Genomic DNA, 55,635 nt, shown 5'->3' with positions numbered 1-55,635 from the left:
GGTAGAACTGCTGCAGGGGCTGCCCGCTGCCCCGCTCCACCAGGCCCTGGCGGCTGTCCCAGGTGCCTTCCAGAAAGTCGAGCTTGCCGGTCTGCGGGCTGTCCTCGGGGATCGCCAGCCCAGGCCCCGGCGGCGGTGGCGCGGGGGGCTGGACCGCCGGGTCCGGCGAAGGCGCGTCCGGCGATGGCGTGTCCGGCGAAGGCGTGTCCGGCGAAGGCGTGTCCGGTGGTGGCGCATCCGGCGCCTGGGGCTCCGGTGGCGTGTCTTGCGGCGGCGGCGGAGGGGGCGGAGGAGGAGTCTCGGCCTCCGGCGGCGGGGCCTCTGGCGGCGGCGCGTCTTCGGGGGCGTCGGTTCCCTCCGCGCCGTCGCTCCCGCTGTCCGTCGCGCCGTCCGGCACCCGGGTGCCCGGTGCCTCGCCCGGCACCACGGCCCCCACCGGCGGCGCAACGCCGGCCGGCGGGACCGCCACGCCGTCGCCCGGCACGACCGCCCCGGGCACCACCCCCAGCGGCGGCGCCGACGGGTCAGCTGGCCCGGCCGGTGGTGCGGCCGGCTCGGGCACCGGCTCCTCGACCGCCGGGTCGGGCGGCGCCGGATCCGCCCCGAACGGCGCGAATCCCGGGTAGTCGAGGTCGCAGGCGCGCATGCCGAACAGCAGCAGCGCCAGCAACAGCAGCGCCAGCAGCAAGGCCGCCAGCCAGCGCCACCAGCGCGGTGCCGCACGCGTCACCGGCGTGGCCACGACCGGCTCGGGCGGCGGTGGCGGTGGCGGCTCCACCGGGCGCGCGGCCGGTGCCACCGACAGCGCCTCGAACCCGGGACCGCCGCCGCTGAACCCCCAGAACGCGGCGACGGGCTGGTCGCCCACCAGGAAGAGGTGACCGTCGTCGGGGATCTTCAGCGCGTGCTCCAGCAGGTTGGCGAAGGCCTGGGCCTGGTCCGCCCCGTGGCCCCGCAGCCCGCGCAGGTCGGCGATGTAGCGGGCGAAGCCGCTGCGCATCTCGGCGATGGTCATGGCGTGCGCGACCTGCTGGTCGGCCGGCAGGTCGGTCCAGCGCACCGCCGGCCCGGCGGGATCGGCGAGCCAGCGGATCGAGCCGCTGCGCGGGTCGCGGTCGGGGCGGGCGAACAGGTCGGCGTAGGCCGGGCCGAGCTTCTGGCGCACCGCGGCCTTGAGCTGGACGTGGCTGAGATAGACGGGCTGGCCGAAGGCGCCCAGCGGGGTGTAGCGGTCGGCGGTGTCGGCGAGGAGGAGCGATCCGGTGCGGGCGGGGGTCATCGCGTCCTCGTCACTGGCAGGTGCGCACGTCGGGCTGCCGCGTGGCCTGCTGCATCTTGCGCAGCATGTCGGCACCCGACTGGGGGGTCAGCACCTGGCCGCCGGTGGCCTGGGCGATGCACTGCACGGTGGAGCGCCCGCGGGTGCCGGACACGTCGACCACGTTGATGGTCACCCCGGGCTTGGCCGCCTTGATGGCACGGGCGGCGGCGCAGGGGTCGCCACCGCAGGTGTCCTCGCCATCGCTGACGACGATGATCGTGGCGTCGGCCTCCGACGAGGCGATGGCCCCGGCGCGCTCCAGGCTGCGCGCCAGCGGCGTCCGCCCGGTCGGCGTCAGGCGGTCGACCTCGGCCAGCAGGGCGCCCCGCTCGTCGGCCGAGTAGAAGCGGTCGCGGCGCACGTTGTTGCAGTCGGTGAAGTCGACCAGGGCGACGTCGATGGGCTTGGGCAGGCCGTTGACGATCCGCCGGATCGCCTGGCGCGACAGGTCGATGCGCGACTGGCCGCCGAAGAACCCCTCGTCCATGCTCTTGGAGCCGTCGACGATGACCACCACCTCCGGCTCCTCGCCGGGCGGGAAGCTGGGGTTGCAGCGGTTGGGCGCCGCTCCTTGCGCCGGTGCGGAGGGAGCGGCGGAGGGCGGCGGCGGTGGCAGCTCGGCCAGTTCCGCCGGCCGCGGCGGGATCGGCGGCAGGTCTGCCAGCGGATCCGGGGGGGGCGCCGGCGCCGGGGCGGGCGGCGGCGGGTCGGCGGGGACCACCTCGGCCAGCGGCGACTCGGCCGGGGGGATCTCGGCCGGAGGGATCTCCTCCGGCAGGGGGACGACGGGGACCGGCACCGACTCCGGCAGGGCCGGCACGATCTCGGCGCGCTGCTCCGGCGCAGGCGGCGCGCACTGTGCCAACGCCTCGACGCGCAGCCGGTCCAGCTCCGCCAGGCGGTCGCGCAGCGCCTGCTCCCGTTCGACCAGGGCCGGCAGCGGATCGGCCGGGGCCACCGCATCGCCCGGCACGTCGACGACGACCGGGGGCAGCGGTTCGCAGGCCCGCAGGCTCACCAGCAGCAGCAGGAGCAGCAGCAGCAGCGGCAGCAGCCACGCCAGCCAGCCGAATCGCCGGGTCGCCGGCGCCGCCAGCGCGGCGGCCTCGGCCACCGGAAGCGCCGCCGCCGTCGGCGGGGCGGTCGCCGGGACGACCGCGGCCGGAGGGGCCGCGGCGACCGGGGCGACGGCCAGCCCTTCCTGCTCGTGGCCCCACAGGATCAGGACGGGCTGGCCGTCGAGCACCCGCAGGCAGTCGTGCCCGGCCGGCGTCACCAGCGCCTGGTCCAGCATCCGCCCCACCAGCTCGGCCGAGGAGCCCTCGGCCTTCAGGACCTGGGCCAGCTGGGCGATCTCCGCCGCGATCTGGCGGCCCAGGGTTTCCACCCCGGCCCGCTCCTCGGGCCCGAGATCGGTGAGCCGCCGCGCCGGGCCGGGCAGGGGGGAGTACCAGTCGATGGTGCCGTCGGAGGGATTGATCTGCGGCCGGGCGAAGTGGCGGGCGTGCTGACGGCCCAGCCGGTTGCCGAGGATGGTGGCGATCTGCCGATGCATCGACACCACCACCTGGCCATGGACGCCCAGGCGCCGGAAGCCGGCCGGCGAAGTCGTATCGATGCGCGTATCGGCCATTCGCGGCGACCCGGATACCCAGGGGTTGAAGGATATTTCGCTCGACTATAGGCGACCGTACGCTGGCCGCGCAATCTTAAGGATTCATTGCCGCTTCAGGGCACGGAATGATATATGCTGCGCTTGGCTCGGCCGCAGGAGGTCGTGCACTCACACGAGTCCCTCGAGCCGTGAGGATTGCGATGGGCGTTGCGGCGGTTCGCGGTGGTGTATTCCGAGCAATTCCTCATGCATGGCTGTGGATTGCGACGACCGTACTGCTGATTATTGCGGTCGTGGCGGCGCTCATCTACATGGGGACTCGCGAGGCCGTGGTGGTCGAGCGCGTGGTCGAAGCGCCTGTGGAGGCCCTGCCGGCGCCGACCCAGGCCCGGGTGCGCCAATTGGAGGCGCTGAACCGCTCGCTGGAGGCGGAGATCGCGCGCCGCGAGGCCGACCCCGCCCTGTTGGCGTGCGTCGGCGACGAGCACGGCGCGATCCCCCGGGACGACGCCGCCGCGGTGGCGGCGCTGCCGGTCGCGCCGCCGGCCGCGGAGGCCTCCCCGGATGCCCCCCAGGGCGGCGGCCCGGAGGACGCCCCGGCCGCCGGCGCGGACTCGCCGCTCGCCGCACTGCCGACCTCGGAGCTGCTGCAGCGCCTGGAGCGCGCGACCGCCCTGGTTGTGTCGGAAGACAGCATCGCCACCGGGTTCTTCGTCGCCCCCGATCTGCTGGTCACCAACCGCCACGCCGTGGAATCGTCCAAGGACGGGCGGGTGTTCGTGGCCAGCCGCAGCCTGGGCCAGGCGCTGCCGGGCCAGGTGGTGGGGACCTCGCCCAAGGGGCCGGTGGGCGCCCCGGATTTCGCGCTGGTGCGCCTGCCCCAGGGCAGCGCCCCGGGCGTCCTCCCGGTCACCCCGCACCACGGCAAGCTGGTCAACGTGGTGGCCGCCGGTTACCCGGGCCTGACGGTGATGAACGACGCCGGCTTCCGCCGCCTGATCGGCGGCGACGTGCACGCCGCCCCCGACCTCAACGTCACCCAAGGCGCGGTCCAGGCGGTCCAGCCCCTCGCCAACGGCTCCACGGCCATCGTGCACACCGCCTCGATCCTCCAGGGCAACTCCGGCGGGCCGCTGGTCGACAGCTGCGGCCGGGTGATCGGCATCAACACGTTCATCGCCGTGGACCAGGAGCAGTCGGGGCGCATCAGCTACGCCCAACCGGCCGAGGCGGTGCTGGAGTTCGTGTCCCGCTACGCCCGCATCCCGGCGGGCGATCCGCGCGTCTGCGCGCGCTGACCGCCGCAGACCGCGGCTCAGCGGCGGAGGGGGAAGCGCGCGTCGAGCGCCAGGTTGAGACGGAGGACGTTGACCCGCGGCGCGCCGAGCACGCCGAGCGTCGGTTCCTCGGTGTGCTCGTCCACCAGGGCCCGGACCGCGGCCGCCGGCACGCCACGGGCGGCGGCGATGCGGGCGACCTGGAACGCCGCGCCCGCGGGCGACACGTGCGGATCGAGGCCGCTGCCCGACGCGGTGGCGAGGTCGGCCGGCACCGGCCCGGGCTGGCCGGGATTCTCGGCGCGCAGCCGGTCGAGTGTCGCGACGGTCGCGGCGACCAGGGACGGGTTGCCCGGGCTGAGGTTGGTGGCGCCGCTGCGGCTCGCGTCGTAGCCGTCGCCGGCCGCCGACGGACGGGGGTGGACATACTCCGGCCGGGCGAAGGGCTGCCCGAGGAGGGCGGAACCGACGATCCGGCCGCCGGCCCGGACCAGGCTGCCGTTGGCCTGGGACGGGAACACAACCTGGGCGACGCCGGTGACGGCCAGGGGGTAGACCACGCCGGTCAGGGCGGTCATGACCGCCAACAGGCCGAGGGCGGGGCGAAGCTGCTTGATCATGGCGAAGGGCTCCTCAGGCGAGTCCGAGTGCGGTCAGGGCGAGGTCGATGGCCTTGATCCCGGCGAACGGCGCCGCCAGGCCGCCCAGTCCGTAGACCAGCAGGTTGCGGCGCAGCAGGCTGGCCGCGCCGGCCGGCCGGTAGGCGACGCCGCGCAGCGCCAGCGGGATCAGGGCGACGATGACCAGGGCGTTGAAGATGACGGCGGACAGGATCGCGCTGCCCGGGCTCGCCAGGCCCATGACGTTGAGGGCCTGAAGCTGCGGATGGGTGGCGACGAACAGCGCGGGGATGATGGCGAAGTACTTCGCCACGTCGTTGGCGATGGAGAAGGTGGTCAGCGCACCGCGGCTCATCAGCAACTGCTTGCCGATCATCACGATCTCGATCAGCTTGGTCGGGTCGCTCTCGAGGTCGACCATGTTGCCGGCCTCCCGCGCCGCCTGGGTTCCCGTGTTCATGGCGACACCGACGTCCGCCTGGGCCAGGGCGGGCGCGTCGTTCGAGCCGTCGCCGCACATGGCGACCAGCCGGCCCTCCCCCTGGTGCTGGCGGATCAGCTCCAGCTTGCGTTCCGGCGTCGCCTCGGCGAGGTAGTCGTCGACCCCCGCCTCGGCGGCGATGGCGGCGGCGGTCAGCGGGTTGTCGCCGGTGACCATCACGGTGCGGATGCCCATGGCCCGCAGGGTCTGGAAGCGCTCGCGGATGCCGGGCTTGACGATGTCCTTGAGGTGGATGACGCCCAGCGGCCGGCGGTCGCGGGCCACCACCAGCGGCGTTCCACCGGCCTTGGCGACCCGTTCGACCGTCTGGGTCAGGTCCCGCGTCACCGCTGCGGCGCCGACCAGCGCCAGCATCGCGTCGGGTGCGCCCTTGCGGATCGCCACCCGCTCCGGCGCGGCGATGTCGACGCCGCTCATGCGGGTCTGGGCGGTGAAGGGGATGAAGGCCAGCCCGTCGCGGGCGAGGGTGGCGGGGTCGAGGCCGTGGCGCTGGCGGGCCAGCGCGACGATCGACTTGCCCTCCGGCGTGTCGTCGGCCAGCGACGCCAGGAAGGCCGCCTCCGCCAGCTCCCGCTCGGTGGCGCCGGCCACCGCGAGGAACTCCGCGGCCTGGCGGTTGCCGAGGGTGATGGTGCCGGTCTTGTCGAGCAGCAGCACGTCGACGTCGCCCGCCGCCTCGACGGCGCGGCCGGAGGTGGCGATGACGCCGAAGCGGACCAGCCGGTCCATGCCGGCGATGCCGATCGCCGACAGCAGGCCCCCCACCGTGGTGGGGATCAGCGTGACCAGCAGGGCCGCCAGGAACACCACCGGGATCGCCACGCCGGAATAGGCGGCGAACGCCGGCAGGGCCATGACCACCAGGAGGAAGATCAGCGACATCCCCGCCAACAGAATGGTGAGGGCGATCTCGTTGGGTGTCTTCTGGCGCTTGGCGCCTTCCACCAGGGCGATCATGCGGTCGAGGAAGCTGTCGCCCGGGTTGGCGGTGATGCGGACGACGATGCGGTCGGACACCACCCGCGTGCCACCGGTGACGGCGGAGCGGTCACCGCCGGATTCCCGGATCACCGGGGCGGATTCGCCGGTGATGGCGCTTTCGTCCACCGTGGCGATGCCGGCGACGACGTCGCCGTCGTCGGGAATGACGTCGCCTGGGCCGGCCACCACCAGGTCGCCGGCGCGCAGGGTCGCGGCGGGCACCGTCTGCCACGCCGCGGCGCCCACGTCGGCGACTTTTCTGGCCATGGTGTCGGTCCTGGTGCGGCGCAGGCTGGCCGCCTGCGCCTTGCCGCGCCCCTCGGCGATCGCTTCGGCGGCGTTGGCGAACAGCACGGTGATCCACAGCCAGGCGGCGATCTGGCCGGCCACCCCGGCGAGCGGCGCGCCGGTCGCCAGATCGCGGGCGAAGAGCACGGTGGAGAGCAGTGCCACCACCGCGGTGACGAACAGGACGGGGTTGCCGGCCAGGACGCGCGGGTCGAGCTTGCGCAGGGCCATGCCGAGCGTCTGCCCGGCATGGCGGGTGACGCGGAGCGGGTGCTCCGACGGGGAGTGGGTCATCGGGGAAGCTCCTTCGCGGGGAGACGGGGCCGGTCAGCCGGCGGCGACCGCGGTGGCCGTGGTCAGGTGGTCGAGCACGGGGCCGAGCGCCAGGGCCGGGAAGAAGGTGAGGCCGCCGACGATGAGCACGACGGCCACCAGCAGCCCGACGAACAGCGGGCCGTGGGTGGGGAAGGTGCCGGCGGAGGCCGGCGCCGCGCCCTTGGCGGCGAGCGAGCCGGCGATCGCCAGCACCGGCACGATGACCATGTAGCGGCCGAGCAGCATCGCCAGGGCCAGGGTGCTGTTGTGATAGACGGTGTTCGCGTTGAAGCCGGCGAAGGCCGAGCCGTTGTTGCCGGCCGCCGAGCCGTAGGCGTACAGCACCTCGCTGAGGCCGTGGGGGCCGGGCTCCTGGATGCCGGCGAGGCCGGCGGGCAGCGCCACGGTCAGCGCGGCGAAGCCGAGCACGCCCAGCGGCACGGCGAGGACGGCCAGCATGGCCAGCGTGATCTCCCGCGCGTCGATCTTCTTGCCCAGGTATTCCGGCGTGCGGCCGACCATCAGGCCGGCGATGAACACGGCCAGCAGGACGAACACCAGCATGCCGTAGAGGCCGGCGCCGACGCCGCCGAACACCACCTCGCCCAGCAGCATGTTGACCAGAGGGACCATGCCGCCCAGCGCGCTGAAGCTGTCGTGCATGGCGTTGACCGAGCCGTTGGAGGCGGCGGTGGTCGCCACCGCCCACAGCGCGGAGTTGACGATCCCGAACCGGACCTCCTTGCCCTCCATCACCCCGGCGGCGGGATCGAGGCCGGCGGCGGCCAGCGCGGGGCTCGGCTGCGCCTCGGCCCAGCAGGCGATGGCGACGCCGGCCAGGAACAGCACGGCCATGGCGGCGACGATCGCCCGGCCCTGGCGGCGGTCGCCGACCATCCGGCCGAAGGTGGCGGTCAGGCCGGCCGCCAGCATCAGCAGGAGGACCATCTCCACCAGGTTGGCGAGCGGGGTCGGGTTCTCGAACGGGTGGGCGGCGTTGGCCGAGAAGAAGCCGCCGCCGTTGGAGCCGAGCTGCTTGATGGCGATCTGCGACGCCACCGGCCCCAGCGCGATGGCCTGGTGCCCGCCCTCCACCGTCGTCGCCACCACGGCGGCGTCGAGGGTCTGCGGCACCCCCTGGCTGACCAGGACGAGGGCCGTGACGATGCTGATGGGCAGCAGGACGTGGAGCGTGGCCCGCGTCACGTCGACGGTGAAGTGGCCCACGGTCCGCGCGGAGCGCCGCGCCAGGCCGCGGATGAGCGCCACCAGCACGGCGATGCCGGTGGCGGCGGAGGCGAAGTTCTGCACCGTCATCCCGACCATCTGGCTGAGCAGGCTGAGGGTGCTTTCGCCGCCATAGGCCTGCCAGTCCGTGTTGGTGGCGAAGCTGACGGCGGTGTTGATGGCGAGGTCGGGGGCCACCGGGCCCAGCCCGGCCGGGTTGAGGGGCAGCCAGGCCTGCAGGCGCAGCAGGGCGTAGAGGGCGAGCGCGCCGGCCAGATTGAAGGCGAGCGCCGCCATGGCGTAGGCGGTCCAGTGCTGCTCGCGCTCGGGCTGCACCCCGCAGATGCGGTAGACGGCGCGCTCGACGGGGCCGAGCACGCGGTCGAGCACGGTGCGCTCGCCGCAGAAGACGCGGGCCATGTGGGCCCCCGTCAGCGGCGTCAGCACGGCCACCAGGCCGCAATAGATCAGAATCTGGAGAAGGTCGGGTCCGGTCATCGGGCGCGCTCCGTCAGAACCGCTCGGGATGGAGCAACGCGTAGGCGAGGTAGACGAGCAGCGGCACGGCCACCAGCCCGCCCAGCGCGAGATCGACGCTCATGGCGGGCCTCCTCACAGGCGGTGGATGGCGTGGACGGACCACGCCGCCACCGCGAAGGCGGCGACCAGGGCGGTCACGAAGATCACGTCGAACACAGGCACCTCCGGATGCGTGTCAAGGAACGGCTGCATCGTTTCATGGCCGCGTGTGAAGGGTCGCCATGGAAGTGCGTAGAAGCCCCGTCGTGCGGTATAAAAATTCCATAAAGATCGGCAGCCGACTGGGGGGGGTGGTGTCGTGTCTGGATGTTGTCTTCGTGGGTATTTGGATTATAGTCGTTCGGCCCGTGAACGGCGGTGCCGGCACGCACCACCTCCGGGGGCGGCGCCCCGCAGCGAAGCCGAGCCCCATGCCCGACGACAAGGATCTCCGCCCCTCCGCCGACGCGCTGCTGGAGGAGACCGGCCGCGAACACCGCGGTCGCCTGAAGATCTTCCTGGGCGCCGCGCCCGGCGTCGGGAAGACCTACGCCATGCTGGAGGAGGCGGGCGGCCAGATGCGCGAGGGGCGCGACGTCGCCGTCGGCCTCGTCGAAACCCATGGCCGTGCCGAAACGGCGGCGCTGCTGGACGGTCTCGACGTGCTGCCCCGGCGCACCGTGGACCACCGCGGCCGCGCGTTCGCGGAGATGGACCTGGACGCCATCCTGGCGCGCCGTCCCGGCCTGGTGCTGGTCGACGAGATGGCCCACACCAACGTTCCGGGCAGCCGCCACCTCAAGCGCTGGCAGGACGTGGAGGAGATCCTGGACGCCGGCATCGACGTCTATTCCACGCTCAACGTCCAGCATCTGGAAAGTCTGAACGACGTGATCGAGCGGATCACCGGCGTCACGGTGCGCGAGACGGTGCCCGACGGGGTGCTGCAGAACGCCGACGAGATCGCGCTGATCGACCTGCCGCCCCAGGAGTTGCTGAAGCGGCTGGCCGAGGGCAAGGTGTACGCGTCCGATCAGGCGCGCCGCGCCGCCGACCGCTTCTTCTCCCCCGGCAACCTGACGGCGTTGCGCGAGATGGCCCTGCGCCAGGCGGCGGAGCGCGTCGACGCGCAAATGCTGCGCTACCGCCGCACCCACGCCGTCGCCCGGCCCTGGCCGACGCGCGAGCGCATCCTCGTCTGTCTGGCCGGCGGGCCGTCCGCGCTGCGCCTGGTCCGCACCGCCAAGCGCGCCGCCGAACGGCGCGGCGCTCCCTGGGCCGCCCTGCATGTGGAGACCCACCGGCACCCCGCGCCCGACGACTCCGGCACGGACGCGCTGTCCCGGGCGCTGCGGCTGGCCGAGCAGCTCGGCGGCGAGACGGCGGTGGTTCAGGGCGCCGACGTGGTCCGCGAGGTGTTGGCCTGCGCCCGGGCGCGCAACGCCAGCCAGATCATCGTCGGCCGGCCGCATCCGCGCCGCTGGCTGGGACGCCTGCGGCCCTCGGTCACCCGCGACCTTCTGGCCCGCAGCGACGACTTCGACGTCCTGGTGGTTGCCGGCGAAGGAGACGAGGCCGCCGGCCCCGCGCCGTCGACGTCGTCGACGGCGGCGGCAGCAGCGGAGCCGCCGCGCTGGCCGCGCTACCTCGCCGCCACCGGCATGGTCGCGCTGGCGACCGCCGTGTCGTTTCCGATCTACTGGTACCTGCCGCTGCCCAACGTGTCGCTGGCCTACCTGCTGGCCGTGCTCCTGGTGGCCATCCGCGGCGGCCTGGGGCCATCCCTCTACGCCTCGCTTCTGAGCTTCCTGCCCTACAACTTCCTCTTCACCAGCCCGCGCTTCACCTTCGCCGTCTCGGACACGCAGAACATCCTGACCATGCTGTTCTTCGTGGTGGTCGCGGGGATCGCCAGCAACCTGGCGGCGCGGGTGCGCGCCCAGGTCGAGGCGACCCGCACGAGCGCCCGGCGCACCGCCAACCTCTATGACTTCAATCGCCGCGTCGCCGCCGCGGCCGGGCTGGACGACGTGCTGTGGGCGGTCGTCCACCACGTCGCGGCGACGGTGGGCGGGCGGTCCCTGGTGCTCATGCCCGGGGCTGCGCCGCTGGAGATCAAGGCCGGCTTCCCGCCGGAGGACCGGCTGGACGACAAGGCGATGGCGGCGGCCCAGTGGGCGTCGGACCACGGCAAGCCGGCCGGCCGGGGCTCCGCCACGCTGCCGGCGGCGGAGTGGCTGTTCCTGCCCCTGCGCACGGCCCGCGGGCCGGTCGGCGTGCTGGGGGTGCAGATCGGCACGGGGCAGGATCTTCTGTCGCCCGAGCAGGGGCGCCTGCTCGACACCCTGGCCGACCAGGCGGCGCTGGCCATCGAGCGCACCATCCTGGTGTCCGACGTGGAGGCGGCGCGCCTGGCCACGGAGACCGAGCGCCTGCGCTCCGCGCTGCTGTCCTCGCTGTCCCACGACCTGCGCACGCCGCTGGTGTCGATCCTGGGGGCGGCGTCGAGCCTTCACAACTACGACCGCTCCCTGAAGCCCGGCGAGCGGCTGGAACTCGCCCAGACGATCCTCGAGGAGGCCGAGCGGCTCAACCGCTTCGTCCAGAACCTGCTGGACATGACCCGCATCGGCGCCGGCGCCCTGACACCGCGCACCGACTGGGTCGACCTTCAGGACGTGATCGGCGCGGCCCTGGAGCGCGCCCGCACCATGCTGCGCCGCCGCCGCGTGCGTCTCGACCTCGAGGACGGGCTGCCGCTGCTGCGCCTCGACCCGGTGCTGATGGAGCAGGTGTTCTTCAACCTGGTGGACAACGCCTGCAAGTACGCGCCGGAGGGCTCGCCGCTGACGGTGTGGGCGCGCCGGCGTGGCGAGGCGGTGGTGGTGGAGGTCTGCGACACCGGTCCCGGCATTCCCGAGGCCGACCGGGAGCGGGTGTTCGACATGTTCTACCGGGTGGCGGCGGGCGACCGCCAGGCGGCCGGGACGGGGCTCGGGCTGGCCATCTGCCGCGGCATCGTCGAGGCGCATGGCGGCCGCGTCCGGGCGGAGCGGGGACTGAACGACGCGGGCACCTGCATCATCGTCACCCTTCCGGTGGCGGAGCCGCCGGCGCTGCCCGAGGCGGGCGACGCGTGACGGGCGGGGGAGAGGGGGAATGATGCAGGGGGAGCCCCGCGGCGGCGCCAGGATCCTCGTCGTCGACGACGAGCCGCAGATCCGCAAGTTCCTGCGCATCAGCCTGGCGGCCAACGGATACGAGGTGGTGGACGCCGAGGGCGGGAAGGCGGGCATCGCCGCGTGCCGGCGCGAGCGCCCGGACCTGGTGATCCTCGACCTCGGCCTGCCCGACCTCGACGGACAGGAGGTGATCAGCGCCATCCGCGCCGCCCACGACGTGCCGATCATCGTGCTCTCGGTGCGCGCCCAGGAGTACGACAAGGTGGAGGCGCTGGACCGTGGCGCCGACGACTACGTGGTGAAGCCCTTCGGCATCGGCGAGCTGATGGCCAGGGTGCGGGCCGCCCTGCGCCAGCGCGCCGCCCCCGACGAGCCGGTCCGCACGGTCCGCGCCGCCGGCCTCACCGTGGACCTGGAGCGCCGCATCGTCGAACGCGACGGCCGCGAGATCCATCTGTCGCGCAAGGAGCTGGACCTGCTGTTCGCCCTGGCGCGGCGCGCCGACCACGTGCTGACCCACGCCGAGCTCCTGCGCACGGTGTGGGGCGAGGTGCACATCCACGACACCGCGTATCTGCGGGTCTACGTCAAGCAGCTCCGCCAGAAGCTGGAGGCCGAGCCGGAACGGCCGCGGCTGATCCTGACCGAGGCGGGGGTCGGCTACCGGCTGCGCACCGCCCCGCCGTGACCCGCCTCACGGCGCCGGCGGCGCCGGCCGCTCGACCCACTCGTAGACCTCCGGGCGGCCGGCGTCGCCGCAGCAGGTCTTGCCGCAGCGCCCGCCGCAGGGCTCCTCGACCCGCCGGACCCGTGCCTTGGCGGCCCAGTGGTCGAGCAGGGCCCGGGCGGCCTCGGCCGACGTGTCGACCCCCACCGCGACCTCGGCCAGGGAGGCGCGATGGTGGGCGCTGAGATAGGCGCGCACGTCCGACAGGGTGGCCATGGCTCCCTCCCTCATTCCGCCGGGACCGGGGGCGGGGCGGCGGTGCGCCGGTTGCCCAGCATCCACAGCACCGCGACGGCGGCCGCCAGTGCGGCGAGGGCGACGGCGATGCGCGCCGCCGCGGCGGCCGGCGTGACCGCGAGCTGGCTGGCCTGGTAGAACACCACCGACGCGCCATAGCCCAGCCCGGTGGTCCAGGCGGCGCTGAACACCGCCCAGCGCCAGCCCACCTCGTCGTAGATGGCGCCCAGCGCCGCGACGCAGGGGATGTAGAGCAGGATCAGCAGCAGATACGCGAAGGCCCCGGCGACCCCGTCGAAGCCCTGGGCCATGGCGCTGAAGGCGGCGTCGCCGACCTCCAGCTCGGCCGCCGCCGCCGTGCGGTCGGCGACGTAGGAGACGTCGATGCCCAGCGGGTCGCCGAGCGACGAGGCGACCCCGGCGAGGTTCTCCGGAACGGTCGCCAGCGCCGCCAGCAGGGCCTCCCCCAGGGTGGTCTCCTCCTCTTCGGCCGCCGCCTCGCCGCCCATCTGGGTGTAGAGGGTGTTGAGGGTGCCGACCACCGCCTCCTTGGCGAAGATGCCGGTGAACAGGCCGACGCCGGCGGGCCAGTTCTCCTCGCTGAGGCCCATCGGCGCGAACACCGGCATGATGGTGCGGCTGGCGGTCGCCAGCACGGAGTTGCGGCTGTCCTGGTTGCCGAAGCTGCCGTCGGGGCCGACGGCGTTGAGGACGCTCAGCACCATGACCATGGGCACGATGACCCGGCTTGCCCGCAGCACGAACGCGCGCAGCCGGCTCCAGGCGCGGCGCGCCACGGTGTCGAGGGTCGGCAGGTGGTAGGGCGGAAGCTCCATGACGAAGGGCGCCGCCTCGCCCTTCAGGAGCGAGGCCTTGAGGAGCAGGCCGGTGCCGACGGCGAAGGCGATGCCGATGAGGTAGAGGGCGAAGACGACATTCTGGCCGCCCACGGGAAAGAACGCGACGGCGAACAGCGCGTACACCGGCAGCCGGGCGCCGCACGACATGAAGGGCGCCATCATCACCGCCAGCACGCGGTCGCGCCGGTGCTCCAGGGTGCGGGTGGCCATGATCGCCGGGACGTTGCACCCGAAGCCGACGATGAGCGGCACGAACGCCTTGCCGGGCAGGCCCAGCGCGCGCATGGCGCGGTCCATGACGAAGGCCGCCCGCGCCATGTAGCCGGAATCCTCCAGCACGGACAGGAACAGGAAGAGGGCGCCGATGACGGGGACGAAGGTGGCCACGGTCTGGATGCCGCCGCCGAGCCCGTCGCCGACCAGCACCACCAGCAGATCCGGGGCGCCGGCGGCGGCGAGCGCGCCGCCCACCCCGTCCACCAGCAGCGCGCCGAAGGCCTGATCGAAGACGTCGATGAAGGCGCCGCCGATGTTGATGGTGAAGAGGAACATCACGTACATCATCGCCAGGAACACGGGAATGCCGAGCACCCGGTTGAGCACCACCCGGTCGATGCGGTCCGACAGGGTGCGCGACGCGACGCGGGGCCGCCGCACGCAGGCGGCCACCAGGTCGGTGACGAAGCCGAAGCGCGCGTCGGCGACGACGATGTCGGCCTCATCGCCGCACGCCTCCTCGACCGCCGCGGTCCGCTCGGCGACCGGCCCATCGAGGCCGCGGCCGGCGACCAGCGCCAGCGCGCCGAGGTCGCCTTCCAGCAGCTTGGTGGCGATCCAGCGGGCGTCCCGCGCCCGGTCCGGCAGGCCGTCGGCCACCGCCGCGGCGAGGGCGGCGAGGTGGGGCTCCATGGCTTCGGGCACGGCGATGGTGGCGGACGGCGCGTGGGGGGCCGCGGCCATCGCCGCCACCGCCTGGCGCAGCGCGTCCAGGCCGCGCCGCCGGGTCGCCACCAGCGGCACCACCGGGCAACCGAGCCGCGCCGCCATCGCCGCGGTGTCGATGGCGATGCCGCGGTCGTGCGCGATGTCCGTCATGTTGACGGCGACGATCAGCGGCACCCGCATCTCCAGGAGCTGGGCGGTGAGGTAGAGGTTGCGCTCGAGATTGGAACCGTCGACGATGTTGACGACCACGTCGGCGTCGCCGGACAGGGCGTAGTCGCGGGCGATCCGCTCGTCCTCGGAGGTGTGGGAGGTCTGGCCCAGGGAATAGACCCCGGGCAGGTCGACGACCCGGCAGGTGGTCCCGTCGATGGCGTAGGTTCCGGTCTTCTTCTCCACCGTCACGCCGGGCCAGTTGCCGACGTGCTGGGTGGAGCCGGTGAGGGCGTTGAACAGGGTCGTCTTGCCGCAGTTCGGGTTGCCCAGCACGGCGATGGTCACGGTCGTCATCACAGCACCTCCACCTTCAGGGCGTCGGCCTCGGCGCGGCGCAGGCTCATGGCGAAGCCGCGGACCCGGATCTCCACCGGGTCTCCCAACGGCGCCACCCGGGTGAGCGCGAACTCGGTGCCCGGGATCATCCCCATCGCCAGCAGCTTCTGGCGGTAGTCGCGCCGGCCCTTCTCGAACCCGGTGATCCGGGCGCGGTCGCCCGGCCGCATCGCGGCGATGCTCATGGTGTGTCTCCTTCCGAGGCAATCACCCGCACGCGGGCGGCGGTGCCGCCGTCCAGCGCCAGGCGCGTGTCGCCGCAGGCGACGACGATGCCGCCGTCGCCCCGGCGCTGGAGCACGCTGACCGGCGCTCCCGGGCGCAGGCCGAGGTCGCCCAGGCGGGCCACCTGGTCGGCGGGCAGGAGCAGGCCGGCGACGCGGAAGGCGCCGGACCCGGCCCTGGTGACGGGTATCGTTCGCATGTCATCCCCTGACCCGGGGCGCGGCCGTGCCGTGCGGGCGCGCCAGGGCGTGGCGCGCGGCGGCAACGAAGGCGTCGGCGGTGTGGCGGAACAGGCGGTCGAGCGGTCCTCGCCGCCGCAGATGAGAGTGACACCCGTTCGCAGGCGCCGGCAATGCGACGTTTCACCTCACGGTGCGGCGCGGCGCGGCGGGGCGACGGACCGGTCTAATTGAAAATGACTCTCACTCGCGATAACATGGGCCGACCCGAGGGGCACCACGAGGGAAGGGCCGGGGCCATGCCGCACACCGTGAACCGAGCGCCGGGGCATCGGCCGTGACCCGCCGCCTGCTCCTCGCCGCCTGCCTGTGGATCGCCGCGGCGCTACCGGCGGCCGCCGCGCCGCGGCACGGCTTCACGCCCCTGGGCGACCTCGCCTATCCCGCCGGCTTCGCCCACTTCGCCTTCGTGAACCCGGCGGCGCCCAAGGGCGGGACGCTGCGGCTGGGGCGGGTCGGGAGTTTCGACAGCACCAACGCCCTGCGCTACCCGGGCACGCCGCCGGCTGACCTGCGGGTGATCTACGACCGCCTTCTGGTGCCGGCGGAGGACGAGCCGGCCTCGTACTACGGTCTGCTGGCCGCCGACGTGGCGGTGGCCGACGATCTCGGCCGCGTCCGCTTCCGCCTGCGCCCGGAGGCGCGCTGGCACGACGGCCGGCCGGTGACCGCCGCCGACGTGGTCTTCACCTTCGACACGCTGAAGGCCCAGGGCGCCCCGTTCTACCGCCAGGCCTACCGGGCGATCACCGCCACCGCGCCGGACGCGGCCACCGTGGAGTTCGTGAACGCGCAGCCCGGCGACCGCGAGTTCGTCGGGCTGGTCGGCACCATGCCGGTCCACCCGGCCCACGCGGTGCCGGGGGGCGACGCCGGGTCGATGTCGCTGGCGCTGCCGCTGGGCAGCGGCCCCTACCGGGTGGCGCGGGTGGACGCCGGGAAGGCCCTGGTGCTGGAGCGGGTGCCCGGCTACTGGGGCCGGGACCTGGCGGTCAACCGCGGGCGCTGGAACTTCGACACGGTGGTGGCCGCCTACTACCGCGACGACACCATCGCCCTGGAGGCCTTCCTCGCCGACCGGTACGACGTGCGGGTCGAGGAGAGTCCGACGCTCTGGCTCTCCGGCTACGACGGTCCGGCCGTGCGCGACGGCCGCATCCGGCGCGCGGAGCGGGCGCGTCCCGGCCCCGGCACCATCTCCGGGCTGGTCTTCAATGTGCGCCGCCCGGCCTTCGCCGACCGCCGGGTGCGCACGGCGGTCAGCCTCGCCTACGATTTCGCGGACGCCAACCGCATCCTGTTCGGCGGCCTCCGCCAGCCGGTGGCCGGCCTGGTCGGCGATGATGCCGCGGCGGCGCTGCAACGCGCCGGCGATGCGGCGGACCAGGGCCGCCGTGGCGACCTCCGGCGTGCCGCGGCGCTGCTGGACGAGGCCGGATTCGCGGTGCGCGACGGCCGGCGGATCGACCCGCGGACCGGCGAGCCCTTCGCGATCACGGTCGCCTACATGGACCCCGCGCTGACCCGGGTGCTGGGATTCCTGGAGGCCGGGCTGCGGCGCCTCGGCGTCACCCTGCGCTACCCGCTGCTGGAGCCGGCGGCGGCGCGCGCCCTGATGCTCGACCACCGGTACGACATGGCGGCGCTGTCGTGGACGCCGTCGCGCCTGCCGGGCCGGGCCGAGCGCCTGCTGTGGGGCAGCGCGCTGGCCGACCGCCCCGGCAGCTACGCCCTGTCCGGCGCCAAGGACGGCGATCTCGACGCGGCCATCGACGCCATGGTCCGGGCGCGTGCCTGGGACGAGGTGGAGGTGGCGCGGCGGCGCTTCGACGCCGTGCTGCGGGCGCGGCGCTACCTGCTGCCGCTGTGGCAGGACGATCGGATCAGGATCGCGTGGTGGGACCGCTTCGGCCGCCCGGATTCCGACGCGGTGGCGCCGTCCCCCCTCGACACCTGGTGGGCGGCGCGGTGAACGCCGCGGCCCGCCCTCAGAGGTGGGTGACCGGAAGGGCCGTCGACAGCTTCACCGTCTCCATGGAGATGTGGGCGGACATGTCCGACAGGTCGACGCTGCGGATGATCTGTTTGTAGATCGTGTCGTAGTGTTCGACGTTCGGCAGTGCCAACTTCATGATGTAGTCATAGGTCCCGGTCAGGCGGTGCACTTCCAGGATCTCGGGGATCTGGGCGACCGCCGCATGGAACCGGTCGAGCCAGTCTTCCGAATGCCGGCTGGTGCGGACCAGCAGGAAGATCGTCGTGGGGAGATTGATCTTCGCCCGGTTCAACAGGGCCATCGTTCCCGTCACATAGCCGTCCTCGCGCAGCCGGGCCAGGCGGCGCGAGCAGGCGGAGGGGGACAGGGACACCTTCTCCGCCAGCTCGGCGAGGGGCGTCTCGGCGTTGGCCTGGAGCAACGCAAGCAGGCGGCGGTCGCGTTCGTCGATCATGGGCCGAGGATGCCGGCGTTGCGCACCGTCCGCAAGCGGCATGCGCCGCGGAGCCCGTTTGCGCAACTGGCTTGCATGGAGTCGTCCGCACCCGGTCGACGACGCACACCCTCCGCGCGGCCCGTGAGGCAAGCTGATCTCCGATCGAAGTCAAGCGGTGGAGAGCACGCAATGAGGCGCATCGGGTTGATCGGCGGCATGAGCTGGGAGTCGACCGCCACCTATTACCGGATGATCAACGAGGCGGTGCGCGACGCCGTGGGCGGGTTGGCGTCGGCCGACATCGTCCTCCATTCCCTCGACTTCTCCACGGTGGTCGCCCTGCAGAAGGCCGAGCGTTGGGACGAGGCCGGTGCGCTGCTGGCCGCGTCGGGCGCCCGGCTTGCCGCGGCGGGCGCGGAGTGCGTCCTGATCTGCACCAACACCATGCATCGGGTGGCCGACGCCGTGGCCGGGGGCTGCGGCGTGCCGCTGATCGACATCATCGACGAGACCGCGGCCGCCCTGACGGCGGACGGCCGCACGCGGCCGCTGCTGCTGGCCACCCGCTACACCATGGAGCACGGCTTCTACGCCGAACGCATGCGGGCCGCGGGCATCGAGGTGGTGGTGCCGGACGCGGACGAGCGGGCGGCGGTCCACGACATCATCTTCGGCGAGCTGTGCCGGGGCGACATCCGCGACGGCTCGCGCCGCCGCTACCTCGAGATCGTCGAGGCGGCCCGCCGGCACGGCATCGATTCGGTCATTCTCGGCTGCACCGAGATCGCCCTGCTGATCGACGCCGACGCGCTTGCCCTGCCGGGATACGATTCGACCGCCATCCACGCCCGGGCCGCCGTGCGCTTCGCGCTCGACGCCCGGTGATGGAGCGCGCCGCCTGACCCCGGGCGGACGCCCGCCCGGCCCTGTCGGCGCCGCACCGCGGTGGATCTGGAAATTGTGGTGCCCCAGGCCGGGATCGAACCAGCACGCCCTTTCGGGCAACAGATTTTGAGTCTGCCGCGTCTACCAATTCCGCCACTGGGGCAACAGGGGGTCCGAATTGGTGGGGGGATCATACAGAGGCACCGGTGCCGGTCAATGGCCATTTGGCCGAGCACCGGGTGCGACGATCGGCGCCGCGGGCGGCGCCGGCCCGGCCGCGGGATGCCGTCTGGCGCACCGCGGCCACGCGCGGTATATCAAGACCATGACCGTCCATTCCCTGCTCCGTCAACCGCACCTCTGCGCCGCCCTGCTGGCCCTGGCCAGCGCCGGCGTCCTGGGCGCGGCCCTCGTCTTCCAGTTCGCCCTGGGCTACGCGCCGTGCGTGCTGTGCATCTGGCAGCGCTGGCCCTACGTGGCGGTTCTGGTGTTCGGCGCCCTGGCGCTGCTGTTCCGCCAGTGGCGCGGCGTCGGCACGGCCATGCTGGCGGCGTCCGCCCTGGCGCTGCTGGCCAACGCCGGCATCGCCGCCTATCATGTCGGAGTCGAGCAGCACTGGTGGGCCGGCACGTCGGGCTGCGGCGTGCCCGGCGCCGCCGACTCGCTCGAGGCGCTGCGCGCCCAGATCATGAGCGCGCCCATCGTGCGCTGCGACGAGCCGGCGTGGACCCTGTTCGGGGTCTCCATGGCCGGCTACAACGTGGTCATCTCGCTCGCCATGGCGGCGTTCGCCGCCGCCACCGCCCGCCTCGCCTACACCCGGAGCCCGGCATGACCATCGACGCCGACCGGCACCCCGCCCCCCGCGCCGCGTCCTCCCACGCCGCCGCCCTCCCGTCACCGGCGGCCAACCCGTCACCGGCCGCAGCACCGCGCCGTCCGCCCGGCCGCCTGCCCGGCGACCCCGCGCCGCACGACGCGCTGGCCCGGGTCTGCCGGGTCGACCACGCCGGTGAATACGGGGCCAAGCGCATCTATGAGGGGCAGATCGCCGTGATCGGCCGCGGCCGGCACGGCCGCACCCTGCGCCACATGGCCGAGCAGGAGCAGGTGCATCTGCGCTACTTCGAGGAGCAGCTGGTGCGCCGGCGGGTGCGGCCGACGCTGCTCCAGCCCTTCTGGCACGTCGCCGGCTTCGCCCTGGGCGCCGGCACGGCCCTCCTGGGCGAGCGGGCGGCCATGGCCTGCACGGTCGCCGTGGAGGAGGTCATCGACCACCACTACGAGGCGCAACTGGCGCGGCTGGGGCCGGAGGAGGAGGAGCTGAAGGCCAGCATCGCCCGCTTCCAGGCGGAGGAGGTGGAGCACCGCGACATCGGGCTGGCCAACGACGCCGAGCGGGCGCCGGCCTATCCCATGCTGTCCGCCGCCATCCGTGCCGGCACCCGGGCCGCCATCTGGATCGCCGAGCGGGTGTGACCGTGGGCGACGCCGTGGAATAAGCGGGGGGCCGCGCACGTTTGTCGGAGCAGTCTTCATTGCGTGAGGCGGGGCGAAGGCTCCGGAACCGGCCATGACACTGCTCCGCACCCTGGCCGCCGCGGCCGTGCTGGCGGCCGCCCTGGGCGTTGCCCCGACCGCCGTCCGGCCGGCGGCGGCGGCCGACAGCTTCTCCTTCCAATACAACTGGTCCGACGGAAAGAGCTGGGGAACGCCGTGGCACGGCGGGCGCCCGGACGCGTGGGGACGGTCCCATCGCCACCACCGGCCGAAGCCGCCGCCCATGGTGCGCGACCAGTTCGGCCGGCCGCTGGGCTACCTCGTTCCCGGCCCGTTCGGTCCCCAGGTGATCCAGCGTCCCGAGCGCGGCGGACGCGGCCACGGCCGGGGCGGGATCGGCCGCGGCTGGGGGGCGCCGCGCGGCTGGTAGGCGGACCGCCTCAGAACATCTTGCCGAAGTAGATGTAGGCCGCCTGGCGGCCGCCGTCGGCCCGGCCGTAGCCGAGGTAGAGCGGGCCCAGCGGCGTGTCGGCGGCGGCGAACAGGGTGGCGCCGAGGATGTAGCGGCCGAGGTCGTCGCCGCTGTCGGCGTCGTCGACCGCCGCCGCCTCGAACGACACACCGGCGTAGAGCGGCAGATTGAAGGCCAGCGGCGAGCTTTCGTTGAGCGCGCGCATGTAGGTGAGGCGGCCCAGCGCCAGGTTCGCGGTGGCGATTTCGTCACGGGCGTAGCCCGACACGTCGAACATGCCGCCGGCGCGGAAGCGGTCGTGCACCGGCAGGTCGCCCTCCAGGGCCGTGCCGCCGCGCGCCCCCAGCATGAAGCGGTTGGGCCCGAAGCTGAGCGCCTGGTTCGCGGCGATCTCCAGCCGCGTGTAGCGGGAGTCGTCGCCCAGCGCCGGATCGGAGCGGGAGAGGTTGACCACCGCGAGCTGGCCCTCGGACGGGAAGCCCAGGTTGTCGACGGTGTCGATCGTGAGGTTCACCACCGCCTTGCCCGTCCGGAACTCGCCGTCGTCCGGCGGGGTCGAGCCGGTCAGACGGTCCAACTCGCCGCTGCCGCGGACGTAGCCGACCCGCACCTCGCCCGTGCTGCCGATCTCGTAGCCGAGGAACGCCGACGCATAGCGCTGGGTCACCCGGTACTCGGCCACGGGATCGCCGTTCGACCAGGTGCTGGTGTCGGTGCGGTGATAGTTGAGGGAGGCGGTGGCGAACAGCCCCGGCTCGGCCAGCAGGGGCTGGTAGAACTCGGTGACGAGGTGCTGCTCCGACCCGAAGGCGAGCTGGTTGCGCCACTCCGCGCCGTAGGCGTTGAGTCCGGTGAAGTTGACGCTGGCGCCCAGCACGTAGCTGGCGTCGCCGCGCAGGTCGTGCTCCAGGGCCAGGCCGGCGCGCAGGTAGTCCTTGGCCCAGGCCTTCTCGGTGGCGGTCACCACCATCCCGGTCTTGCCGTCGCGCTCGACCAGCGCGTAGTCGATCTGCTCGAAGGTGCCGAGCCCGTAGAGGGTGGTGAAGTCGCGCTCGACCTGCGCGACGTCGAGGCGCTCGCCGATCTTCTGGCGGATGAAGCTGCGGATGCGGCGCTCGCTGAGGCTGGTGCGGTTGTCGATCTCGATGAAGTGGATCACCGGGGCCTCGACCTCCTCGCGTCCACGCTCCGCCCGCTCCGCGAGGTAGGCCTCCGGGGCCAGGGCCAGCGCCCGCAGGCGGTCGGCGACGCTCCGCGCCGCCGCCTCGCCGGGACCGACCGCGTCCATGATCCGGCCGAAGTCGCTGGAGCCCATGCGGCCGAGGTCGGGCTGGATCAGCACGTCCTGGGGCCGCAGGCTGGCGAGCTGGGCCAACGAGTTCTGCTGGATCAGCACGGTCAGCATCTGACCGGCGATGTCGACCGTGGAGGTCAACTCGTCGCGCGTCTTCAGGACCGAGGGGATGTCGACGACGATGAGGATGTCGGCGCCCATGGCCCGGGCGACGTCGACCGGCAGGTTGTTGGCGACGCCGCCGTCCACCAGCAGCTTGCCGTCGAGGTCGACCGGCGGGAACACGCCGGGGACCGACATGCTGGCGCGCATGGCCGTGGCCAGGTTGCCCCGGTCCAGGACCGCCGCGCGCCCGGTTTCCAGGTTGGCGGCGACGGCGCGGAACGGGATCGGCAGGTCGTCGAAATCCTGCACGCTGCGCGCCCGCAGGGTCAGCGCGCGCAGCATCAAGGTCAGCTTCTGGCCCTGGATCAGACCGGCGGGCAGCTGAAGACCGCCGTCCTTCAGCCCGACCTTGAGGTCGAGCAGGAAGCCGTAGTCCTCGGCCTTGGCGCGGAACGAGCGGTCGCTGCGGGCGGGGCGGTCGGAGAAGGCGTCGGCCCAGTCGATGCTCGTCACCAGCGACTCCAGTTCGGTCGCCGACAGCCCCATGGCGTAGAGGCCGCCGACGATCGAGCCCATGCTGGTCCCGGCGATGACGTCGATGGGGACGTTCAGCTCCTCCAGCACCTTCAGCACGCCGATGTGGGTGGCGCCGAGCGCGCCGCCACCGCTCAGCACCAGGCCGATTCGTGGGCGCCCGTCACCCGCCGCCGCGGCGGCGGGGCCGGCCGCCGAGACCGCGAGAAGGCTGGCGAAAAGAAGAATGCAGGCCACCGCGCCGCGGATCGCGGACGAGTGGAAGACGGAACCGGCCACGATGCCCCCCGGGGTCTGAAACGCACCATCGCATCATACCCCCCGAACGGGGTATGGGGGCATCCCCAGAATGTGGGATCAACAGGGCTCCAGTTCGGTATCCCAATAAAGAAAATCCCGCCAACTTTCGTGAAGGAAGTTTGGCGGGAACGCTCGTCCGTGTTCTTGCAGTTCGTAGACCGAAGGCTGGAACGGTGGGGTGAGGGGTATCATCCCGCAGGTGTGGGGCATGCGGTTGCCCTTGAGAAGATTGCACGCCGAACACGAGGTCACCACGTTCTCCCACGTCGTGCGGCCGCCGCGCGAGCGCGGCACCACGTGGTCGAAGGTCAGCTCCTGCGTCGGGAAGCCCTTGCCGCAGTACTGGCAGCTGAAGCGGTCGCGCAGGAATACGTTGAACCGGGTGAAGGCCGGTCGCCGCGTCGCCGGGATGTACTCCTTGAGGGAGATCACGCTGGGCAGGCGGATGGTGAAGTTCGGCGAGCGGACCACGCGGTCGTACTCGGAGACGATGTTGACCCGGTCGAGGAAGACGGCTTTCACCGCCTCCTGCCAGGACCACAGCGACAGCGGGAAATAGCTGAGCGGACGGAAATCCGCGTTCAGCACCAGAGCCGGACAGTGATCGGGTGGTGGAGCCAATGGCCACTCCCTCGCCAAGTTCCGTCCCGACGACCGAAGTCGGGGTCACCGAAATCGTGGTCAATGCACCACATACATAAGCGATTGCCCGTTCGAACTCAACATCTCGTAAGTTCAGGGTTTGAACCACCCCGAAATCTTCATGGTCCCGTAACCTTATGGGCGGGCTTGGCAAAAGCCGGCGGCGCCGTGTCAGGGCGCCAGCACCCGGGACAGAAAGTCGCGGCCCAGCGCCAGGCCGTCGGCGTCGATCGAATGGCCGAGGTCGGGACGGACATGGGCCTCCACCGCCAGCCCGGCGGCGGCGAGCGCCCCTTGCGCGGCCGGCAGCGCCTCCACCGACACCACGTCGTCCCAGTCGCCATGGACCAGCAGCACGGGCGGGCGGGCCACCACCTCGCGGGCGATGTCGCCGGCGTCGGCCAGGGCCCCGGAATAGCCGGCCACCCCGGCCAGGGCGGGGGTGCGCCGGGGCGCCAGGTGGAGCGCCATCATGCAGCCCTGGGAGAAGCCCAGCAGGGCGACCCGCCCGGGGGCGACGCCGTGGGCCGCGATCTGCGCGTCGATGAAGGCGTTGAGGATCGGCGCCGCCCGCCGCACCCCGGCGTCCAGCGCCGGCGGCGAGCGGTCCTGCAGGCTGAACCACTGCCGTCCGTAGGGCGCCATGTCGCAGGGGAACGGCGCATCGGGGGCGACGAAGGCGGCGTGGGGCAGGGCGGGCGCCAGGTGCGGGGCGAGTTCGATGAGATCGGACCCGTCGGCACCGACGCCGTGCAGGAGGACGACGAGGTGGCGGGCCGGACCCCCGGCGGCAGGCGCGACCGCGGGTCCGGACAGGCGGGGCAGGGCGGAGGGCGTGTTCATGTGACAAATGGTGAGCCCCAGGTGTGGGGTCGTGTCAACCGCCTCGATGGTTACGCCGCGTTAACCCGGGTGGCGCGACGCTTCGGCCACGCCCACGGGACGACCGCCATTGAGGACGCCATGACCGCCGCCATCATCGATCTCGCCGCCCGGCGCCGCGACCGCGAGGACGCCCAGCGGCGCCAGCGGATGGACGCCCTGGACCGGGAACTGCGCCGGCGTCTGGCGCTCCTCGCCGAGGACGAGGGGATCCCCTGCGAGCCGCTGCGCGACGCCCCCTATTTCTGACCCGGCGTTTCTTCCGGCACCGCCGCGCGCCGATGGGGTATGAGGGACGGCATGACCGTCGTCACCCGCTTCGCGCCCAGCCCGACCGGGCACCTCCATCTCGGCCACGCCCATTCGGCCCTGTTCGGCTGGCGCGCCGCCGCCGCCGGCGGCCGGTTCCTGCTGCGGATCGAGGACATCGACCCGACCCGTTGCCGCCCGGCCTTCGCGCGGGACCTGGAGGAGGATCTGGCGTGGCTCGGTCTGCGCTGGGAGACACCGGTGCGCCGCCAGTCGGAGCACCTGGCCGACCACCGCGCCGCCCTCGACCGGCTGGCGGCCATGGGCCTGGTCTATCCCTGCTTCTGCACCCGCAAGGACATCGCCGCCGAGGCGGCGCGCGCTGGCCAGGCCCCCCACGGGCCGGACGGGCCGCTCTACCCCGGGACCTGCCGCACCCTGGCGCCGGCGCGGCGCGAGGCGCGCCGGCGCGCCGGGGTGGCCCACGCCCTGCGTCTCGACGTGACCGCCGCGGCCGCGCGGGCCGGTCCGCTGCGCTGGTTCGACCGTGCCCGCGGCTGGCAGCAGGCGACGCCGGAGATGCTCGGCGACGTGGTGCTGGCCCGCAAGGAGACGCCCACCAGCTACCACCTCGCCGTGACCGTCGACGACGCGCTGCAGGGCGTGACCCTGGTCACCCGCGGCGAGGACCTGTTCTTCGCGACCCACCTGCACCGGCTGCTTCAGGCGCTGCTCGATCTGCCCGTGCCCGAGTGGCATCACCACGGGCTGCTGACCGATGCGCGGGGCGACCGGCTGGCCAAGCGCGCGGGCGCCGTGTCGCTGCGCGATCTGAGGGCGGCCGGGCACGCCGCCGCCACGGTGCGGGCCGTGGCCGGGTTTGCCGACGACAGGTGACAGGGCGACAGGTGACAGGGCGACAGGTGACAGGGCGACCGGCGTGAGGGCGACCGGCGTGAGGGCGACCGGCGTGAGGGCGACCGGCGTCAAGGCGGCGGCTGGAAGCCGCGGCGCAGGCCGACCACGAGGTCGATGTAGTCGGGATCGTCCGGCGTCAGATGGCCGTGGCGGATGAGGAAGTCGATCACCGTCAGGTTGACGTTGAACTTCCAGAGATCGGTGTCGCGCACCGAGTCCGCGACCCGCTCCAGGGGCCACAGCTCGAACGCCTCGACCTCGCCGTCGGTGTTGACCGGGACGAACTCGGCGCCGAGTTCGAGGTCGTAGAGGAAGAGCGTGTCCGGCTTGAGCCCGGCCGGAGTCTCCATCATGTAGGAGACGATCCCGACCGGCACGGCGCGGCCGATCAGGTCCGGCGCGATGCCGGCCTCCTCGTGGGCCTCCTTGGCCAGGTTCTCGGCAAGGGTCAGGCCGATCGGCTGGCCGCCGGCGACCAGGTTGTCGAGACGCCCCGGCGACACCGCGCGGTCGCGGGCGCGCCGCCCCACCCAAAGCGAAAGCCCGCCCTCGGGACGCCGCACGAACCCGTTGACATGGATGCCGTAGGACGCGATGCCGAAGGGGGCGACCGCGGCGCGGTCGATGCGCATCAGCGGCCGGTCCCCCCACCGCGCCATCACGGGGTAGTGCTCGCCGCGCAGCCCGGCGATGGTGCCGCGTGCCACCAGGTGCCGCGCGGCGCGGTCGAGAACGGCCGAGCGGGCGTCGAATCCCCGCACCTCCGGCGCCAGGGTGACCTGGCCGGCGCTGGCGACGAAGCCGGGCGCGAGGGTGGGCAGGGCGTCGGCCAGGTCGTGGCCGACCCATCCGATCCGCTGGCCGTCGACGACGAAGGGGCGGTAGGCGGCGAGGTCGGCGGCGTTGGCGGCGCGGACGTGGTCGAGGTATCCCATCACCCCGGTGTACCGCGCGCCGCCGCCGCCGGCAACCCTCCGCTCCGGACGGCCGGGGGCGGTCCGGCCGCCCGGAGCGGGGCCAATACGGTTGCGTAGGGGCGCATGCCCATCGTAAACACGGGGCACGGCTGCGGCGCGGAGAAGGGCATGGCGGGCGCGGATTTCCAGAACCGTTCGGTGCTCGTCATCGAAGACGAGACCTTCACCCGGATGGTCCTGGCGAAGATGCTCGGCAATTTGGGATTCAAGGCGGTGCATCAGGCGCCGGACGGCGAATCCGGGCTGGCGGTGGTGGCCGACCACCGCCCCGACGCGGTGGTCTGCGACGTCGAGATGACGCCGCTCGACGGGCTGGGATTCCTCAGGGCGCTGCGGGCCAGCGCCGACCCCGCGCAGCGGGCCTTGCCGGTGCTGTTCCTGACCAACCGGATCGATCCCAAGGTGGTGGCCGAGGCGACGGCGCTGGGGGCGGACACCTTCATCGTCAAGCCGGCGACCCCCGACGCCCTGCGCGCGCGTCTCGCCGAGCGCCTGGGCTGAGCGCCCTACCCATTCCGTACGCCCCCCGGTGTACGTGGGGGCGGGCGGAGCGCCGCCAATGCGCCACGTTTGGCGGTGTTGGATGCAGACGGGACACACCATGTGGATTTTCAGGGGCGGACTCCGGTGGAACGGGCCAACCTGAAGTGAGTTATTAATCATTCATGACCAAGCTGTAGACAGCCGCCCGCGCCGAAGCACCACGGCCGTGCGGGAACAGCTCTGGAGGAAGATGGCGTGACGATTGGCGCCGAACCCGTCCCAACGGAGCGGCACCCGGAGAGGTCTCCCGGTGCCGGTGTGGCGCACCTGCACAAATCGTCCGGCCTTCCCCTCCCATCCGCCCCCCCGCTGACCGGGGCGCGGCAAGCGCACAATCGAATTCCGCCGCCTGGAAAGCCCCAACTGAAGCATTACATTCAGATTCAACGGTCTTGCCGGAGCGCCACGCGATGGGCGCCCGTCAGCTTGGAATCGCTGGGCTTGGATGGCGAGCGGGAGGGGCACGGGCTCCGGCCCACGGCCTCCCCCCATGAACTGCGGCGTTCGCCGCCTGACGACCGACCGCCGTGCAGGCAGCGCCGATGGATGAGACCTATGAATACGGAGTGAGGAATGTTCCCGGCCGACGAACTGTTCACTCGATATGCGCAGGCTTACGAGGGCCGCCGCGAGGCGGAGCTGACCCTCACCGAATACCTCGAGGGGTGCCGCAACGACCCCATGATGTACGCGTCCGCCCCCGAGCGCATCCTGTCTGCGATCGGCGAGCCGGAGGTGGTGGACTCCTCCAAGGATCCCCGTCAGGGCCGGATCTTTATGAACCGGACCATCAAGGTCTACCCCGCCTTCGCCGACTTCTACGGCATGGAGGAGACGATCGAACGGATCGTCGGATTCTTCCGCCATGCCGCCCAGGGGCTGGAGGAGCGCAAGCAGATCCTCTACCTGCTGGGCCCGGTCGGCGGCGGCAAATCCTCGCTGGCCGAGCGGCTGAAGACGCTCATGGAGAAATGCCCGGTCTACGTGTTGAAGGCGGGGAAGGAGATCTCGCCGGTGTTCGAGAGCCCGCTCGGCCTCTTCAACCCGGACGAGATGGGCGAGATGATCGAGGACCGCTACGGCGTTCCGCAGCGCCGCCTCACCGGCCTGATGAGCCCGTGGGCGATTAAGCGTCTCGACGAGTTCGGCGGCGACATCTCCCGGTTCCGCGTCGTCAAGGTGCATCCCTCCAAGCTGCGCCAGATCTGCGTCACCAAGACCGAGCCGGGTGACGAGAACAACCAGGACATCTCCTCGCTGGTCGGCAAGGTCGACATCCGTAAGCTGGAAATGTTCAGCCAGAACGATCCCGACGCCTACAGCTTCTCCGGCGGCCTGAACCGGGCCTCGCAGGGCATTATGGAATTCGTCGAGATGTTCAAGGCGCCGATCAAGATGCTCCACCCCCTGCTGACCGCGACGCAGGAGGGCAACTACGTCGGCTCGGAGAACATCGGCGCCATCCCCTTCCAGGGCATCATCCTCGCCCACTCCAACGAATCGGAGTGGCAGACCTTCAAGAACAACAAGAACAACGAAGCCTTCATCGACCGCATCTGCGTCATCAAGGTGCCCTACTGCCTGCGGGTCACCGAGGAGCAGAACATCTACGACAAGCTGATCTCCGGCTCGGACCTGTCGCAGGCGCCGTGCGCCCCCGCCACCTTGGAGATGATGGCGCGCTTCTCGGTGTTGTCGCGGCTGCGCGAACACCCCAACAGCAGCCTCTATTCCAAGATGCGGGTCTACGACGGCGAGAGCCTGAAGGAGACCGACCCCAAGGCCAAGTCGATGCAGGAGTACCGCGACCAGGCCGGGGTCGACGAGGGCATGGACGGCATCTCCACGCGCTTCGCGTTCAAGGTGCTGGCGGCCACCTTCAACTACGACAGCAACGAGATCGCCGCCGATCCCGTGCACCTGATGTACATGCTGGAGCAGTCGATCAAGCGCGAGCAGTTTCCCGACGAGACGGAAAAAAAGTACATCGAGTTCATCAAGGCCGAACTGGGGCCGCGCTATGCCGAGTTCATCGGCAACGAAATCCAGAAGGCCTACTTGGAATCGTACCACGACTATGGACAGAATCTGTTCGACCGCTACGTCGACTACGCCGATGCGTGGATCGAGGACCAGGACTTCAAGGACGCAGACACCGGCCAGCTGCTCAACCGCGAGCTGCTGAACCAGGAGCTGACCAAGATCGAGAAGCCGGCGGGCATCGCCAACCCCAAGGATTTCCGCAACGAGGTCGTCAAGTTCGCGCTGCGCGCCAAGGCGGCCAACCAGGGCCGCAACCCGTCCTGGACCTCGTACGAGAAAATCCGTGAGGTCATCGAGAAGCGGATGTTCTCCCAGGTGGAGGACCTGTTGCCGGTCATCTCGTTCGGGTCCAAGAAGGACAGCGAGTCGGAGAAGAAGCACACTGAATTCGTCTCCCGCATGATGACGCGCGGCTACACCGAGCGTCAGGTCCGCCGGCTGGTGGAATGGTACATGCGGGTGAAGCAGGCCGGGTAAGCGCAGCAGGGACTCACAGCAACGGAAGGCGAGGGCTTCCCATTGATGAACATCATCGACCGCCGCCTGAACCCGCAAGGCAAGAGCCTGGCGAACCGCCAGCGCTTCCTGCGCCGCGCCAAGGAGCAGGTCGTCAAGGCGGTGCGCGACGCGTCGAGCAAGCGTGGCATCCAGGACATCGAGAACGGCGACAAGATCTCCATCTCGACCGGGGGCGTCCGGGAGCCCTCCCTTCATCGCGCCGGGTCGGGCGGGGTGCGCGACTACGTCGTTCCCGGCAACCACGAGTATGTGGAGGGGGACACCATCGCCCGCCCCGAGGAGGGGGGCGGCCGCGGCCGCGAGGGCAGCCCGGACGGGGACGGCGAGGACGATTTCCGCTTCGTCCTGTCGCGCGAGGAGTTCCTCGACATCTTCCTGGAGGATCTCGAACTCCCCGACCTGGTGAAGCAGAAGGTCAAGCAGTCGGAGTCGTTCTCGCTGACGCGCGCCGGCTATTCGGTCTCGGGGTCGCCGTCCAACCTCAATCTGGTGCGCACCATGCGCAACAGCCTGTCACGGCGCATCGCGTTGCGGCGGCCCAAGCCCGACGAGCTGCTGGCCCTGGCGCGCGAGCTGGAGGAGGCGGAGGCGCGCGGCGACGATCCCGAACGGCTGCAGGAGTTGCGCGCCGGGCTGGAGCGCCATCACATGCGGGCGCGGCGCATCCCGTTCATCGATCCCATCGACGTCCGCTACAACCGCTTCGAATCCGTCCCGAAACCCATCGCCCAGGCCGTCATGTTCTGTCTGATGGATGTCTCGGGTTCGATGACCGAGCACATGAAGGACCTGGCGAAGCGGTTTTTCATGCTGCTGTACCTGTTCCTCAAGCGGCGGTACCGTTCGGTCGACATCGTCTTCATCCGCCACACCCACGAGGCCAAGGAGGTGGACGAGGACACCTTCTTCTACTCCACGGAAACCGGCGGCACGGTCGTGTCGACGGCCCTGGAGGAGATGCAGCGGGTGGTGCGCGAGCGCTACCCCGACGGGGAATGGAACATCTACGCGGCCCAGGCCTCCGACGGCGACAACATGTCCTCCGACAACGCCCGCTCGGCGGCCATGCTGCGCGACGGCATCCTGCCGCTGTGCCAGTACTTCGCCTACATCGAGGTGGCGGCGGAGCACAACATGGGCCTGTCGGCGCTGGGCCGGGAGACCGAGCTGTGGCGCACCTACAAGCTGGTGCAGCGCCCGGACCTGCCGCTGGCGATGCGCCGCGTGCGCTCGCGCCGCGAGATCTTCCCGGTGTTCCGCGAGCTGTTCGCCCGCGAGAAGGCCGGAGCCTGATCCGGCCGCCGCCCGCGGGCTGCGGCCGCGTCTCACCCCATGCCCGGGGCGGCATCCCCGGGCGCGCTGGACTGTGCGGTGGCGGCGGACGCCTGCCGTCCGACCCCGCCGATCTGAGGGAGAGCACATGACGACCGCTGTCATCAGCCGACCGGAAGGCCCCCTCTACGAGGGCGCGGATTGGGACTACGACAAGGTCCGGCGGGTCTACGACGCCATCGAGGGCGTCGCCGTGAACGAATTGGGGCTCGACACCTATCCCAACCAGATCGAGGTGATCACCGCCGAGCAGATGCTCGACGCCTATTCCTCGATCGGCATGCCCCTGATGTACAAGCACTGGTCCTTCGGCAAGCACTTCGCGCGCGACGAACTGCTCTACCGCAAGGGCATGCGCGGCCTTGCCTACGAGATCGTCATCAACTCCAGCCCCTGCATCAGCTACATCATGGAAGAGAACACCATGACGATGCAGACCCTGGTGATCGCCCATGCGGCGTTCGGGCACAACCATTTCTTCAAGAACAACCAGCTGTTCCAGCAGTGGACGGACGCCCGGGGCATTCTCGATTACCTGGAGTTTGCCAAGGCCTACATATCCCAGTGCGAGGAACGCTATGGCCTGGCGGCGGTGGAGCGCGTGCTGGACGCGGCCCACGCGGTGATGTCCCAGGGCGTGCACAAGTACCCCAAGAAGCGGCCGCTCGACCTGTCGGCCGAGCGGCGGCGCCAGCGCGAGCGACAGGAATACGAGGAGCAGACCTTCAACGACCTCTGGCGCACCGTGCCGAAGCCCAACGCCGGCCGCCAGGGGTCCCGCACCGTCAGCGAGCGCAAGAAGCTGCTCGGCCTGCCGGAGGAAAATCTTCTCTACTTCCTCGAGAAGAAGGCGCCGCGGCTGGAGCATTGGCAGCGCGAGCTGCTCCGCATCGTCCGCCACATGGCCCAGTATTTCTACCCGCAGAAGCAGACCAAGCTGATGAACGAGGGCTGTGCCACCTTCACCCACTACACCATCATGAACCGGCTGTACGAACGGGGGCAGATCACCGAAGGGGCGATGCTGGAGTTCCTGCACTCCCACACGTCGGTGGTGTTCCAGCCGGAGTTCGACGACCCGCGCTTCTCCGGCATCAACCCCTACGCGCTGGGGTTCGCGATGATGCAGGACATCCATCGCATGGCCGAGACCCCGACGGAGGAGGACCGCTACTGGTTCCCCGATCTGGCCGGCCGCGGCGACGGGTTCGGGGCGGTTCGCGAGGCCTGGGCCAACTACCGGGACGAGAGCTTCGTCCTGCAGTATCTGAGCCCCGCCCTGATCCGCAAACACAAGCTGTTCTCGGTGCGCGACGATTCCGAGGACCCCTACCTGCTGGTCGAGAACATCCACAACGAGCGCGGCTACCGCAACCTGCGGCGCCTCCTCGCCCGCCAGTACGATCTGGCCTACCTGGAGCCGGACATCCAGATCGTCGACGTCGACCTGGCCGGCGACCGCAAGCTGATCCTGCACCACCGCGTCACCAATGGGGTGCTGCTCGACGAAGGGGACGCCAAGGCGGTGTTGCGCCACGTGGCCAACCTCTGGGGCTACGAAGTGCAACTGATCGAGGTGTCCGCGGCGTCCGAGGCCATCCTCAAAGAGCACGCGGTGACGGCGCCGACGGCGCTGATGGTCTAGGGCAGGCAGGGGGCGCGGCGCGCGGCCGCCGTGTCACACCCGCAGGCGCGCACCGCGTCGCCAGGCGGGTGGCGTGTCACACCGGATCGTCCGGCGGCTGGGCCTGTGCGGCGGTTCCGTGCGCCGGCCCCGTCCGGCCGGCGGCGCACCGCGCTTCAGCGCGGCGTGTCGCCCGAGCCGCGGGCGCTGTCGAACGGCGTGCTGACGAAGGGATCGCCGCGGCCGTGGCCGGCGTGGACGTGCCCCTTGTCGGTGGCCGCCTGGCGGAAGTAGCCGACGACGAACACCCGCACGGCGTTGGCGACCGACACCACCGCGGGGGAGGCGGCGTGGCCGTCCAGACGCTCCTTCAGCTCGCTGCAGAGGTCGTCGATGTCACGGCCTTCACGCCGGCCGATCTCCTCCAGCGCCTCCCAGTAGGAGGGCTCCAGCCGCACCTGCGTGCGATGGCCGCCGATCATCACCCCGCGGCTGACCAGCGGGCTCACCCCCTGCGGACTGGTGGTGCCGAGCCCCCGCGAGTTCTTTTCAACCATCGGTCCCATTTTCCCTGTCTGGTGCTTCCCTGGCATGTCGCTACCCGTGCCTGCGTACACTATAACGCGATTGAAGGCGAGTTTGGGAATGAAACTTTTTGAAGCACCCCCTTGTCACTCCTGCGAGGTATCCCCTGCCATGTCCCGCAGCAACGACAGATCGTTCAACACAATGAATCCTTTCGTGTATGTGATTGCATTCGATTTTTTTAGGGCTTTTAGGCTCTTGTTGATCATTTCGCGGGTCACGCCCAGCATGTTCGCCAGTCCCTCCTGGGAGATCGGCTGGCCGATGCGCAGCCCGCCGTCCTTCAGCGGCTGCCCGTAGGTTTCGGCAAGCTGCAGCAGGCGTTTGGCGAGGCGGCGCGGCACGTCGAGGAAGACCGCGTCCTCGATGTTCTCGCTGACCCAGCGCAGCCGCTCGCACAGCACCTGCATCATCCGCACGGCGAGCGGCGGGTGGCGTTCGAGGAAGGGGATGAAGGCGCTCCGGTCGAGGCGGAACAGCTCCGAGCGCTGCTGCGCGGTGGCCCCGGCGGTGCGCTCGCGGCCGTCGATGAGGGCGATCTCCCCCAGCACGTCGCCGGCGTCGAGGATGTTGAGCATCATCATCTTGCCGTCGGCCGACGACGTGTGGATGCCGATCTGGCCTTTGAGGATGGCGAACAGGCAGTCGCCGGGATCGCCCTTGCTGAAGATCGGGGCGCGCGCGTCGAACCGTTGCAACCGGCCGAGCCCGACCAGTTCCGCCATCTCGGCGTCGGACAGCTCGCTCAGCAGCCGGTTGCGCCGGAGCACGGCGGCGACGCCGTCCAGATTGCCCGCCGGCACTGGTCCCCGCACGCCCGCGCCCCCCCGTTCGTTCCCCCCTGGCGAGTGTAGATCACGGTGGCGCACCGGCGCGCAGGGAAACGCGGCGCACGGTGGAATTCACCGCACGCCGTGCCCCCGGAGGGCCGCCCCGGCCGGCGTCGGCGTCAGGCCGCCAGCGCCTCGCGCGCGGCGCGGTCCCACAGGGCGGTCTTCTCGAAATGGAAGCGGACCGGCGGGGCGATCGGGCTGGCGGTGGCCCACGCCCGCATGGCGCGCAGCATCTGCCGGGCGTCGTCGCGTTTCTGGTCGAAGCGGCCGTCCGGCAGCCAGGCCGCGAAACGGGCGAGATCCGCGGCGTCCACGTGAAGCTCGCCGGCCAGCCGCAGCACCCGCCCGAAGCCGCGCTCGCGGTAGGGCAGGTCCTTGGCGATGTCCTCCAGGGCCCGGGCGGTGCCCGGCGCGATGACGGCGGCCGCGGCGGCGTCGGCCAGGGTTCGGCGGATGTTGACCATCGCCTCCGACAGGACGGGATAGCCCAGCTCCGCCGGGCCATGGATCACGGCGACCTCGTCGTCGTCCTCCAGCCGGCCGTCGCGGTAGGCCTCGAACACGGCGCCGACGCCGACCATGCCGAAGGGGTGCAGTTCCGCGGCGCGCAGCGCGCCCATGCTGGCGGCGCCGAACACGGCGACGCCCTGCTCCAGGGCGAACAGGATCTCCTTGTGCCAGACCGCCGGCACGCACTCGAAGAAGCCGTCGACGATGCCGATGGCGGCCGGCCTGTGCTGGCGCACGAGGCGAACGACGTCGCCCTGGGCCACCGGGGGCAGGAAGGTGGCGTCCAGCTCCCGCGCGGCGTCGCCGCGCGGGATCGACGGGCCGATGAAGACGAAGATGCTCATGCCGTTGCCTCCGCCCGGGCGGCGGCCGTCCGGCCGCGCTCGCCGAGAAGGTAGTCGGGGGAATCGTCGATGCCCTCGAGGCCGGGGATGACCACCCGGACCACCGGGATGCCGAACTCCGGCTTGGTGAGGTCGACGGCCACCACCTCGTCGATGCCGGCACGGCGCAGCCGGGCCAGCAGATCCTGCAGGTCCTCCTCCACCGTGCGGGCCGATGCGGTGGGGCACAGGGCAAAGTCGCATCCACCGTCGGCGGCGCGGATGCGGGCCTTCCAGCGGGCCACCGCGGCCGGATCGAGGTGGCGCAGGTACTCGCCGCGGGGCATGTCGTCGCGGGCGCCGGAGATGAAGGTGAGGCGGCTCTGCGCCGCCTCGGTCAGCGCCCGTGACAGCGCCACCTCGCGGGCCGGGTGGCAGCCCATGCCGGAAGCCGGCCGGATGGCGTGGTGGGGCGCGTCGTCGCGCCCGACGATCCGGCACAGGAACGCCGGCACGCCGATGTCGCTGGTCAGGTCCCACACCGCGGCGTCGACGCCGGCCTGGGCGAAGCGCTCCAGCATGCCGCGGCAGAGCGGGTCGGTGACGCTGGCGGGGTCGATCCGGGTCGCCTCCTGGGCGGCGGGGGTGCGCAGGTGCCACAGGGTGGCGGCGTCGCGCTCCACCAGCTCGCCGATGGCGTGGCTGATGGCTTCCAGGGGATGGTTGCCCGACGCCAGCCCGTTCGACCCGGCGATGAAGGCGCCGGAGCCCGGCGGCAGCGGCAGCGTGAAATTCAGGTGCACCGTCTCGAACGGCACCCAGGTCGGCTCGCCGCCCAGCAACTCCGTGCCTTCGATCCACAGGGTCGGCGCGTGTGGCGAGAACGTGCTGGTCGCCAGGCGGGGCAGGCGGGTCACGTCGACCACCCGGTGGGTCCAGCGCAGCTCCTCGTAGGACGCGTATTTGACGGGGAGCGTGATCCGTTCGGCGTGGTAGGATTCGATCGATTCCATCACCCCCGACGCCTTGGCGGCGGCCAGGGTCGCGCCCTTTCCCTGGGACACGGAGATGGAGCGGGCGTTCGGCCGCGTCACCATCACGACGGGGATGCCGACGGTGTCCAGCCCGGTGACGTTGGCGACCCGGGTGATTCCCATGACCGGCAGGAACGGGGTGACGCGGGCCAGCGTGTCTTCCGGTGCGACGATGCGATGGGTGCCGGCGGTGTGGGCCTTGCGGGTGTCGACTCCCGGGCTCCGGGCGGAACGTTCATCGAACGGCATCGCGGTTCACTCGGCGCTGGGGCGAACGGACGGACGGGCGGAACAGGGGCCGGGGGCGGGCGGGACCGCGGGGGTCCGGTCGGGTGACGACCGGCCGCCGCGGCCCGAGAAGGCGGGGAAGCCGCCGATCAGCAGCCCGGATTGACGAAGAAGCGGCCGGCCTCGTGGTCGGTGGTGTCGAAGCCGGCGCGGTCGCCGGCGCGCACCGCCTGGCGGGTGGTGCGGATCTCGGTCTCGGCCAGTTCGGCGACGCCGGTGGCGGTCACGGCGTACAGGCGGCCGTCGGCGCCACGGATGACGGAGGGCTGGTTGGTCATGGCGGTCATGTGGTCGTCTCCTTGCCTGGAAGGTTGGGGCTCGGCCCCGTTTCTCGGACCCCGTTGGCCGGGGATGGACCGATCATTCCCGACCGCGACCCGTTTGCGCTGTGAAGCAGTTCACAGTGCGACACGCCCGCCATCGGTCACCATCGTGCACACACGAAGACTGTCGGCAGAAAGGCGACCAGCGATGCAGTTCATGCGCAAGATCACACCGGGGCGCGGCGACGTGGGGTTCCTGTCGGACCTGATGTCCCAGGCGACCTCGGACGTGCCGGTGTCGCGGACCGTCGTCCTCCGCGGCGAGCGGATGAGCGTGCGGCTCGAGGCGTCGATCTGGGACGGTCTGATCGACATCGGCGAGCGGCGCAGCGCGTCTCTCGACGAGATGTGCGGCGAGATCGACTCGCGCCGCGACGGCATCCCGCTGTCCACGGCGATCCGCGTCTACGTGCTCCAGTACTTCCGTGACATGACCGAAGGCGCCTGATCGCCGGCGGCGTTCGACCGTTCCCCACCCTCCGGGGGGCGGCACCCGCGGCGCGGCCGGCGCGCGCCGGGCGGCGTCAGGCGGACGTCGGTACGGGGAGGGCGCCGCGCGCCGCCGCGCCGGCGGTGCACAGGTCGTGCAGGGAGGCCAGACGCAGGCTGGCGGCGAGGGCCTGCGCCCCGGCGAAGGCCTCGGAGGCACCGGGGGCGTCGCCCTGGGCCGCCCGGCCGCATCCGAGCGCGTAGCCCGACCAGGCCTCGTCGGCCCGTTGCCCGGCGGCCCGGGCCAGCGACAGCGCCTCGGTGGCGGCGGCGCAGGCTGGCGCCGCTTGGCCCGTTTCGGCGAGAGCCAGCGACAGCCACACCAGGACCTGCGGCAGGTGCCGCCGCTGGTGAAGGCGGTGCAGGTGATCGCGGCTGGCCTCGAGAAGGCTCAGGCCCTCGCCGTCGCCGGTGCGCACGAGGGCGTAGCCCAGCGCACCGAGCAGCAGCGGCTGCCATATCTGCGACCGGATCGCCTCGGCGACGCTCAGCCCCTGGCGCAGGAAGGGGACGCTGCGCGGGTGATCCCCCTTCAGCACCAGCGCCAGGCCGACGTGGAGGGTGGCGACGATCTTGGAGAAGGCGTGGCCGCTGGCCTCGGCAACGTCGAGGGCCCGCATTCCCGCGCGTTCGGCGTCGCCGTGCCGGCCGAGTTCGCCGTAGCAGCGCGCGAGATAGGAATCCACCGCCACCGCCGCCACCAGCGTGAGGCCGTAGCGCCCGAACCCCGGCTCGCCGTCGATCAGCGCGCGCGCCTCCTCCATGCGCGCGCAGGCCTCGCCGTAGCGCCCGCTGTCGCCTAGGGTACCGGCGAGGCGGACCAGAAGCTGGACCCGCGTCTCCTTGCACGACCGCCCCTCGATGCCGCGCAGCCCGTCGAGGCTGAGGCGAACCGCCTTTTCGAGGTCGCCGAACACCCACAGATAGGAGGCGTGAAGGGAGGTGGCGCGGGCCACGCGCACCACGTCCCCGGCCGCCGCCGCCAGGCGCTCGCAGTCCTCGATGTGGTCGGCGACGCCGTCGCGCACGCCGCGCGGAAGGATGGAACGGGCCAGCGCCAGCTTGATGTCGATGCGGCGCAGCTCGTTGCGGTGGCTGGCCGGCAACCGGCCGAGCGCCGCCAGCGCGCCGTCGAGGAAGTGGCAGGCGTCGTCCAGCTTGGAGCGCGCCTCGGCGCGCTGCCCGGCGCAGCGCCCGTAGACATACGCCAGCGCCCAGTCCTCGGCCCGTGGGGCGTGGTAGGCCAGCAGCTCCAGGCGCCCGGGGAGGTCGCGGTCGTGCCGTTCGCGCAGCGCGCGCTGGACCCGGGCGTGCAGGGGCTTGCGCTCGCGCCTGGTGATGCCGGCGTAGGCCACCTCCTGCACCAGCGCGTGGCGGAAGCTGTATTCGAGGTTGGGGATGAGGCGCGAGCGCTGGACGAAGCCGGCCTGCTCCAGGTCGGCCAGGGTCTTCATCGTCTCGTTGGCGGGAACCGGAGCGAGCTGGCGCAGCAGCCCGACGTCGAAGGTCGCGCCGATCACCGCCGCCGCCCGCAGGGCGCAACGGGCGTCGCTGCCCAGCGCGTCGATGCGCGCGGCGAGCAGGCCGCGGACCGAGGGCGGCAGCGCCACCGCGCGCGCCGGGTCGCCCATCCGGTAGCGGCCGTCGGGGCCGCTGGCGATCGCCCCGGCCACCTCCATCGCCCGCAGCGACTCCTCCAGATACAGCGGCACGCCCTGGCTGCGCCGGGCGACCCGGTCCTTCAGGGACTGGAGATCCGGGTCGTCACCCAGCCAGACGTCGAGAAACTCCTCGGTGTGCGACGCCGACAGCGGATTGACGTCGAGGCGCGGCATGCGGGGAACCCCCGACCACCCCGTGGGTTCGTCGGGCCGCGCCGTCGCCAGCAGCAGCGCCTGGGTGTGGGACACGCTGTGGGCCAGCGTGTCGAGCAGGCGGGCCATCACCGGACCCGCCCAATGGGCGTCTTCCACCAGGATCACCAGCGGCCGCCGCGCCGCCCGCTCGGTCGTCGCGACCACCAACCCTTCGATGGCGAAGGACAGGCGCTGGGCGGAGTCGAGGCCGGCCCACATGGGGGCGCGGATCGGCTGGCCCAGCAACTCGCAGACCGCCGCCTCGGCCAATCCGCCGGCGACGGCGGCGTCGGTGCAGACCGCCGCACGGCCGTCGCCGCAGACGGCTTCGCCGCCGTCCTGCCGGGCGGCAAGCGCCGCCAGGCTGCGGGCGACGCCGACGATGTCGTCGGGTTCGCCGAGGCGGCGCACCGGCGCCTGCGGCCATTCCAGCAGGTCGACCCCGAGGTCGGGCAGGAGGCGCAGGACCTCCCCCACCAGCCGGGACTTGCCGATACCGGCGTCGCCGGCAACCAAGAGGGCGCCGCCGCGGCCGCCGCGGGCACGCTCCAGGGTCGTCGTCAGCAGCCGCAGCTCCGCCTCGCGGCCGACGAAGGGGCCGGCGCGGTCGCGGGTCAGGTCCAGCGCGGTGAGGCGTCCGCCCCGCGCCGACACCAGGCGGCGCACCGGGTGCGGCGGCGCCTCCGCACCCAGCGGCACGCCGGGAACGGCCCGGGTGGTGAGTCCCGCCGGCGCCAGGGCCGCGGTGGTCGTGGTCAGCAGCGCGGTGCCGGGGGCGGCTGCCTGCTGGAGCTTGGCGGCGAGGTGGACGCATTCGCCCACCGTGCGATAGTCGGTCCACAGCCCGTTCTCGACGACCTCGCTGACCACCTCGCCGGAGGCGATGCCGATCCGCACGCGGAAGTGGCCGAGGCCGGGAGCGGCCCGGCCGTCGCTGTCGCTCAGACCGTTCCGGGCCGCGGCGAGGATGTCCTCGGCGGCCAGGCAGGCGCGCAGCGCATGGTCCTCCAGCGCCTTGGGCGCACCGAACACGGCGAGCACGCCGTCGCCCAGCACTTGGCTCACCACCCCGCGGTAGCGGTGCACCGCGTCGACCAGAACCTGGATGACCGCCAGCAGGGCGTCGTCGGCCTCCTCGGGATCCCGTCCGGCGACCATCGACGAGGAATCGACGATGTCGGCGAACATCACCGTGACGAGCTTGCGCTCCGACCCGGTGGTCCTGAGGCCGACCCGCCCGCTCGCCGCCGCCGTCCCCCGAGAGGCCATGATGTCTTCCCCCCCCCTCCGGCCGCCGGCCGGAGTCCCGGGCCGGCCGTTGCCGAATCCATCATTGCATATTACTGCATGCATCCGGCGATTTGTAGAGACCGCATCGCCAGCCGTTCGATTCTTTCGGTCGGGCCCCCCGATGCACGCATTCGTAGGCATGACAGGGGATCTGGGATCGAAAACGCCGCGCCGGAGCGGGGGGCTCCGGCGCGGCGCGGGTCGGCGGGCGCTGGCCCGGCGGGGCGGCGGGTCAGCGGACGACGGTGACGGACTCGACCTGCGACACGTCGCGCACCGCGCCGCGATCGGCGCTGGTGGTCAGGGCGGCGTAGGCGCGCAGTGCCGTCGACACCGCGCGGGTCCGGCTCTCCGGCTTCCAGGCGGCGCTTCCCCGGGCATTCATGGCGGCGCGGCGCCGGTCCAGCTCCGCGTCGGGAACGGCGAGGCGGATGGCGCGGTTGGGGATGTCGATCTCGATGGTGTCGCCGTCCTCCACCAGGCCGATGGCACCGCCGGCCGCCGCTTCCGGCGAGACGTGACCGATCGACAGGCCGGACGACCCGCCGGAGAAGCGGCCGTCGGTCAGCAGCGCGCACACCTTGCCCAGCCCCTTGGACTTCAGGTAGCTGGTGGGGTAGAGCATCTCCTGCATGCCGGGTCCGCCGCGCGGCCCCTCGTAGCGGACGATCACCACGTCGCCGGGCTTGACCCGGTCGCCCAGGATCGCTTCCACCGACGCATCCTGGCTTTCGAAGACCCGGGCCGGACCGGAGAAGGTGAGGATCGACGCGTCGACACCCGCGGTCTTCACGATGCAGCCGCGCTCGGCGATGTTGCCGAACAGGACGGCGAGGCCGCCGTCCGTGCTGAACGCGTGCTCCACCGACCGGATGACGCCCTTTTCGCGATCCAGGTCGAGCTCCGGCCAGCGCTTCTCCTGGCTGAAGGGAACGATGGTCGGGATGCCGCCGGGCGCCGCCTTGTACAGGCGGTGGGTGCCCTCGTCGCCGGTGCGCTTCACGTCCCAGCGGTCCAGCGCCTCGCCCAGGGTGGGGGCGTGCACCGTGGCGGCGTCGCGGTGGATCAGGCCGCCGCGGTCGAGCTCGCCCAGGATGCCGAAGATGCCGCCGGCGCGGTGGACGTCCTCGATGTGGACGTCGGCCACCGCCGGGGCGACCTTGCAGACGTTGGGCACGCGGCGCGACAGCCGGTCGATGTCGGCCATGGTGAAATCGACGCCGCCCTCCTGGGCGGCGGCCAGCAGGTGGAGCACCGTGTTGGTCGAGCCGCCCATCGCGATGTCCAGCGTCATCGCGTTCTCGAAGGCGTCGAAGGTGGCGATCCCGCGGGGCAGGGCGGTCGCGTCCTCCTCCTGGTACCAGCGGCGGCAGAGGTCCACCGCCATGCGACCGGCCGCCAGGAACAGCTCCTTGCGGTCGGCGTGGGTCGCCAGGATGGTGCCGTTGCCGGGCAGCGCCAGCCCCAGCGCCTCGGTCAGGCAGTTCATGGAGTTGGCGGTGAACATGCCGGAACAGGAGCCGCAGGTGGGGCACGACCCGCGCTCCATCTCCGCCGCCTCCTCGTCGCTGACGGTGGGGTCGGCGGCGGCGATCATGGCGTCGATGAGGTCGACGGCGCGGGTCTTGCCGCGCCAGTTCACCTTGCCCGCCTCCATCGGCCCGCCCGACACGAACACGGTCGGGATGTTGAGGCGCAGCGCGGCCATCAGCATGCCCGGGGTGATCTTGTCGCAGTTGGAGATGCACACCAGGGCGTCGGCGCAGTGGGCGTTCGCCATGTACTCCACGGCGTCGGCGATCAGTTCGCGCGAGGGCAGGCTGTAGAGCATGCCGTCGTGGCCCATCGCGATGCCGTCGTCGACGGCGATGGTGTTGAACTCCTTGGCGACGCCGCCGGCCTTCTCGATCTCGCGGGCGACCAGCTGGCCCAGGTCCTTGAGGTGGACGTGGCCGGGCACGAACTGGGTGAACGAGTTGGCGATGGCGATGATCGGCTTGCCGAAGTCACCATCCTTCATGCCCGTGGCACGCCAGAGGCCGCGGGCGCCCGCCATGTTGCGGCCGTGCGTGGAAGTGCGGGAGCGGTAGTGCGGCATGGGTCCACCTCGGGGTCGATCGGCGCGAGCGTGCGTTGAAGGGTCGCAAGCCTACCAAGCCCCGGGGGTGTGTCGCCAGTGCGTTGTTTGGACGATTCAGGAGGAACGGGGCTTGCCGCGGCTCTTGCCGGCGGCGGGGGTGCCGGCGGTGGCCGTGACGCTCTTCGACGGCTTCGCCGCCCGGTTCTTGGCGGCGGGCGCCGGCTTGGCGGGCGCCGCCTTGGCGGCGGGCGGCGTCTTCGTCCGCGGCGCGGCCGGTTCCCCGTCCTGCCGGCCGCCGGCAGCGGCCGTCTCGGCGACGACGGCGTCCACCGGCGCGGCGTTGCCGCTCGCGTCCTCGGCGGTGATCTCCGCCTCGGCCCGGGACCAGTGTTCGGCGTCGCGGCCGTGAGGGTGCCCGTCGCGCTCCCAGATCTCGTGGGCGCGCCGGCGGATACGCTCCAGTCGGGTGTCGTCCATCGCTTGTCTCCCGTCACCATGGTCGTTCGGCGGCCGCGTCGCCCTTGGCCGTGACAACGCGCCGATCGGCCTCCGGGTTTCAGCGGCGTGGCGCGGCCGCGACGAAAAAGCTGCGCCCCGCGATCTCAGGGACCGCCGCCGGCGCGGGCGCGGTCCAGCGCGGCGAGAACGCCGGCGATGTCCATGTCGTCGAAGCGGGGGACGTGGTGGATGCGGGTGCGCCGCCCGAGCGCGTGGATCGGGTCCGACGCGTCGGAGAAGAGCGCGACCGTGGGCGCCCCGGTGGCGGCGATCAGGTGGGTCGGGCCGGTGTCGTTGCCGACCGCCGCCCAGGCGCGGCGGGCCAGCGCCGCGATCTCGGCGATGGCGGTCCGCCCGACCAGGCTCACCGCCTCCGGGCAGGCGTCGAGGATGGTCGCGGCGAGCCCGGCCTCGGGCGCCGTGCCCAGCACCACCGGGCGCACGCCCCGCTCGGTCAGGCGGCGGGCCAGCTCGCCGAAGCGCTCCGCCGGCCAGCGCTTGTCGGGCCGTTTCGGCGACGAGCCCGGCACCAGCAGGGCGAAGGGCTCGGCCAGCGCGAAGCCCGAAGTGTCGGCGTCGAGCCAGTCCAGATCCGGCCAGGGGTCGGGGGTGATGCCGAAGGGCCGGAGCTGGCGGGCGTAGCGCTCCAGCACCGGCACCCGGCGCCGCCCGGGGTAGCGGTCGGGGTGGGAGGCGCCACGGGCGGTGCCCGACCACTCGGGCCACGGTCCGGGGAGGAAGAGGAGGTGGTAGCGGTCGGTCCGCGACTGGCATTGCAGGTCGTAGACGCGCGTGAACCGCCCCTGCTTCAGGAGGCGCCGCATGGCCAGCCAATGCCCGGGGGTGCGGCCGCGGTCGTCCGACCTCACCCGCTCGAACAGGCCGCTGCGCTCGGCCAGGGGGGCCAGGTCGGGAATGGTCAGCAGGGTGAGACGGTCGCCGGCGTGATGCCGCCGGATCGCCTGAAAGGCCGTCTGCGCAAGGAAGAAATCGCCGAACGCGCCGAGCTTGATCACCAGGATCTCGGCGCCGGCGGCGGGCTTGACGGCTGGGGAGCTGGGGCGGGTCATCGACGTGCCATCGGCGGGGCGGGGGCGGGGCAGGGGCTGGGGCACCGGCGGACACCCGGCGCGACCCGCTCCTTATCAGGCGGGGGCAGGGATATCAACGTCCCCACCGGCGCCGGGCGGCTTGCGGTCCGTAACCGGCTTTTCACTGGTCATAATCCGAACGGAGGGTATAGTTCGACCTCTAAGGGGAGGAACGATGAACGCTTGGACCGACCGCCGACGGATCAACCGCCGACGGCTCCTCCACGGCATGGGCGGGACGGCCCTGACCCTCGCGACGAGCGGGCCCGGGCGCGCCGCCGAACCGGGCGCGGCGGTGCCGTTCGCGGTCGGCTTCGTCTATGCCGGCACGCGTGCCGATTTCGGATACAACCAGGCCCACGCCGACGGCGCCGCCGCGGTGGCGGGGCTGCCCGGGGTGGCGGTCCACGAGGTCGAGGCGGAGGGCGACCTGCTGGCGGCGGTCCGGTCCCTGGTGGACGGGGCGGGCTGCCGCACGGTCTTCGTGACGGCGCCGGGCGACGGTGCCGAAGGGATCCTGGCCTACGCCGAGGGGCGTGGCGACACGGTCTTCCTCTTGTGCGGCTCGCGCCACGCCGGGCTGCGCCTGCCGGTCAACGTCGGGGTCTACGACGCCTACATCGACGAGGCGCAGCACGTCAGCGGCATCGTCGCCGGCTACGCCAGCCGCCGCCGCCGCATCGGCTTCGTGGCGCCGCTGTCGGTGCCGCGCATCCTGCGGTGCGTCAACGCCTTCGCTCTCGGCGTCCGACGGGCCGAGCCGGGCGCCGTCGTCGAGGTCGCCTGGCTCGGCCCCGAGACACCGCCCGAGGCCGTGGCCAAGGCGGCCGACGCCCTGGTGGCCGGGGGTGCCGACGTGCTGGCCGGCCACCTGCCGTCGCTGCGCCCTCTGGTCGAGGCCGCCGAGGGCGCCGGCGTCGGCTGCTGCGGCCTGCACACCGACCTGCGGGCGTTCGCGCCGAGCGGGCTGCTGACCGGGGCGGAGTGGAGCTGGTCGCAGTTGTATGTCGACATGGTCGGCCGCCTCCAGTCGGGGCGGCCATGGCCGCGCCTGGTGCGCGGCGGCTTCGGCGAGCGGTTCGTCCACAACACCCCCTACGGCGCCGCGGTCCCGCTTGAGGCGCGGGCCCACGCCGACGCCGCGCGCATGCAGCTGGCCAACGGCAACGCCGCGGTGTTCCGCGGTCCGGTGACCGACAACACCGGGCGCGTCGTGCTCGCCAAGGGCGCCTCCCTGCCCAGCCGGGACCCGGCATTGGACAGCATCGTGTGGCTGGCCGACGGCGTGGTGGAAGCCGGCTTCTGACGCGCGTGTGCGCGTTCCATTGCCGCGCCCCGATGTGGTATGAGGCGGCCCAGACCTCTGCTGTGAGGCCCGCCGAGACATGAAGCGCCAATACACCCGCGCCGAGGTGAAGGAACTGCTCGGTGCCCTGGAACGCCAGTGCCGCGAGGCGGCGAAGCTCGCCCAGATCGCCGAGCACGAGGCTAGCAAGCACAGCTTCGCCGCCTATCGCGAGTTCCGCGACAAGGTGGGGGAGTTCCAGGCGCTGGTCATCCTGATCGAGCAGCGCCTGCGCAATCTCGTCGACAACCGCTCCGACGATCTGCGCGAGCAGTTCGAGCGCCTCGACACGGTGATGCTGGCGCTGCTGGTGCGCGCCAGCATGCGCTTCTTCTTCGTGCTGTCGGCCAACCCGGTGCTGCCGATGGGCGCCCGCGAGATCTTCATGGCGGAGCTGCGCAGCCTCCACGACGCCCACGAGAAGCTGAGCCGCCCCAACTACGTCGGCAAGCTGGGGCCGGAACTGGACCGCGACCTGGACACCGCCTCCCTGATCCTCGAGGAGATCATCGACAAGGCGCCGAGCCTGCTGAACTTCCGCTCCTGAGGGCGGGTGCGTTGCGGGGTTGCGTCCCGGCCGGGCGGGCGGCACACTCCGCCCCTCGCGCGGAACCGGACACTTCGGCAGCCCCATGGCCCAACTGAGCGACGACTGCTTCGCCTTCGGCGGCGACCTCATGCCCGTTGACGCGGCGCTGGAGCGCCTGCGCTCCCGGGTCGGCGCCGTGACCGAGCGCGAGACCGTCGCCCTGGCCGACGCGCAGGGCCGCATCCTCGCCGAGGACGTGAGCGCCCCGTTCGACGTGCCGCCCCACGACAACTCGGCGGTCGACGGCTACGCCGTCCACTTCGCCGATCTGGACGGCGACGCCCCCACCCGCCTGCCGGTCACCGGCCGGGTCGCCGCCGGCCACCCCCTGGACCGCGCCGGGCGGCGCGGCGAGGCGGTGCGGATCTTCACCGGGGCCCCCATGCCGGCCGGGTTCGACACCGTTCTGATGCAGGAGGACTGCCGCGCCGACGCCGGCGAGGTGGAGATCCCGCCGGGCATCAAGCGGGGGGCCAACCGCCGCGAGGCCGGCGAGGACGTGCGCGCCGGCAGCGTGGTCCTGCGCACCGGCCGGCGGCTGCGCCCGGAGGACGTCGGGCTCGCGGCCTCGCTCGGGCGCCGCGATCTGGTCGTCCGCCGGCCGCTGCGGGTCGCCGTGTTCTCCACCGGCGACGAGGTGCGCGAGCCCGGCGACGCGCTGCCCCCCGGGAGCATCTACGACGCCAACCGGTTCGCGCTGATGGCGGCGCTGCGCCAGCTCGGCTGCGCGGTCACCGATCTCGGCATCCTGCCCGACCGGCTCGACGCCATCGGCGGCGCCCTGGCCGCGGCCGCGGCTGGCCACGACGCGCTGGTCACCTCGGGCGGCATGTCCACCGGCGAGGAGGACCACGTGAAGGCGGCGGTGGAGTCGCTGGGCGCGCTCCATTTCTGGCGCCTGGCCATCAAGCCGGGGCGGCCGGTGGCGCTGGGCCAGGCGCGCGGCGCCGCCTTCGTCGGCCTGCCCGGCAATCCCGTGGCGGTGATGGTCACCTTCCTGCGCATCGCCCGGCCCATCCTCCTGCGCCTCATGGGTGCGGCGGAGGACGAGCCGATTCTCTTTCCCGTCCGCGCCGCCTTCGCGTACAAAAAGAAGGCCGGCCGCCGCGAGTACGTGCGCGCCCGCCTGTTCCGCCACGCCGACGGCGGCCTCGACGCCGTGAAGCATCCGCGCGACGGGGCGGGCATCCTGTCGTCCCTGGTGGAATCCGACGGCCTGGTGGAACTGCCCGAGGACCTCACGGCGCTGGAGCCGGGGGCGACGGTGGCGTTCCTTCCCTTCAGCGAGGTTCGGTGATGAAGGTTCTCTATTTCGCATGGCTGCGCACCAAGGTCGGGGTTGCGGCGGAGGAGGTCGCGCCCCCCCCCGAGGTGGCCGACGTCGCCGCCCTCGTCGCGTGGCTCAAGGGCCGCAGCGCGGCCCACGCCGAGGCCCTGGCCAACACGGCGGTGGTCAAGGTGGCGGTGAACCAGGAACACGTCCCCTTCGACCATCCCGTGCGCCCCGGCGACGAGATCGCCCTGTTCCCGCCGGTGACGGGCGGCTGAGCCATGGCGGTCCGTGTCCAGCGCGAGGATTTCGACGTCGGTGCGGAGCTCGACGCGCTGACCCGTGGGCGCACCGCCATCGGCGGGGTGACCACCTTCGTCGGCTACGTCCGCGACATGGCCGCCGGCCAGGCGGTCTCGGCGATGACCCTGGAGCACTACCCCGGCATGACCGAGCGCCAGCTCGCGGCGATCGAGGCGGAGGCGCGGCGGCGCTGGCCGCTCGACGACGCGCTGGTGGTCCACCGCTACGGCCGGCTGGAGCCGGGCGACCGGATCGTGCTGGTGGCGACCGCCAGCGCCCACCGCGAGGCGGCCTTCGCCGCCTGCCACTTCCTGATCGACTGGCTGAAGACCAAGGCGCCGTTCTGGAAGCTCGAGGCGACGCCCGAGGGCGAGCGGTGGGTGGACGCGAAGGACGGCGACGCCACGGCCGCGGCGCGCTGGTCCTGACGCGGCGGCGGGCCGATGCCCGTCGCCCCCATCGCGACGATGCGCGCCCCGGCCTTGCCCCGCCGCACGGCGGTCGCTAGGGTTGCGCCTCGTCGCAGGGGAGGGGGCATGCACCCGATCGTTTTCTACGTTCTCGGCGTGTCCGGGCTGCTCGCCCTGGTGAGCTTCCTGCCGACACTGGCGGCGCGCCTGCAGATGCCGTTCACGGTCCTGCTGGCCGCCGTGGGGGTCACGCTCGGCGTGCTGGTGGAGGTCGGCTCCGCCGTCGAGGGGCTGGGGCCGGTGGGCGATTTCCTCGGCTCGCTCGGCGAGTTCGACCTCTCCTACGAGACCCTGCTCTACCTGTTCCTGCCGGTTCTGCTGTTCGAGACGGCGCTGGCAATCGACGTCCGCCGGCTGATGGACGACGTCGGGCCGATCCTGCTGCTGGCGGTGGTGGCGGTGTTCGCCTGCACCTTCGCCATCGGCTACGCGCTGAACGCCATCACCTCCATGGGGCTGGTCGTCTGCCTGCTCCTCGGCTCCATCCTGGCGACCACCGACCCCGCCGCCGTCATCGGCATCTTCCGCGACCTCGGCGCGCCGCGCCGGCTCAACATGCTGGTCGAAGGCGAGAGCCTGCTCAACGACGCCGCGGCGATCGCCCTGTTCACCCTGCTGCTCGGCATCCTCACGCAGAAATCCGACGGCGGCGCGGTGGAGGCGGGCCTCGCGTTCCTGCGCGCCTTCGCCGGCGGCGTCGTGGTGGGGTGGCTGTGCGGCCGGGTCGCCTGCCTGCTGGTGACGCCGATGCACGAGCAGCCGATGGCCGAGATCACCTTGACGGTGGCGCTGGCCTATCTCAGCTACGTCCTGGCCGAGCACTATGTCGGGGTGTCCGGCGTGGTCGCCGTCGTGACGGCGGCGCTGGTGGTCGGCTCGGTCGGGCGCACCCGCATCTCGCCGGAGACGTGGGACGGGCTGCAGCATGTCTGGCGTCAGCTCGGCTTCTGGGCCAACGCCCTGATCTTCCTGCTGACGGCGCTCTTCGTGCCGCAGATCTTCGCCGATTTCGGCTGGTACGAGGCCGGCCTGCTGGCGGTGGTGATCGCCGCCGCCCTGGCGTCGCGCGCCGCGGTGCTGTTCGGCATGCTGCCGCTGCTCTCCATGATGGGGGTGGGGCATCAGGTCAGTCACGCCTACCAGGCGGTGATGCTGTGGGGCGGCCTGCGCGGCGCGGTGTCGCTGACCCTGGTGCTGGCGGTGACCGAGAACGTCCGGGTGCCGGAGGCGGTGCAGTCCTTCGTGGCCCCGCTGGCCGCCGGTTTCGTCTTCTTCACCCTGTTCGTCAACGGCACCACCCTGCGCTGGCTGATCCGCCTGCTCGGCCTGGACCGGCTGACGCCGATGGAGAGCGCCATGCGCAACCGCGCGCTCGCCCTGGCGCTGGCCGACATCCGCGACCGCGTCGGCACCGTGGCGCGGTACTACGAGATGGACGCCGCGGCCACCAACACGCTGGTGGAGCACTACGCCGAGCGGCAGGACGACATCGACCGCAACCGCCAGGGCGATGCGCCACTCACGGTGGACGAGCGGGTGACCATCGGCCTGCTCATCCTGGCGACCCGCGAGGAGGAGCTGTACTTCCAGCACTTCAAGGAGGGCATCATATCCCGCCCGGTGGTGGAGATGCTGACGGTGCGCGCCGCCCGGATGCTGGACGCGGTGCGTGCCCAGGGCTGCGCCGGCTACCGCGAGTGCGAGGAGGCCTTCCTCGCCTTCACGGCGTGGATGCGGCTGGCCAGCTGGCTGCACCGCCACTTCGGAATCCAGGCGCCGCTGGCCCGCCGCCTGTCGATGCGCTTCGAGGTGCTGCTGGCGGTGCGCCTGGTGCTGCGCGAGCTGCAGGTGTTCAACCGGCAGCGCCTCGCCCAGGTGCTGGGCGCCGACATCGCCACCGAGATGGGCGCCCAGCTCGAGCTGCGGCTGGACGAGGTCGAGCAGTCGCTGGCGGCGCTGAAGCTGCAGTACCCGGACTACGCGCTGGTCCTGCAGAACCAGTATCTCGGCCGCGCCGCCCTGCGGATGGAGGAGGCGGACTACGCCTTGCTGCACGCCGAGCAGATCATCAGCCAGGAGGTGCTGAACGACCTGCGCCGGGACGTGGCGACCCGCCGGCGCAACCTGGAGCGGCCGGCGCGGCTCGACCTGCGCTTCGACATCCCGTCGATGCTGGTGCGGGTGCCGATCTTCGCCGGGCTGCCGGGGGAGCGCATCGCCAGCATCGCCACCCTGCTGCGGCCGCGGCTGGCCCTGCCCGGCGAAATGATCGTGCGCCGCGGCGACCGTGGCGACGCCATGTTCTTCATCGCCTCGGGCGCCGTCGGCGTCCAGGTCCCCGGGCTGGACGAACCGGTCAAGCTGGGGTCCGGTGACTTTTTCGGTGAGATGGCCCTGCTGACCCGGAAGCCGCGCAACGCCGACGTCCGTGCCCTCGGCTACTGCCAGTTGCTGGTTCTGGACGAGAGGGACTTCCGCCGCACCGTGCGCAGCGACCCGCACCTGAGGGCCCATTTCGAGGCCGTGGCGGACGCCCGCAGCGCGCCGCCCCCGGCCGCTCCCCCGACCGCCGCCCCGGCGGCGGCCGTGACCGAGGGCGGCGACGCGGACGGGGGGGCCGGAGCGCCCGAGACCGCCCATGGCTGAGCCCCCCGCGGCCCGCGGCGTCGCGGGGGACAGACCCGCGGCCGACAGCGCCTGGGTCGCCGTGATGCCCGGCGTCTTCGTGGCCCTGTGGAGCACCGGGTTCATCGGCGCCAAGTACGGCTTGCCCTACGCCGAGCCGTTGACGTTCCTGCTCGTCCGGATGGCGTTGGTGGCGGCGGTGCTGGCCGTCGTGGCGGTGGCGATGGCGGCCCCCTGGCCGCGCAGCGCGCGCGAGGCCGGGCACATCGCGGTGGCCGGGCTGCTGGTGCACGGCGTCTATCTCGGCGGCGTGTTCTGCGCCATCGACCGCGGCGTCCCGGCCGGCGTGGCCGCGGTCATCGTCGGTCTCCAACCCCTGCTCACCGCCGCCCTGGCGGGGTGGCTGCTGGGCGAACGGGTGACGGCGCGCCAATGGGGCGGCCTGCTGCTGGGCCTGGCCGGCGTCGTCCTGGTGGTGCGCGAGAAGCTGGTGGTCGACGCCGGCCACCTCGCCGGCATCGGGTTGGCCCTGGCGGCGCTGGTCGGGATCACGCTGGGCACGCTGTACCAGAAGCGCCACTGCACCGGGATGGACCTGCGCACCGGCGCGGCCATCCAGTACGCGGCCACCGCCATCGCCTTCGCCGGGCTCGCCGCAATGGGCGAGACGATGCGCATCCAGTGGACGGGCGAGTTCGTGTTCGCCCTGGCGTGGCTGACGCTGGTGCTGTCGGTGGGCGCCGTGTTTCTGCTGTTCGCGCTGATCCGCCGCGGCGCGGCGGCCCGGGTCGCCAGCCTGTTCTACCTGGTGCCGCCGGTGACGGCGCTGACCGCATGGGCGCTGTTCGGCGAGCGGCTGGGCCCGGTGGCCCTGGCGGGGATGGGGCTGACGGTGGCCGGGGTGGCCCTGGTCAACCGCCGGCGCTGACCCGCCCCGCTCCCGGCCGGTCGCCCGGGCGACCGGCCCGTGCGGTGCAAATTGGGTGGCAGGACGGCGCCGGTTGTGGTCCAATCGACCGCCACCGGCCGCACCGGCCGTGATCATCAGCCAGGGCGCCATGGACAGCAATCTGACCCTCGACGACAATCAGACGATCCAGGCCATCGGCATCCTTGCGGATGTGCTGGACGGCGTGTCCGGTCCCGGCGGGCTCGACACGGTCCTGGTGTCCAAGGCCTTGCGGCAGGTGATCGCCACCCGTTCCAAGCCGGCGTTCGAGTTCGCGTCCCGGGCCTTCAACACGCTCGACCCCGGGGTGCGCCGGCAGGTCGCGCGGGACGCCGACGCCGCGGCGCAGGAATCGGTGGAGCTGCGGGCCCGCGTCGGCGGCTTCCTCGGCACGCCGCCGCGCAAGGCGCCCGCCCAGACGCCGCAGCAGGGCAGCACCTTCCTCAACGCCCTCAACCTGCGCAACCGCCGCCCCCGGTCCACGGAAGGTGGCGACGCCTGACGGCGCGCGCCACGACCGGCGCGCCGCCCCCCGCGGCGCCTTAGGAGGCGGTGCCCGGTCCCGCAACCTGCGGGTCCGTCAGGTCCGAGTCCGTCACGGCCGGCTCTGTCACGCCCGGTCCTGTCACGATGGCCCGGAACAGGTCTTCGATGACGGTCCGGCCGACGTCGCGGGTGATGAACACCAGCCTGGTGCGGTGGTCGGCCGACGGCCACGCCTCCAGCCGGACCGGCGGGTGGAACATGTGCTGCACGCCGTGGACGACCACCGGCAGCCCCTCGCTCTCCACCACGTTCAAGATGCCCTTGATCCGCAGTAGGTCGGCGCCGCGCAAGGCGATCAGCGACTCCATGAAGTCGACGAAGCGGTCCCATGGCACCGGGGCGTCCAGTTCCATGCAGAAGGCGCGGATGCGGTCGTCGTGGCGGTTCGCGTCGTGGTGATGGTCATGACCGTGATCGTGAACGTGGTCGCAGTCCGGCGGGCAATGGTCGCCATGCTCGTGCCCGTGCCCGTGCCCGTGCTCATGCGTGTGCCCCCCGCCGGTCCTGTAGGCCTCCTCGTGCAGCCAGCGGGCGACATCGGGGCTCTTGGTCTGCGGGTTGAACAGGCCGGCGTCGAACAGGGTGGCGGGGTCGACGGCGCCGAAGGCGGCGGGGATGATCGGCGCCGCCGGGTTGATGGCGGCCAGCCGCTTGCACAGCTCGACCGTCGCGGCCGGCCGGGCGGCGTCGGTCTTGGTCAGCACGATGCGGTCGGCGACGGCCGCCTGCTTCACGCTCTCCGGGTGCTGGTCGAGTTGGTCGAACCCGTGCACCGCGTCGACCGTGGAGATCACGCCGTCGAGCCGGAACCGGGCTGCCAGCAACGGGTCCGACATCAGCGTGTGGATGATCGGCGCGGGGTCGGCGAGGCCGGTGGTCTCCACCACCACCCGGTCGAACTCCGGCACCTCGCCGCGCACCCGCTTCAAGAACAGCTCGCGCAGGGTGTCGACGAGGTCGCCGCGCACCGTGCAGCAGACGCAGCCGCTGTTCATCAGCACCATGTTCTCGCTGGCCCGGGCGACCAGCAGGTGGTCCAGCCCGATCTCGCCGAACTCGTTGATCACGACGGCGGTGTTGGCCATGCCCGGATGGTGCAGCAGGTGCTGCAGCAGCGTCGTCTTGCCGCTGCCGAGGAAGCCGGTCAGCACCGAGACGGGCAGGCGGGAGGCGGGGGCGGCATCGCTCACGATGGGGTCTCCGGACGGGCGGCGGGGGAAGACGGGCGGTGGGCGGCCTGGCAGGCCGGACACAGGCCGCGGACCTCGACCGTCGGCAGCCGCACCGCGAAGCCGCGGTCGGCCGCGCCGGTGCGGATCGCGTCGGCGATCCGGTGGTCGTCGATCTCCTCGGCGGTGCCGCAGGCCTCGCAGACCAGGAACTGCCCGGTGTGGTCGAGGCCGGGGGCGGGGCAGCCGACATAGGCGTTGAGGCTCTCGATGCGGTGCACCAGCCCCTGCTCCACCAGGAACTCCAGGGCCCGGTACACGGTGAGCGGCGCCGTGGTCTTGCCGTCCTGCTGGTTCAGGTCCTCCAGGATGGCGTAGGCGCCGCGCGGCCGGTGGCTGCGCCACACCAGTTCCAGCACGCGCCGGCGCAGCGCCGTCAGCCGCGCGCCGCGGTCGGCGCACAAGGCGTCGGCGCGGGTCAGCGCGTCGGCGATGCAGTGGGCGTGGTCATGCCCGGGGCCGTGCCCATGGGGCTGGCCGTGCCCGGCGTCGAGCGGGGGGGAGGAGGTCGCCATGATGTTATGATATAACACCCGCACGGCGGACGGGAAGCGGCGTGTCGGCGCGTCGCCATCCGCCGGGACGGAAAAGGGCGGCCCGCAAGGGGCCGCCCTTCGCCGGGAACGCGGTCGGGAGCGGTCTTACGACCCGATCACGCCGCCGCCCTGCTTGGTGATGGCCACCACCGACGGGCGCGGCGGCATGCCATCCTTGAAGTCAGGCCAGCGGGTGGCCGGGTCTTCGAAGGACGAGGTCTTGCCGGCGAACTTCTCGTACTGGTCCACGCCGTCGGTGGCCGGGTGCTGCACCGCCACGAACAGGGTGGCGTCGTCCGGCGCGAAGTAGGGGCCGCACATCTCGGCGCCCACCGGGACGCGGAAGAACATCTTCGAGGTGCCGCGCAGCGGGCCGTCGGTCTCGACCGCCCACACACCGTCGGCGCTGCCCGACGCCTTCTTCCACGACCCGCCCTGGTCGGTGGTGACCCACAGACGGCCGGCGTTGTCGACGGCGCAGTTGTCGGGGCAGGCGAACATGCCGTTCGTGGTCGTCGCCTCGTTGTAGGCGCCACCCACCGCCGGCGTGCCGGCGCGGATCAGCATCTCCCAGCCGGCCGTGGTCGCGGTGTGATCGCCGTCGGCCGGGATGATCTCGAGGATCTGGCCCCATTCGTTGGCGGCGCGCGGGTTGACCGCGTCGATCTGGTCTTCCTTGCGCTTGGAGTTGTTGGTCAGCATCACGTAGATGCGGCCGGTCTTCGGGTTGACCTCGACGTCCTCGGGCCGGTCCATCTTGGTCGCGCCCAGCGCGTCGGCGGCCAGACGGGTGTGGATCAGGATCTGCGCCTGGTCGGCCCAGCCGTTGGCGGCGGTCAGCGGACCCTCGCCATGGACCAGCGGCAGCCAGGTCACCGAGCCGTCCGCGGCGAACTTCGCCGTGTAGAGCGTGCCCTCGTCGAGCAGGGTCATGTTGTGGGCGCGGTCGCCCTCCTGGTAGGTGCCCTTCGACACGAACTTGTAGACGTAGTCGAAGCGCTCGTCGTCGCCCATGTAGGCGACGGCGTGGCCGCTCTTGTCGATGACGACGGAGCAGGCCTCGTGCTTCACACGGCCCAGCGCGGTGCGCTTCTTCGGAGTCGCGGTGGGGTCATAGGGGTCGATTTCGACGATCCAGCCGAAGCGGTGCGGCTCGTTCGGCTCCTTGGCCACGTCGAAGCGGTCGTGGTGGACGCCCCAGTTGTACCAGCCGCCGGGCGCCCCGTAGCGCTTCAGCGCCTTGCCGTGGGCGGTCGACTCGTCGGCCTTGCCCCAGAAATAGCCGTTGAAGTTCTCTTCGGCCGACAGCCAGGTGCCCCACGGCGACATGCCGCCGGCGCAGTTGTTGAGCATGCCGCGGACCTTGGTCCCGGTGGGGTCGTAGGAGGTCTTGAGCATGTCGTGGCCGGCGGCCGGGCCGGTCAGCTCGCACTCCGTCTCGCCGGTGATGCGGCGGTTGAGCTTGGAGTTCGGGTCGTAGGTCCACTTGCCGTCGACCTTGCGGATCTCGATCACCGAGCCGCCGTGGGCGGCGATCTCGATGTCGACCAGATCCCTGGTCATCTTGTCGAAGCCGGCTTCCTGCTGCTCCTTGCCCACGCCGGGGAACATGACCTCCTCGTCGGTGTACTCGTGGTTCACGCAGAGCAGGCCGTGGTCGGCGGTGGTGGAGCCCTGGGGCAGCGGGGCGTAG

At 72.2% G+C, this 55,635-nt stretch carries 50 protein-coding genes and 1 tRNA gene (2 of these 51 only partly in view); 23 read left to right on the top strand and 28 right to left on the bottom strand.

Translation table 11 applies throughout. The features are described from left to right. Window positions 1–1,279, bottom strand: partial view of an SrfA family protein gene (locus AC6H2I_RS17070; RefSeq protein WP_497501874.1) — the 5' portion only. It extends 254 nt beyond the left edge of the window; 1,279 of the gene's 1,533 nt are visible here — the first part of the coding sequence; its start codon is at window positions 1,277–1,279; the stop codon falls past the left edge of the window. A 10-nt stretch (window positions 1,280–1,289) separates the two neighbouring features. After that, complete coding sequence (locus tag AC6H2I_RS17065) at window positions 1,290–2,954, bottom strand: VWA domain-containing protein (RefSeq protein WP_497501873.1); 1,665 nt, start codon at window positions 2,952–2,954, stop codon at window positions 1,290–1,292. Between the two features lie 275 nt (window positions 2,955–3,229). On the opposite strand from AC6H2I_RS17065, the gene AC6H2I_RS17060 reads away from it, so the two are divergent. Next, window positions 3,230–4,234, top strand: coding sequence for a trypsin-like peptidase domain-containing protein (locus AC6H2I_RS17060; RefSeq protein ID WP_497501872.1), 1,005 nt, complete (start codon window positions 3,230–3,232; stop codon window positions 4,232–4,234). Window positions 4,235–4,251: 17 nt separating this feature from the next. Here the strand turns inward: AC6H2I_RS17060 and kdpC are convergent, their stop codons facing one another. The 4 genes from kdpC to kdpF form a co-directional block, all read right to left on the bottom strand. Then, window positions 4,252–4,833 (bottom strand): potassium-transporting ATPase subunit KdpC, encoded by a 582-nt coding sequence (gene kdpC, locus AC6H2I_RS17055; RefSeq protein WP_497501871.1) that lies wholly within the window; start codon window positions 4,831–4,833, stop codon window positions 4,252–4,254. Window positions 4,834–4,846: 13 nt separating this feature from the next. Next, window positions 4,847–6,835, bottom strand: coding sequence for a potassium-transporting ATPase subunit KdpB (kdpB, locus tag AC6H2I_RS17050; protein WP_497501909.1), 1,989 nt, complete (start codon window positions 6,833–6,835; stop codon window positions 4,847–4,849). A gap of 96 nt (window positions 6,836–6,931) precedes the next feature. Continuing rightward, window positions 6,932–8,644, bottom strand: coding sequence for a potassium-transporting ATPase subunit KdpA (gene kdpA / locus AC6H2I_RS17045; protein WP_497501870.1), 1,713 nt, complete (start codon window positions 8,642–8,644; stop codon window positions 6,932–6,934). A gap of 13 nt (window positions 8,645–8,657) precedes the next feature. Beyond that, on the bottom strand, window positions 8,658–8,747 hold the full coding sequence (gene kdpF / locus AC6H2I_RS17040) for a K(+)-transporting ATPase subunit F (protein WP_497501869.1): 90 nt from the start codon (window positions 8,745–8,747) through the stop codon (window positions 8,658–8,660). Window positions 8,748–9,096: 349 nt separating this feature from the next. On the opposite strand from kdpF, the gene AC6H2I_RS17035 reads away from it, so the two are divergent. Together AC6H2I_RS17035 and AC6H2I_RS17030 are read left to right on the top strand one after the other, a co-directional pair. After that, window positions 9,097–11,805 carry a DUF4118 domain-containing protein gene (locus AC6H2I_RS17035; protein ID WP_497501868.1) on the top strand — a complete coding sequence of 903 codons (2,709 nt, stop codon included), beginning with the start codon at window positions 9,097–9,099 and terminating at the stop codon, window positions 11,803–11,805. Between the two features lie 22 nt (window positions 11,806–11,827). Further along, window positions 11,828–12,535: a response regulator gene (locus AC6H2I_RS17030; RefSeq protein WP_497501908.1), complete on the top strand. Its 708-nt coding sequence runs from the start codon at window positions 11,828–11,830 to the stop codon at window positions 12,533–12,535. Window positions 12,536–12,541: 6 nt separating this feature from the next. Here AC6H2I_RS17030 and AC6H2I_RS17025 read toward each other — a convergent pair whose 3' ends face one another. From AC6H2I_RS17025 to AC6H2I_RS17010, 4 genes are read right to left on the bottom strand one after another with little or no spacing between them, the layout of a single operon-like run. Further along, the gene (locus AC6H2I_RS17025) at window positions 12,542–12,790 is read right to left on the bottom strand and encodes a FeoC-like transcriptional regulator (protein WP_497501867.1); all 249 of its coding nucleotides are present in this window, start codon (window positions 12,788–12,790) and stop codon (window positions 12,542–12,544) included. Window positions 12,791–12,801: 11 nt separating this feature from the next. Beyond that, window positions 12,802–15,123: a Fe(2+) transporter permease subunit FeoB gene (feoB, locus tag AC6H2I_RS17020; RefSeq protein ID WP_497501866.1), complete on the bottom strand. Its 2,322-nt coding sequence runs from the start codon at window positions 15,121–15,123 to the stop codon at window positions 12,802–12,804. Continuing rightward, on the bottom strand, window positions 15,123–15,350 hold the full coding sequence (locus tag AC6H2I_RS17015; protein WP_497501865.1) for a FeoA family protein: 228 nt from the start codon (window positions 15,348–15,350) through the stop codon (window positions 15,123–15,125). The genes feoB and AC6H2I_RS17015 overlap by 1 nt, the downstream gene beginning before the upstream one ends. Further along, window positions 15,347–15,589: a FeoA family protein gene (locus tag AC6H2I_RS17010; RefSeq protein WP_497501864.1), complete on the bottom strand. Its 243-nt coding sequence runs from the start codon at window positions 15,587–15,589 to the stop codon at window positions 15,347–15,349. The genes AC6H2I_RS17015 and AC6H2I_RS17010 overlap by 4 nt, the downstream gene beginning before the upstream one ends. A 317-nt stretch (window positions 15,590–15,906) precedes the next feature. On the opposite strand from AC6H2I_RS17010, the gene AC6H2I_RS17005 reads away from it, so the two are divergent. Further along, entirely contained in the window at window positions 15,907–17,601 is a 1,695-nt protein-coding gene (locus AC6H2I_RS17005) for an extracellular solute-binding protein (protein ID WP_497501863.1), read from the top strand. 16 nt (window positions 17,602–17,617) lie between these two features. On the opposite strand, the gene AC6H2I_RS17000 is transcribed toward AC6H2I_RS17005, so the two are convergent. After that, window positions 17,618–18,079 carry an Lrp/AsnC family transcriptional regulator gene (locus tag AC6H2I_RS17000; RefSeq protein WP_497501862.1) on the bottom strand — a complete coding sequence of 154 codons (462 nt, stop codon included), beginning with the start codon at window positions 18,077–18,079 and terminating at the stop codon, window positions 17,618–17,620. Window positions 18,080–18,250: 171 nt separating this feature from the next. Between AC6H2I_RS17000 and AC6H2I_RS16995 the strand changes: the two genes are divergently transcribed. Then, complete coding sequence (locus tag AC6H2I_RS16995; RefSeq protein ID WP_497501861.1) at window positions 18,251–18,946, top strand: aspartate/glutamate racemase family protein; 696 nt, start codon at window positions 18,251–18,253, stop codon at window positions 18,944–18,946. Between the two features lie 76 nt (window positions 18,947–19,022). Here AC6H2I_RS16995 and AC6H2I_RS16990 read toward each other — a convergent pair. Continuing rightward, a tRNA-Leu gene (locus tag AC6H2I_RS16990) sits at window positions 19,023–19,109 on the bottom strand. A gap of 162 nt (window positions 19,110–19,271) precedes the next feature. Between AC6H2I_RS16990 and AC6H2I_RS16985 the strand changes: the two genes are divergently transcribed. The 3 genes from AC6H2I_RS16985 to AC6H2I_RS16975 all read left to right on the top strand — a co-directional run bounded on the left by AC6H2I_RS16985 (window position 19,272) and on the right by AC6H2I_RS16975 (window position 20,876). Beyond that, window positions 19,272–19,781, top strand: coding sequence for a disulfide bond formation protein B (locus AC6H2I_RS16985; protein WP_497501860.1), 510 nt, complete (start codon window positions 19,272–19,274; stop codon window positions 19,779–19,781). Beyond that, window positions 19,778–20,425, top strand: coding sequence for a demethoxyubiquinone hydroxylase family protein (locus AC6H2I_RS16980; RefSeq protein WP_497501859.1), 648 nt, complete (start codon window positions 19,778–19,780; stop codon window positions 20,423–20,425). Before AC6H2I_RS16985 ends, AC6H2I_RS16980 begins: the two co-directional genes overlap by 4 nt. A 94-nt stretch (window positions 20,426–20,519) precedes the next feature. Further along, window positions 20,520–20,876, top strand: coding sequence for a hypothetical protein (locus AC6H2I_RS16975; protein ID WP_497501858.1), 357 nt, complete (start codon window positions 20,520–20,522; stop codon window positions 20,874–20,876). A gap of 10 nt (window positions 20,877–20,886) precedes the next feature. Here the strand turns inward: AC6H2I_RS16975 and AC6H2I_RS16970 are convergent, their stop codons facing one another. The 3 genes from AC6H2I_RS16970 to AC6H2I_RS16960 form a co-directional block, all read right to left on the bottom strand. Continuing rightward, on the bottom strand, window positions 20,887–23,130 hold the full coding sequence (locus tag AC6H2I_RS16970; protein ID WP_497501857.1) for a patatin-like phospholipase family protein: 2,244 nt from the start codon (window positions 23,128–23,130) through the stop codon (window positions 20,887–20,889). A gap of 78 nt (window positions 23,131–23,208) precedes the next feature. Then, entirely contained in the window at window positions 23,209–23,772 is a 564-nt protein-coding gene (locus AC6H2I_RS16965; protein ID WP_497501856.1) for an HNH endonuclease, read from the bottom strand. Between the two features lie 192 nt (window positions 23,773–23,964). After that, window positions 23,965–24,636, bottom strand: a complete 672-nt coding sequence (locus AC6H2I_RS16960) for an alpha/beta hydrolase (RefSeq protein WP_497501855.1) — start codon at window positions 24,634–24,636, stop codon at window positions 23,965–23,967. Window positions 24,637–24,756: 120 nt separating this feature from the next. Between AC6H2I_RS16960 and AC6H2I_RS16955 the strand changes: the two genes are divergently transcribed. Beyond that, window positions 24,757–24,924, top strand: coding sequence for a hypothetical protein (locus AC6H2I_RS16955; RefSeq protein ID WP_497501854.1), 168 nt, complete (start codon window positions 24,757–24,759; stop codon window positions 24,922–24,924). A 51-nt stretch (window positions 24,925–24,975) separates the two neighbouring features. After that, complete coding sequence (gene gluQRS, locus AC6H2I_RS16950; RefSeq protein ID WP_497501853.1) at window positions 24,976–25,821, top strand: tRNA glutamyl-Q(34) synthetase GluQRS; 846 nt, start codon at window positions 24,976–24,978, stop codon at window positions 25,819–25,821. A gap of 89 nt (window positions 25,822–25,910) precedes the next feature. Here gluQRS and AC6H2I_RS16945 read toward each other — a convergent pair whose 3' ends face one another. Then, the gene (locus AC6H2I_RS16945; RefSeq protein ID WP_497501852.1) at window positions 25,911–26,777 is read right to left on the bottom strand and encodes an NUDIX hydrolase; all 867 of its coding nucleotides are present in this window, start codon (window positions 26,775–26,777) and stop codon (window positions 25,911–25,913) included. Between the two features lie 150 nt (window positions 26,778–26,927). Between AC6H2I_RS16945 and AC6H2I_RS16940 the strand changes: the two genes are divergently transcribed. The 4 genes from AC6H2I_RS16940 (at window position 26,928) to AC6H2I_RS16925 (ending at window position 32,901) form a co-directional block, all read left to right on the top strand. Then, window positions 26,928–27,320, top strand: coding sequence for a response regulator (locus AC6H2I_RS16940; RefSeq protein WP_497501851.1), 393 nt, complete (start codon window positions 26,928–26,930; stop codon window positions 27,318–27,320). Window positions 27,321–27,935: 615 nt separating this feature from the next. Beyond that, the gene (locus AC6H2I_RS16935; protein WP_497501850.1) at window positions 27,936–29,882 is read left to right on the top strand and encodes a PrkA family serine protein kinase; all 1,947 of its coding nucleotides are present in this window, start codon (window positions 27,936–27,938) and stop codon (window positions 29,880–29,882) included. A 45-nt stretch (window positions 29,883–29,927) separates the two neighbouring features. Beyond that, the gene (locus AC6H2I_RS16930) at window positions 29,928–31,217 is read left to right on the top strand and encodes a YeaH/YhbH family protein (protein WP_497501849.1); all 1,290 of its coding nucleotides are present in this window, start codon (window positions 29,928–29,930) and stop codon (window positions 31,215–31,217) included. A gap of 127 nt (window positions 31,218–31,344) precedes the next feature. Then, the gene (locus tag AC6H2I_RS16925) at window positions 31,345–32,901 is read left to right on the top strand and encodes a SpoVR family protein (RefSeq protein ID WP_497501848.1); all 1,557 of its coding nucleotides are present in this window, start codon (window positions 31,345–31,347) and stop codon (window positions 32,899–32,901) included. A 155-nt stretch (window positions 32,902–33,056) separates the two neighbouring features. On the opposite strand, the gene AC6H2I_RS16920 is transcribed toward AC6H2I_RS16925, so the two are convergent. From AC6H2I_RS16920 to AC6H2I_RS16900, 5 genes are all read right to left on the bottom strand, one after another. Then, window positions 33,057–33,437 carry a ribbon-helix-helix domain-containing protein gene (locus AC6H2I_RS16920; protein ID WP_497501847.1) on the bottom strand — a complete coding sequence of 127 codons (381 nt, stop codon included), beginning with the start codon at window positions 33,435–33,437 and terminating at the stop codon, window positions 33,057–33,059. Between the two features lie 114 nt (window positions 33,438–33,551). Next, a complete protein-coding gene (locus tag AC6H2I_RS16915; RefSeq protein ID WP_497501846.1) occupies window positions 33,552–34,268 on the bottom strand; it encodes a Crp/Fnr family transcriptional regulator in 717 nt (238 codons plus the stop codon). Between the two features lie 146 nt (window positions 34,269–34,414). Then, the gene (locus tag AC6H2I_RS16910) at window positions 34,415–35,152 is read right to left on the bottom strand and encodes a TfuA-like protein (protein WP_497501845.1); all 738 of its coding nucleotides are present in this window, start codon (window positions 35,150–35,152) and stop codon (window positions 34,415–34,417) included. Continuing rightward, window positions 35,149–36,414: a YcaO-like family protein gene (locus AC6H2I_RS16905; RefSeq protein ID WP_497501844.1), complete on the bottom strand. Its 1,266-nt coding sequence runs from the start codon at window positions 36,412–36,414 to the stop codon at window positions 35,149–35,151. The genes AC6H2I_RS16910 and AC6H2I_RS16905 overlap by 4 nt, the downstream gene beginning before the upstream one ends. 128 nt (window positions 36,415–36,542) lie before the next feature. Beyond that, on the bottom strand, window positions 36,543–36,740 hold the full coding sequence (locus AC6H2I_RS16900; protein ID WP_497501843.1) for a hypothetical protein: 198 nt from the start codon (window positions 36,738–36,740) through the stop codon (window positions 36,543–36,545). Between the two features lie 193 nt (window positions 36,741–36,933). On the opposite strand from AC6H2I_RS16900, the gene AC6H2I_RS16895 reads away from it, so the two are divergent. Further along, window positions 36,934–37,224: a ribbon-helix-helix domain-containing protein gene (locus AC6H2I_RS16895; protein WP_497501842.1), complete on the top strand. Its 291-nt coding sequence runs from the start codon at window positions 36,934–36,936 to the stop codon at window positions 37,222–37,224. A 76-nt stretch (window positions 37,225–37,300) separates the two neighbouring features. On the opposite strand, the gene AC6H2I_RS16890 is transcribed toward AC6H2I_RS16895, so the two are convergent. The 4 genes from AC6H2I_RS16890 to AC6H2I_RS16875 all read right to left on the bottom strand — a co-directional run bounded on the left by AC6H2I_RS16890 (window position 37,301) and on the right by AC6H2I_RS16875 (window position 44,059). Next, window positions 37,301–40,390 (bottom strand): ATP-binding protein, encoded by a 3,090-nt coding sequence (locus AC6H2I_RS16890; protein ID WP_497501841.1) that lies wholly within the window; start codon window positions 40,388–40,390, stop codon window positions 37,301–37,303. A gap of 253 nt (window positions 40,391–40,643) precedes the next feature. Next, window positions 40,644–42,509, bottom strand: coding sequence for a dihydroxy-acid dehydratase (gene ilvD, locus AC6H2I_RS16885; RefSeq protein ID WP_497501840.1), 1,866 nt, complete (start codon window positions 42,507–42,509; stop codon window positions 40,644–40,646). Window positions 42,510–42,605: 96 nt separating this feature from the next. Beyond that, the gene (locus AC6H2I_RS16880; protein ID WP_497501839.1) at window positions 42,606–42,968 is read right to left on the bottom strand and encodes a DUF2934 domain-containing protein; all 363 of its coding nucleotides are present in this window, start codon (window positions 42,966–42,968) and stop codon (window positions 42,606–42,608) included. A gap of 125 nt (window positions 42,969–43,093) precedes the next feature. Next, a complete protein-coding gene (locus AC6H2I_RS16875; protein WP_497501838.1) occupies window positions 43,094–44,059 on the bottom strand; it encodes a glycosyltransferase family 9 protein in 966 nt (321 codons plus the stop codon). Between the two features lie 196 nt (window positions 44,060–44,255). On the opposite strand from AC6H2I_RS16875, the gene AC6H2I_RS16870 reads away from it, so the two are divergent. The 8 genes from AC6H2I_RS16870 (at window position 44,256) to AC6H2I_RS16835 (ending at window position 52,133) form a co-directional block, all read left to right on the top strand. Continuing rightward, window positions 44,256–45,386, top strand: a complete 1,131-nt coding sequence (locus AC6H2I_RS16870; protein ID WP_497501837.1) for a BMP family ABC transporter substrate-binding protein — start codon at window positions 44,256–44,258, stop codon at window positions 45,384–45,386. 79 nt (window positions 45,387–45,465) lie between these two features. Beyond that, the gene (locus AC6H2I_RS16865; RefSeq protein WP_497501836.1) at window positions 45,466–45,972 is read left to right on the top strand and encodes a hypothetical protein; all 507 of its coding nucleotides are present in this window, start codon (window positions 45,466–45,468) and stop codon (window positions 45,970–45,972) included. A gap of 85 nt (window positions 45,973–46,057) precedes the next feature. Then, the gene (moeA, locus tag AC6H2I_RS16860) at window positions 46,058–47,311 is read left to right on the top strand and encodes a molybdopterin molybdotransferase MoeA (RefSeq protein WP_497501835.1); all 1,254 of its coding nucleotides are present in this window, start codon (window positions 46,058–46,060) and stop codon (window positions 47,309–47,311) included. Further along, window positions 47,311–47,562 carry a molybdopterin converting factor subunit 1 gene (moaD, locus tag AC6H2I_RS16855; protein ID WP_497501834.1) on the top strand — a complete coding sequence of 84 codons (252 nt, stop codon included), beginning with the start codon at window positions 47,311–47,313 and terminating at the stop codon, window positions 47,560–47,562. The genes moeA and moaD overlap by 1 nt, the downstream gene beginning before the upstream one ends. A 3-nt stretch (window positions 47,563–47,565) precedes the next feature. Beyond that, a complete protein-coding gene (moaE, locus tag AC6H2I_RS16850) occupies window positions 47,566–48,015 on the top strand; it encodes a molybdopterin synthase catalytic subunit MoaE (protein WP_497501833.1) in 450 nt (149 codons plus the stop codon). 108 nt (window positions 48,016–48,123) lie between these two features. Then, the gene (locus AC6H2I_RS16845; protein ID WP_497501832.1) at window positions 48,124–50,703 is read left to right on the top strand and encodes a cation:proton antiporter; all 2,580 of its coding nucleotides are present in this window, start codon (window positions 48,124–48,126) and stop codon (window positions 50,701–50,703) included. Then, window positions 50,696–51,610, top strand: a complete 915-nt coding sequence (locus AC6H2I_RS16840; protein ID WP_497501831.1) for a DMT family transporter — start codon at window positions 50,696–50,698, stop codon at window positions 51,608–51,610. Before AC6H2I_RS16845 ends, AC6H2I_RS16840 begins: the two co-directional genes overlap by 8 nt. A gap of 109 nt (window positions 51,611–51,719) precedes the next feature. Further along, entirely contained in the window at window positions 51,720–52,133 is a 414-nt protein-coding gene (locus AC6H2I_RS16835) for a hypothetical protein (RefSeq protein WP_497501830.1), read from the top strand. A gap of 40 nt (window positions 52,134–52,173) precedes the next feature. Here the strand turns inward: AC6H2I_RS16835 and AC6H2I_RS16830 are convergent, their stop codons facing one another. The 3 genes from AC6H2I_RS16830 to AC6H2I_RS16820 form a co-directional block, all read right to left on the bottom strand. After that, window positions 52,174–53,367: a CobW family GTP-binding protein gene (locus AC6H2I_RS16830; protein ID WP_497501829.1), complete on the bottom strand. Its 1,194-nt coding sequence runs from the start codon at window positions 53,365–53,367 to the stop codon at window positions 52,174–52,176. After that, window positions 53,364–53,921: a Fur family transcriptional regulator gene (locus tag AC6H2I_RS16825; RefSeq protein ID WP_497501828.1), complete on the bottom strand. Its 558-nt coding sequence runs from the start codon at window positions 53,919–53,921 to the stop codon at window positions 53,364–53,366. Before AC6H2I_RS16825 ends, AC6H2I_RS16830 begins: the two co-directional genes overlap by 4 nt. 126 nt (window positions 53,922–54,047) lie before the next feature. After that, a protein-coding gene (locus AC6H2I_RS16820) for a PhoX family protein (protein ID WP_497501827.1) crosses the window boundary here: on the bottom strand, window positions 54,048–55,635 show its 3' portion. It continues 416 nt past the right edge of the window; 1,588 of the gene's 2,004 nt are visible here — the last part of the coding sequence; its start codon lies beyond the right edge, outside the window; the stop codon is at window positions 54,048–54,050.

The sequence above is a fragment of the Azospirillum sp. NS33 genome (assembly GCF_059703765.1).
Note: the sequence above shows the minus strand (reverse complement) of the source record. Positions and strands in the feature narration are given on the sequence as shown.

What these genes read in the sequence shown, in the direction of transcription:
- AC6H2I_RS17065 (WP_497501873.1), bottom strand. Translation starts at nt 2,954, where the DNA reads ATGGCCGATACGCGCATCGATACGACTTCGCCGGCCGGCTTCCGGCGC.
- kdpC (WP_497501871.1), bottom strand. Translation starts at nt 4,833, where the DNA reads ATGATCAAGCAGCTTCGCCCCGCCCTCGGCCTGTTGGCGGTCATGACC.
- kdpB (WP_497501909.1), bottom strand. Translation starts at nt 6,835, where the DNA reads ATGGCCCTGCGCAAGCTCGACCCGCGCGTCCTGGCCGGCAACCCCGTC.
- kdpA (WP_497501870.1), bottom strand. Translation starts at nt 8,644, where the DNA reads ATGACCGGACCCGACCTTCTCCAGATTCTGATCTATTGCGGCCTGGTG.
- kdpF (WP_497501869.1), bottom strand. Translation starts at nt 8,747, where the DNA reads ATGAGCGTCGATCTCGCGCTGGGCGGGCTGGTGGCCGTGCCGCTGCTC.
- AC6H2I_RS17035 (WP_497501868.1), top strand. Translation starts at nt 9,097, where the DNA reads ATGCCCGACGACAAGGATCTCCGCCCCTCCGCCGACGCGCTGCTGGAG.
- AC6H2I_RS17030 (WP_497501908.1), top strand. Translation starts at nt 11,828, where the DNA reads ATGCAGGGGGAGCCCCGCGGCGGCGCCAGGATCCTCGTCGTCGACGAC.
- AC6H2I_RS17025 (WP_497501867.1), bottom strand. Translation starts at nt 12,790, where the DNA reads ATGGCCACCCTGTCGGACGTGCGCGCCTATCTCAGCGCCCACCATCGC.
- feoB (WP_497501866.1), bottom strand. Translation starts at nt 15,123, where the DNA reads ATGACGACCGTGACCATCGCCGTGCTGGGCAACCCGAACTGCGGCAAG.
- AC6H2I_RS17015 (WP_497501865.1), bottom strand. Translation starts at nt 15,350, where the DNA reads ATGAGCATCGCCGCGATGCGGCCGGGCGACCGCGCCCGGATCACCGGG.
- AC6H2I_RS17010 (WP_497501864.1), bottom strand. Translation starts at nt 15,589, where the DNA reads ATGCGAACGATACCCGTCACCAGGGCCGGGTCCGGCGCCTTCCGCGTC.
- AC6H2I_RS17000 (WP_497501862.1), bottom strand. Translation starts at nt 18,079, where the DNA reads ATGATCGACGAACGCGACCGCCGCCTGCTTGCGTTGCTCCAGGCCAAC.
- AC6H2I_RS16995 (WP_497501861.1), top strand. Translation starts at nt 18,251, where the DNA reads ATGAGGCGCATCGGGTTGATCGGCGGCATGAGCTGGGAGTCGACCGCC.
- AC6H2I_RS16985 (WP_497501860.1), top strand. Translation starts at nt 19,272, where the DNA reads ATGACCGTCCATTCCCTGCTCCGTCAACCGCACCTCTGCGCCGCCCTG.
- AC6H2I_RS16980 (WP_497501859.1), top strand. Translation starts at nt 19,778, where the DNA reads ATGACCATCGACGCCGACCGGCACCCCGCCCCCCGCGCCGCGTCCTCC.
- AC6H2I_RS16975 (WP_497501858.1), top strand. Translation starts at nt 20,520, where the DNA reads ATGACACTGCTCCGCACCCTGGCCGCCGCGGCCGTGCTGGCGGCCGCC.
- AC6H2I_RS16960 (WP_497501855.1), bottom strand. Translation starts at nt 24,636, where the DNA reads ATGAACACGCCCTCCGCCCTGCCCCGCCTGTCCGGACCCGCGGTCGCG.
- AC6H2I_RS16955 (WP_497501854.1), top strand. Translation starts at nt 24,757, where the DNA reads ATGACCGCCGCCATCATCGATCTCGCCGCCCGGCGCCGCGACCGCGAG.
- gluQRS (WP_497501853.1), top strand. Translation starts at nt 24,976, where the DNA reads ATGACCGTCGTCACCCGCTTCGCGCCCAGCCCGACCGGGCACCTCCAT.
- AC6H2I_RS16945 (WP_497501852.1), bottom strand. Translation starts at nt 26,777, where the DNA reads ATGGGATACCTCGACCACGTCCGCGCCGCCAACGCCGCCGACCTCGCC.
- AC6H2I_RS16940 (WP_497501851.1), top strand. Translation starts at nt 26,928, where the DNA reads ATGGCGGGCGCGGATTTCCAGAACCGTTCGGTGCTCGTCATCGAAGAC.
- AC6H2I_RS16935 (WP_497501850.1), top strand. Translation starts at nt 27,936, where the DNA reads ATGTTCCCGGCCGACGAACTGTTCACTCGATATGCGCAGGCTTACGAG.
- AC6H2I_RS16930 (WP_497501849.1), top strand. Translation starts at nt 29,928, where the DNA reads ATGAACATCATCGACCGCCGCCTGAACCCGCAAGGCAAGAGCCTGGCG.
- AC6H2I_RS16925 (WP_497501848.1), top strand. Translation starts at nt 31,345, where the DNA reads ATGACGACCGCTGTCATCAGCCGACCGGAAGGCCCCCTCTACGAGGGC.
- AC6H2I_RS16920 (WP_497501847.1), bottom strand. Translation starts at nt 33,437, where the DNA reads ATGGTTGAAAAGAACTCGCGGGGGCTCGGCACCACCAGTCCGCAGGGG.
- AC6H2I_RS16910 (WP_497501845.1), bottom strand. Translation starts at nt 35,152, where the DNA reads ATGAGCATCTTCGTCTTCATCGGCCCGTCGATCCCGCGCGGCGACGCC.
- AC6H2I_RS16905 (WP_497501844.1), bottom strand. Translation starts at nt 36,414, where the DNA reads ATGCCGTTCGATGAACGTTCCGCCCGGAGCCCGGGAGTCGACACCCGC.
- AC6H2I_RS16900 (WP_497501843.1), bottom strand. Translation starts at nt 36,740, where the DNA reads ATGACCGCCATGACCAACCAGCCCTCCGTCATCCGTGGCGCCGACGGC.
- AC6H2I_RS16895 (WP_497501842.1), top strand. Translation starts at nt 36,934, where the DNA reads ATGCGCAAGATCACACCGGGGCGCGGCGACGTGGGGTTCCTGTCGGAC.
- AC6H2I_RS16890 (WP_497501841.1), bottom strand. Translation starts at nt 40,390, where the DNA reads ATGGCCTCTCGGGGGACGGCGGCGGCGAGCGGGCGGGTCGGCCTCAGG.
- ilvD (WP_497501840.1), bottom strand. Translation starts at nt 42,509, where the DNA reads ATGCCGCACTACCGCTCCCGCACTTCCACGCACGGCCGCAACATGGCG.
- AC6H2I_RS16880 (WP_497501839.1), bottom strand. Translation starts at nt 42,968, where the DNA reads ATGGACGACACCCGACTGGAGCGTATCCGCCGGCGCGCCCACGAGATC.
- AC6H2I_RS16875 (WP_497501838.1), bottom strand. Translation starts at nt 44,059, where the DNA reads ATGACCCGCCCCAGCTCCCCAGCCGTCAAGCCCGCCGCCGGCGCCGAG.
- AC6H2I_RS16870 (WP_497501837.1), top strand. Translation starts at nt 44,256, where the DNA reads ATGAACGCTTGGACCGACCGCCGACGGATCAACCGCCGACGGCTCCTC.
- AC6H2I_RS16865 (WP_497501836.1), top strand. Translation starts at nt 45,466, where the DNA reads ATGAAGCGCCAATACACCCGCGCCGAGGTGAAGGAACTGCTCGGTGCC.
- moeA (WP_497501835.1), top strand. Translation starts at nt 46,058, where the DNA reads ATGGCCCAACTGAGCGACGACTGCTTCGCCTTCGGCGGCGACCTCATG.
- moaD (WP_497501834.1), top strand. Translation starts at nt 47,311, where the DNA reads ATGAAGGTTCTCTATTTCGCATGGCTGCGCACCAAGGTCGGGGTTGCG.
- moaE (WP_497501833.1), top strand. Translation starts at nt 47,566, where the DNA reads ATGGCGGTCCGTGTCCAGCGCGAGGATTTCGACGTCGGTGCGGAGCTC.
- AC6H2I_RS16845 (WP_497501832.1), top strand. Translation starts at nt 48,124, where the DNA reads ATGCACCCGATCGTTTTCTACGTTCTCGGCGTGTCCGGGCTGCTCGCC.
- AC6H2I_RS16840 (WP_497501831.1), top strand. Translation starts at nt 50,696, where the DNA reads ATGGCTGAGCCCCCCGCGGCCCGCGGCGTCGCGGGGGACAGACCCGCG.
- AC6H2I_RS16825 (WP_497501828.1), bottom strand. Translation starts at nt 53,921, where the DNA reads ATGGCGACCTCCTCCCCCCCGCTCGACGCCGGGCACGGCCAGCCCCAT.